This is a genomic window from Halomonas sp. McH1-25, from assembly GCF_022348165.1.
GTDB lineage: Bacteria > Pseudomonadota > Gammaproteobacteria > Pseudomonadales > Halomonadaceae > Modicisalibacter.
Genome location: NZ_JAKRFI010000004.1, coordinates 173,015 through 230,685, shown reverse-complemented (window position 1 = coordinate 230,685; position 57,671 = coordinate 173,015). Strand labels below are relative to the sequence as shown.

Below are 57,671 nucleotides of genomic sequence, written 5' to 3'. Positions count from 1 at the left end.
GTGGTCGCGTGAGCCGCTTTACGCCGGAAGGCCGGCTGGACGAGACGATCCCCATCCCGGCATCGCGGGTGACGTCCTGCACCTTTGCCGGTCGCGACCTGAATCAGCTCTATATTACCACTGCCGCCACCGAGCGAGACGGCGAGGCGCTGGCAGGGGCGCTGTTTCGGGTGAGGGTGGGAGTGAAAGGCGTGTCGTCGGCCACATTCCGATGCCCAGTATCGCCAGCGTCCGTCACCGATCTGAGCGCATGACACGCCGACTGCAAGGCAAGCGTATTTTCGTGACGGGTGCCGCTGCAGGGATCGGCGCCGCCATCGCTCGGGCCTGTGCCGAGCAGAGCGCTGCCGTGTGCCTCGCCGATATCGATTTGCCGGGCGCGCAACGGCTGGCCGAGTCACTGACCGACGCCGGTCACGAGGCCGTCGCCATCGAGTGCGACATTGCCGAGCGGACCTCGGTGGAGGCCGCCATGAACGAGGCTCGCCGCGCCTTTGGGCCGCTAACGACGCTGATCAACAATGCAGGGCGGAACGTCTTCCACGAGCCATTGGCCATGCCCGACGAGGCTTGGCGGCAGTGCATGGCGATCGATCTCGAAGGGGCCTGGCACTGCAGTCGTGCCGTGCTGCCCGACTTTCTGTCACAAGGCGCTGGGGCCATCGTCAATATCGCCTCGACGCATGCCTTCTCGATCATCAAGGGCTGCTTTCCCTATCCAGTCGCCAAGCATGGCCTGCTCGGCCTGACCCGAGCGTTAGGCATCGAATATGCTGCACAGGGCGTGCGCGTCAACGCCATCGCGCCGGGGTATATCGCGACCTCGGCCGTCGATGCCCACTGGCAGAGTTTCGATGACCCGGCCGCAGCGCTGGCGCAGGTCGAAGCGTTGTTGCCACCCGGGCGCTTGGGCCGCCCCGAAGAAATCGCCATGACCGCTGTCTTCCTGGCCTCCGACGAAGCTCCCTTCATCAATGCCAGCTGCATCACTGTCGATGGGGGGCGCAGTGCGGTCTATCACGATTGAGATGTACTGACGCAGAACGGGGCGGGTCCATGGACCCGCCCCGTTGCATGCCGCGGTCGACTGCCGGTGGTTAGTCCTGCGGCAAGGCATAGACCGCGATCTGATCGCCGACCTGCTGCTTGAGGATGGTATTGCCGCCGCCAATGAAGGCAACGTATTGGCGACCCTCGTACTCGTAGACCGCCGGATTCGAGACGGAAGGTGCCTCGACCTGGTTCGACCACAACTCGTCGCCGGTTTCCAGCGAGTAGGCGCGCACCTTGGCGTCCATCGATGCACCGATGAATATGACGCCGCCGGCCGTTACCGCCGGACCACCGATGGTGGGCGAGCCCCAGCTTTCCGGCATGAAAAAGCCGTATTGCTGCGAAGCGCCTACCGGACGCCGCCATTTCACATCGCCGGTAGTCATGTCGAGGGCGACGATCTCGCCGTAGGGCGGTTCCCAGCAGGGCATGCCCAGCCAGTTCAGCGCCACCTTGAGACGCATGCCGTAGGGCGCGCCTTCCTGGGGCGAGAAGCCGACCTCGTTGCCCGAACCGCTATCGGCCTGTTCGTAATCCTCGCGGCTATAGAGCTTGAGATACTGCACGATATGCGAGGTGTTGACGATGGCCGTCTGGCTCTCGGGATCGAAGGCCACGCCGCCCCACTGCACGCCGCCGGAGCTGTCCGGATAGGTCAGCGTACCTTCGCCGCGGGTGGTCGGTGGAGTGTACATGCCCTCGTACCAAAGATCGTCCCACAGCGCCGAACACTGGCCGCCACTGACCGCATCGGCAAGCCACCAGACCTTGGGCTTTTCGGCCTGGTCGAGTAGTGGGGCGGGCTTGGTCGGGAAGGGCTGCGTCGGCGCATAGACCTCGCCCTCGACGGTACCGTCGCCACCCGGGACCGGACGTTCCTCGATCGGCCAGACGTCCTCGCCGGTGAGGCGATTGACGACGAACAAGAAGCCCTGTTTGGTGGACTGGATCAGCGCCGGGATCTCCTCGCCACCGACGGTGATGTCCATCAGCGTCGGTGCGGCGTTGATATCGTAGTCCCAGATGTCGTGGTGGACCCATTGGCGCGACCAGACCACTTCGCCGGTGTCGATGTCGAGCGCCGTTGTAGACGTCGCCAGCGGCACTTCCTCGGTGCGGTTGCCGCCCCAGTAATTGGGCGACGGCGAGGAGACCGGCAGGTAGACGAGGCCGTTCTGCTCATCCGCGGACATGTGCGTCCACACGTTGGCCGTGCCGCTCTGCTCGCGCATTTCCTCGGGCAGGACCTCGAAGGTCCACTCGCGCTCACCGGTGCGGGCGTCGATCGAGAACACGGTGCCGGGCGGGGCCTGCTCGGAGGCCCAATCCTTGCCGGCCCAGCCGAGGATCAGATGGTCGCCGACCACGGTCGGCGGTTGCAGCAGCGACAGCGGCCAGCGATCGTTGGTGTCGTTCCACTGGTTGACGTCGAGCATACCGTTGTTGGCGAATCCCTGACATTGCTCGCCGGTATCGGCATCGACCGCGAAGAGCTGGGCATCCATCGTGCCGATATAGACGATCTTCTGGCAGGGCTCGCCGGCGACCGGCTCGTCCGCTTGCCAGTAGGCGACGCCGCGGTTCTTGAGTGCGGTCTGGGTCATCGCCTCGAGCGTGGACTGGGTGTCGAAACTCCACTTCTCTTCGCCGGTCGCAGGATCGAGGGCCAATATCCGATAGAACGGCGTGCCGATGTAGAGCGTATCGTTGGCGAAGACCGGCGTTGCGGACCACACGGTGGGCGGCAGCTCGCCCGAGCCATCCGCCACGTCCCCGGTGTGCACCTCCCAGACCTTTTCCAGGTCGCCGACGTTATCAGCGGTGATCTGGTCGAGCGGACTGTATTTCTGCGCGTTGAGCTGGCCGTGGAAGCTGTCCCAGGTCGGCTGCTCGGGAACCAGCGGGATCGACACGGCGGCCGGTTCGTCAGCAGGTGCGTCTTGCAGTGCGGCGCTTCCCTGCGTGGCCGGCTGATCTTGGCTAGCCGGTGGTTCCTGCGCCAACAGGGAGGCAGGAGCTATGCACAGTAGCAGCGCCGTGGCTGTGCCGAGACGTTGCGCGGTGATTCCTAAGGTCGGCATTGGGTAGTTCCTCATGGATGGGCGGGGCGAGTCGTGTGGGGCGTACGGCACATATCGAGGATCAGCCCAACGAAGCCGACCACCATGGCGACACCGATCCACCATTGATGAAGCAGGAGTCCGGCGACAAAGGTAGCGACAAGGCCTATCAGAACCAGCACGCGCAGCGCGATACGGGCACCGCGCCCTTTCAGGGCGGCGAGCAAGAGCGCCATGAGAGCGAGGGCCAGGCAGGCCAGGATGACCACAAGCGCACCGAGCGTACCGGTGACGCCGGTCAGCGGAGTGATATAGGCATAGAGAGCAACGGCAAGCCCAGCGAGGGCAGCCGCCAGCAGCACGATGGCACCCGCTCGGGACGAGGAAGATTGCGTCATAGCGTTTCTGTCTCCTTGTGAGACTGAGGGGAACACCGGAGGTCCGTTCCGACCTGATTTTAGTTAGCAGGGAAACAATAGGCCCATTAGGTTAGCAGAAAGTAGCATTACGTTAACCAGGACAACGCTACGCGGTGCATTCGGCCGTGCCGGCGCATTGGCTGGGCAAGACACAAAAGCCTTCCGTCGCGCTATCCTGTGCCGAACCATTCGACAGGAGACGCTGGATGACCATTACGCTGGAAAATACCTTGCTCAGATTGGAAGTTTGCCCCGAGGTGGGTGGTTCGGTGGTGCGCTTCGAGGCACTGCGCAAGGACGGGGCCGTCGATCTTTTTCGGCCCGGCAACCCAGAGGAGACCGATCCCAACCGCATGGCGCTGTATCCGCTGGTGCCATGGTCCAATCGCATCAGTGGCGGCGGTTTCGACTGGCAGGGGGAACATTATCCGCTGGCGCCCAACCGTGACGACCAACGCTTGCCTATCCATGGCGACGGTTGGCAGCAGGCCTGGACGGTACGTCAGCGCACCGCCAACCAACTGACTCTGGCGCTGGAATCCAACCATCAGCCACCGTTCGACTATCGGGCCTCGCTGATTTACCGTATCGACGGGGCGGCGCTGACGGTCGAGCTGGTCGTCACCCACCTGGGCCAAACACCGGCCCCATATGGCATGGGTCTGCATCCCTGGTTCCCGCGGACCGATGACGTACGCATCGATGCACCGTGCGATGGCGTCTGGGAGGTGGACAGCGAGCAGTTGCCGACCCAATGGCGTGCCATTGCGGAAAGGCCCGAGTGGGATTTCCGTCATGCCGGCACGTTGCCTGCAGCGCAGATCGACAATCTGTTCACCGGCTGGAACGGGCATGCCCGGTTACGCTGGCCGTCACGCGACTTGACCCTGTACATTGATACCGACCCGGCCTGTCCGCGATATCTCGTCTACTCTCCGGGGGCAGGTGCAGACTTTTTCTGTTTCGAACCGATCACTCATGACGTTGACGCCCATCATCGTCAAGCCCCGCTCGACCATGGATTGATCGAGCTTGGCAAGGGCCAGACGTTCCGGTCGCGTTATCGTTTCCAGGTCACTGCGTAATTTCCGTTCCGGTCATCGCATAGCCTGGGTTTTTGCGACGTGTCCGGTCATGGCGTCAGCGTCCGAAAGGAGGCAAGCATGACCAAGACGATTCTCGGCAGGCAGTACATTGCCGGCACCCGCGTTGCCGAGGGTGGGCACACCGAGCTGTACAGTATCGATGCCGTCACCGGGGAGGCCTACGCACAACCGTTCTACGAGGCCACGCCGCAGGATGTGACGGCAGCGGCGCGGGCCGCTGCCGATGCCTTTCATCCTTTTCGTGCCATGACCCCGGAAAAACGCGCCCAGTTTCTCGATACCGTCGCCGATGAAATCGATGCCCTGGGCGACGACTTCATCGCCGAGGTGAAACGCGAGACGGCGCTGCCCGAAGGACGCCTGACCGGTGAGCGTTCGCGCACCACCAACCAGTTGCGACTGTTTGCCACGCTGCTGCGTCGCGGCGATTTCCTCGGGGCGCGCATCGACCGGGCCGATCCTGAGCGCCAGCCGCCCAAGCCGGACCTGCGGCAGATGAAACTGGGGCTGGGGCCGGTTGCGGTGTTCGGCGCCAGTAACTTCCCGTTGGCGTTCTCGGTGGCCGGGGGCGATACCGCTTCGGCGCTTGCTGCCGGCTGTCCGGTGGTGGTCAAGGCGCATCCGGGGCACTTGGTTACCTCGGAGCTGGTTGCCAATGCCATCGTGCGTGCCGTGGAAAAGGCCGGCCTGCCGAATGGGGTGTTCAACATGATCTACGGCGACCGGGTCGGCGCTCAACTGGTTCAGGAGCCGGCGATCAAGGCCGTGGGATTCACCGGTTCTCAGCGTGGTGGCCGGGCGCTGTTCGACCTGGCCAATGCACGCCCCGAGCCGATTCCGGTGTTTGCCGAGATGTCGAGCATCAATCCGATGTTCCTGCTCGACACGGCACTCGAGCAACGCGGTGACGAGATTGCCAAGGGGTTGGCCGGCTCGGTGACGATGGGCTGTGGCCAGTTCTGTACCGGCCCGGGCCTGATCGTCGCTCAGCGCTCGCCCGAAACGACGCGTTTCATCGAGACGCTGGGCGAGCATATCCGCGATCTGCCTGGCCAGACCATGCTCAATGCCGGCATTCTCGACAACTACCAGGAGCGCATCGAGCGCTACAAGGGACTGGCCGGGATGCAGGCCGCCGCGGTCGGGCCGGCCGAGGAAAACCAGGCCGCTGCGCACCTGTTCAAGGCGGAGAAAGCGCTGCTCTGGTCCAATGAATCGCCGCTGCTCGAGGAAGTGTTCGGGCCGTCGACCATCGTCGTCGAAGTGGACGGTCCCGAAGAACTGGTCGATGCCGCCCGTCTGCTCGATGGCCAGTTGACGGCGACGATCATGGCGGAGGAGGTCGACCTGGTACGTCAGCGCGGCCTGATCGAGGTTCTCGAGGATAAGGTCGGCCGTCTGCTGTTCAACGGCTACCCTACCGGGGTCGATGTCTGCGACTCCATGGTGCATGGCGGCCCGTATCCGGCAACCACCGATTCCCGCGGCACCTCGGTGGGTACATTGGCCATCGAGCGCTTCCTGCGTCCGGTGTGCTATCAGAACATGCCGGAGTCATTCCTGCCCGAGCCGCTCAAGAGCGACAACCCGCTGGGGCTGTTGCGACTGGTCGATGGCGAATACACCCGGGACGCACTGACCTGAGCACTGCACCGTCACCGCACTGAACGGTGATGCGCGAGCAGAAGCACGGCATGTCGACGCCTGCCTTTCCGGCAGGCGTCGTTGTGTTGGATAATCCCACAACCTATGAGACAGGGCGGGAGAGAGCGTTGCCAAATGCAGTGACGTGGCTGGAATCGACATTACGCCGAATCTCCGTCGGCAAGCATATGGCGATTGCGGCGTTGACGTTGGCGTTGCCCATGACAGCACTCATCACCGTCAGTGTGACGGTACTGCAGCATCAGGAGCGTGAGCTGCATCACACCATCGATGAAGCGGTGAACCTGCTTGTGCCCCTGGCCACGCTGGAATACGACCTGCAGCGCGCCCTGACCGATGCACTGTCGGCAGAAACCGGCGAGCCCGTGCCGGACTACGGCGGTCTGACGTCGGCCATCGATCCACCGCTAGCGAGGTACGGACTGCGGAGGAATTGCTCGAAGCTGCCGACCGGGCGCTCTACCAGGGCAAGCGGGCCGGTCGAGGACAGGTCGTGCTGGGCTAGGTCATAGCCCGGCGTGGATGGCGATAAAGCGTTCTTCGGGAATGATCGGCAGCATTTCGAAACCCGGGCGGGCGAAGTAGAAGCCCTGTTGTTGGCCAATGCCTTGGCGGCATAGCCACAGCGACTCTTCGGCGGTTTCCACGCCTTCGGCCACCAACTGAATGCCAAGTTCCCTGGCCATGTTCGCGGTGGCGCGGACCATGGCTTGTCGGCGCAGATCGCGATCGATGTTCATGACCAGCTGGCGATCGATCTTGAGGGTATCGGGGGTCAGGTCGGTAAGCAGGTCGAGGTTGGCATAGCCGGCGCCGAAATCGTCGAGAGCCGTGGTAAAGCCCAGGGCGTGGTAGGTATCGATGATGTTGCGCAGGTGGCCACGATCCGTGACGTATTCGCTCTCGGTGAGCTCGAAGTTGATCTGCGGGGTTGGCCAGCCGACGCGCTGGCAGGCTTCCAGGGTCGCCTGGATGCAGGCGTTGGGCTCGTAGACGGCGTTGGGCAGAAAGTTGATCGACAGCTTGGCCTGCATGTCCAGCCGGCTGGCCAGTTCGATGGCCTTGACGCGGCAGGCCTGATCGAACAGATACAGCAGCGTGTCATCGACCTGGCCGAGAATCTGGCCGGCAGACTGGCCTTCAAGGCCGCGCACCAAGGCCTCATAGGCAACGATCCTGGCCTGCTCTACATCGACGATGGGCTGAAATGCCATGCTGAATTCGAACGGCAGTTCCCCGTCGCAACGGCCGCAATGGCCGTTGACTCTTGCACAATGACCCATCCCCGTTTCCTTGCATCTTGTCTGGACCTAGACTCACGCTTATCGGCAGAAATGCCGGGTTCTTAAGCTTTCTCGTTACGCTTGGGGGCGGGGGCGGCACCGGTCTTGATCACCAGCATCACGCCGAGGATAGCCACGCCCATGCCGGTCAGGGCCACGGGCCCCAAGGTTTCATCGAACAGGAGCCAGGCCTCGAGTGCAGTCAGTGGAGGTACCAGATAGAACAGGCTGGCGACGCGCGAGGCCGCACCGCGCCGGATCAGGGCCATCAGCAGTAAAATGGCGCTGATCGACAATCCCAGTACCAGCCACGCTAGCGTCGCCGCAAAGACCGGCGTCCATGTGACTTGACGAGTTTCGAACAACAGAGCAGCCAGGCCCAGTGCCATGCAGGCGGCCAGGCACTGCACCATGCTGCCACCCAACAGCGGCATATCGCTGCAGAAACGCTTCTGATACAGGGTGCCCGTAGAGATGGCGATCAGCGATGCGAGAACGCACACCAGGGCAGCGATGCCGAACCCGTCGAATACGCCACCGTTGCCCGGAGCCAACTTGCCGCTGAGCACGAGGGTGATGCCGAGCAGTCCCAGTACCAGGCCCAGCCATTGCCAGCGCGATAGGCGCTCACCAAGCAGGGGCAGGGCCAGCACCGAGGTCAGCAGCGGCTGCAGACCGACCAATAGCGAGGCTAGCCCGGCCGGCAGCCCGAGATCGATGGCATAGAACACGCCGCTGAGATAGACGCCATGCATCAGCAGACCGGTCACTGCGATATGCCCCCAGAGCACTCGGGAACGGGGCCAGGACGCCTTAAACAACCACATCAGCGGCAGCATCAGCATAACGGTCAGGACGAAGCGGATGAACAGAAACGTGAACGGTTCGGCGTAGGGCAGGCCGAACTTGGCACCGATGAATCCGGTACTCCACAGAAGCACGAAAAGCGCCGGCATCGCGTTGGGCCACATGGCTTGCGAGCGTGAGGCAATCGTCGAGGTGACGCTCATGGACGGGGGGCTTGGTTAGGTGTCTCACGCTCGTTGTCCGAGCGGCGAATCGGCATGTTGTCGATGATGTCGAAGACTTGACGTGGAGGCACGAAGCCCTCCAGTTGCATCTTCTTGCCGCCATCCATGCCCACCAGAATGACTGTCAGCGGACCGTCCGGCGACACGTCCATGGCCTCGAGTACGGCCTGCGTCTCGTACGGCGTCATTGGGCGTCCGGCGCGGTGACCGTTGCCGGCCTCGATGCTGTAAAGCACCATCTTGCGCTGCTCGAACGCATCCCGCTGCGCCTGAAGTTGCATGCGTATGCGATGGTAGTCGGCGTTGTCGAGACTCGGCGTCACCAGGATCAGCGGGCGAAACAAGCCCCGGTCGGTGACCAATGGGTTGGCCGGGTTGTCGGCCGCGAGCGCATGACCTGATGAGGGCAGGCCGATCGTCAGCGTTACCAGACCCAGGAGAGTGAACCAGTACCTTAATCGGAGCATGGCGAGTGTGAGGGAGTCGGTTACGGAACTTCAGCAAAACAGATTCATGGATGAAGCGCCACTGCTGCGACGAGGGATAGGCGTCTCGGCGGTCGTGCTTTGGTCTAAGGACGTTAAAAGCTTGTAAATTGGTCTGACCGGCGCGAGCCCAATCGCCATGTGGCCGGGCGGCGTTTTTCCTTGGAAAAACGTCCTGTGAGGAAGTCTTTGCGTTGACGGGGGCGGATGGAAAGCCAACGCAACTTGGCTAATGTGAGATTTGGGAAGTATTTCCATGGCGAAGCGGATTGCAGCAACCGCTGTGACGCGTTCGCAACATGGGAAAGAACAACAATCGACGTCAGCGTACCGCCATGTGCGCAGTCCGAATCCCAGGAGCATGTCATGCAATACAAGAACAATCAGCCATCTGCCATCACCGAAAACGCCAACGACGTTGTTTCGCAGGGAGACAATGCCGGCAAGCCACGGACTCGCCGTGACTTTCTCAAGGTTGCCGCCGCCGGATCCGCCGCAGCGGTCGCTGCACCCTGGATCGGCAATGCCCAGGCCCAGGAGGGCATCCGTATTCGCATGCAGTCCTCGTGGCAACCGGGGACCACCGGTTACAAGACGTTCGAAAACTGGGCGAACCGCGTCCAGGAACTGACCAGTGGCGAAGTCCACGTCGAGCCGTTTCCCGCCGGTGCGGTCGCCGGTGACTTCGAGGTCGCCGATGCCGTGCGTAACGGGGTACTCGAGGGCCAGAACTGGTTCACCGTCTACTGGCCCGGAAAGATGCCGGCTGGGGTCTTCCTCACCGCCTATCCCATGGGGTTATCGACGCCGCACCAGTGGGACATGATGTTCGGTGCCTATGGCGGCTTCGGCATCGCCAAGGATCTCTACCACAAGCAGGGCCAGGAATTCCTCGGCCATGTCCACCACGACATCAATCTCATTCACTCCAAGGTGCCGCTGCGTAGCCTCGATGATTTCAATGGCGTAAAGATCCGTATGCCCGGCGGTATCGTTGCCGAGACGTTCGCCTCCATCGGCGCGCGTACTACGCTGCTGCCGGGCTCGGAGGTCTACCCGGCCCTCGAGAAGGGCACCATCGATGCGTCCGACTATACCGGTGCGGCAGTCAACTACGAGTTGGGCTTCTGGCAGGTGACCGACTACATCATCCTGGGGCCGCCCTCGACACCCTGCCTGCATCAGGCCGTCGACCTGATGGACATCGGTATCAACCGGCGTGTCTTCGAACGCATGTCTCCGCAGGTCCAGGACCTCATGCACGAACTCGTCGCCGCCTACTCCCGCGAACATTACGCGGCAATCCAGGCCGCCAACGCCGAGGCCTGGCCCAAGTACGAGGAGAAGGGCGTCGAGATCATCCACCTCTCCGAAGACGACGCCGACCGCTTCCGCAAGGCCGCGATCCCGCTGTGGTTCAAGTGGGCCAACAAGGACCCCGATGCGACCCGGCTGTTCAAGGCTCACCTGCAAACCATGCAGGATCCCGCCGTGGCGCTGGTCACCGACGAGGACCTGGCCGGCCAACAGCTCAACGGCTGAATTCGCTTCCCATGCATCGCACCTGCGTCGTCTCCGCTGGAGGCGACGTATATGTGTGGGCGCATGTTCATGTGGGAACCGCGTTATCTGCAGGAGTGCTTCACGATGCCTAAGCGTCGCCACGGGAGAGGGACATGAATCTACAGGTCAATTTTATCCTGCCGCATTGGCTTTACTGGCTGGTCCTGCTGGCGCTGCCCCTGGTCGTGATGTGGCTGGTCGACCGCAGCTTTCGGCGCGGCGGTACCGTCAGCGGCAGTACCACCGCCGAAATTCCGGCCGGAAGTGAGGACGGTGCCGGCTATCGCCCGCCTGGCAATGCCCTGACCCGGGTCATCGACAAGGTCTCGGGATTTACGGGGCGCTATGTCGCGTACTGGTCGCTGATTGCCCCGCTGGTCTATTGCTACGAGGTGTTCGTTCGCTATGCCCTGAATTCCCCGACCAACTGGGCGCACGAATCGATGTTCCTGATGTTCGGCATGCAGTACCTGTTGGCCGGCGCCTTTGCGCTGCGCGAAGGCGGGCACGTGAAGGTGGATATTCTCTATACTCGCGCCGCCCCATTGACCAAGGCGGCGCTGGACCTGATGACCTCGGTGTTCTTTTTCATCTTCGTCCTGGCGTTGATTTCCACGGGGTGGAATTTCTTCGCGCAATCGGTCAATCAGGAGTTGTTCTTCTTTGGCGAGGGGTACGCCAACGAGACCTCGTTTACCGAGTGGGCGGTCCAATACTATCCGGTGAAATTCACCCTGGCGCTGGGTGGATTACTCCTGCTGCTGCAAGGCATCTCTCAGTTCATCAAGGATTGTCAGGCGTTTCGGCATGCCCGGCAGCATGACCGGGGCAGCCGTACGTTCGCCTGGCTGCTCGTACTGCTTGGCGTGTTGCTGGGAGCCTATGCGATCCATGAAATCGTCAACGTAGCTGTCAATGAATACGAGGCCTTCCCTCTGAGCGTGGAGAACAGCCTCTACCAGGTGGATATCGGCCTATTGACCGCGCTGATGTTCGGGACGCTGATGCTGGTATTGATGGCCGGCTTGCCGCTGGCTTTCGTCACCGGCGGGCTGGGCGTGGTGTTCCTGTACCTGGTCGGCGACCAGTTCATGCTCAACCTGATCCCGTCGCGCATCTTCCCGATGATGACCAATTATCAGCTCTCGGCAATTCCGCTGTTCATTTTCATGGCAGCGGTACTGGAGAAGGCGGGGCTGATCGAGGAATTGTTCGATACCGTCTACAAGTGGATGGGCGGGCTCAAGGCGGGCCTGGCGATTGCCACGATCGTTGCCTCGACCCTGCTGGCGGCCATGGTCGGCGTGATCGGGGCGGCGGTGGTCACCATGGGGCTGATCGCACTGCCGGCGATGCTCAAGCGCAAGTACGATCCCGAGATCGCCATCGGTTCGATCATGGCGGGGGGAACGCTGGGTATCCTGATTCCGCCCTCGATTCTGGCGATCATCTATGGTGTGGTGGCCCAGCAATCCGTGGGCGAGTTGTATCTCGGCTCGCTGATTCCCGGCCTGTTGCTGGCGGGCATGTATGCCTTCTACTGTTGGCTGCGCGGTACGCTCAATCCCAAGGCGGCGCCGCCGCTGCCCGTGGAAGACCGGGTAACTACCGCCGAGAAGCTGCGCCTGTTGCGCAAGATGCTGGCGCCCATCGTGCTGGTCATCGTGGTGCTCGGGGTGATCTTCACCGGTCTGGCTACACCCGTGGAGGCCGCCGGTATCGGCACGCTCGGCGCGATGATCGTGGCGGCCATGCATGGTCGCCTGACCTGGCCCAACCTGCATGCCGCCTGCATGACTACCCTGGTGGCTACCGCCATGGTGATGTGGATCATCTTCGGCGCGACCATCTTCGTCGGCTTCTACATCCTTCAGGGCGGTCAGGACTTCGTGCAGGAGCTGATCTCGGGCGCCGGCCTGGGGCCCTACGGCGTGCTGTTCGTGATGATGATCCTGCTGATCGCGCTGGGCATGTTCCTCGACTGGGTGGGCATCCTATTGCTGGCGGTGCCGATCTTCGTGCCGTTGATCCAGCCGTTGTCGTTCGACGGCCTACTCGGCTTGCCCGGTGTCGATGCCGGCGACGTGTCGCTGTGGTTCGGTGTCATCTACCTGGTCAACATGCAGATGTCGTTCTTGAGTCCGCCCTTCGGCTACGCCCTGTTCTACATCAAGGGGGTGTGTCCGCCGCACATCACCATGGCACAGATCTTCCGCTCGTCGCTGCCCTTCCTGGCCCTGCAGGCGCTGGGGCTGTTGTTGGTGATCCTATTCCCGGCCCTGATCACCTATCTGCCCAACCTGGTCTACGGCTGATCCCGGCCAGACCATCGTCCGGCCCGCCCCGTTAGGGCGGGCCGGATTTCGTCGAGGGACGGCTCGACAGTCGCTAAAGACTGGGCCAGAGTCATACAGGGCGTTTCGCACGTCCTGATAGGAGTGTCTGGTTAGGCAAGGAGCCGTTTCCCCATGGTTTACATCCCCCTGGACTCGAGCCGGGAAAGTTCCGTGGCGCTGCTACGCGAAGGCAACACGTTCATCTCGACCCGCTGCGAGCGTTACGACACGAATATCTTCCGGACCCGCCTGATGCTGGAGAAGACGATCTGTCTGCGTGGCGAGGCGGCGGCGCGTCTGTTCTATGATGAGGAGCGCTTCACGCGGGAAGGGGCCGCCCCCGGGCTGCTGGTCAAGACGCTGTTCGGGGTCGGCGGCGTGCAGGGGCTGGATGGCGAGGCGCACCGGGTCCGCAAGCGGATGTTTCTGGACCTGATGAGCGAGGCCGACATCGACGAGCTGACACGCTTCGCCGCCGACCATTGGCGGCAGGCCGCCGAAGCCTGGCAACGCCAGAAGCAGATAACCCTTCACAGCGCGGTGCAGATGATCCATTTTCGCGCGGCGTGCCGCTGGGCAGGCGTGCCGGTCGATGCCGACGAGGTCGAGACGCGGTGTGCCGAGCAGGCGGCGATGATCGATGGCGCCGGCGGTGTCGCCAACCGGCACTGGCAGGCCCGGCGTGCCCGCAAGCGCTCGGAAGCGTGGATGGCCGATCTGGTCGAAGCGGTGCGTGGCAATCGAATCCAGGTCGACGAGGATCGCGCCCTGTTTCGGGTCAGCTGGCATCGTGATGCACGCGGCGAACTGCTCTCCCCGCAGGTGGCGGCAGTCGAAATGCTCAACCTGCTGCGTCCGACCGTGGCGATTTCCCGTTTCGTCGCTTTCGTTGCACTGGCGCTGCATGAGCATCCGGCCTGGTACGAGAGCCTGCGCGACAGCGACACTTGGCTCGAGCCGTTCGTGCAGGAAGTGCGTCGCGTTTACGGGTTTTTCCCGTTCCTGGCGGCACGTGTGCGCGACGATTTCGAGTGGAACGGCTACCGCTTTTCGAAGGGACGGCGTGTCCTGCTGGATCTCTACGGCACCAATCGCGATCCGCGCTCATGGGAACGGCCCGACGAGTTTCGGCCCGAGCGTTACGAACGGGAGACCATCAACGCCTATAATTTCCTTCCTCAAGGTGGCGGCGACCATGCCATCAACCATCGCTGCCCCGGCGAGTGGTTTACCATTGCACTGATGAAGGAAGCCGTGCGACAGCTAACCCGGCATATGACGTACACAGTGCCGCAACAAGACTTGCACGTCGACTGGTCGAGGATGCCGGTCATCCCCGAGAGCCGTTTCGTCATCGCGTCAGTCAGGCCGGTAGCGCCGGCCTGACCAGGGCGATGACCAGGTGGAAATGCCTATAGCCAGGTGGAGAGGGTCAGCGAGCCGAACCGGTCGGATTCGGTCTGCTGATCGAATTCCTTGGTGCGCCACACGGCAGTATATGCCAGCTGCCAGTCGCCCCAGTTGACGGCGACACCGGCCTTGAGGTCGCCGACCCACTCGCGGCGATCCACCTCGTGGCTGTCTTCGAAGGTGTTGCCGTCGAGCAGCAGGTTACGCGCCATGTAGCGGCCCTCGACGCCCACGAAGCCGTACCAGCCGAAGGGCTTGCCGGGCAGGAAGCCCTGACGCAGGCTCATCGCCGGCGCCACGCTGGGAACCCCGAAACTGTTGTCGAGCCCCTGGCCGAAGCGCAGCGTGCCGCCTGCACCGGCATAGGTGTAGAGATTGCCCAGCGCCAGCGACGTATGCGGGCCATATTCCGTTTCCAGTCCCCCCAGATTGCCCTGCGCCCACCATGCCTTGTGCCAGCCCAGGTTGAGGATGGGTTCGTTTTCCAGCTGATTGTCCCAGCCTTCGGCTTCCTCGCTGCCCAGGATGTGATGCGCGCCGTTCTGCAGCTCTTCGGCGCCTGTCGCTGGACCGACCAGGCCGAATTCCAGATCGAGTACCGAGGCTTTGCGCCAGCCGTCATGCTCGACATCGTCGAACAGTGAGATTCCCCCCAGCAAGAGGCCGGCATACGGACGGTCATTTTCGATGAGCCCCTCGGCCGCGATGTTATCGGGGGTATAGATCTGGTGCGCCAGATGGTAGCCGACGGCATCCAGGCCCTGTGCCGACCAGCCGGGCAGGCGAGCGGCGAGCTGGCGGGCCCAGTGCTGCTCGTCGGGTACGCTGATGCGTGTCAGTTCGACGCCATTGGTGTAATGCTCATCGCCCCCCGCCGAGAATGTGTCGTTAGTGAGCTTTAGCGAATAGAGGGCGTCCTCGGCGGCTGCGGTCGCGGGAAGGGTGGCAAGGGCCAGACACAGTCCATAGGGAAAATAGCGCATTGATTGGCTTGGCATCGATGCTCTTCCTTGAATCATTTGGGAGGGAAACATACAAGCGCGTAGGTTTATCCTAGCTAAACCTTCGGAGGTTAACAATTTCATCAGAGAACTAATGCTTGCAAATATATTTGCAATGCTGCAAATATATTTTATATTGCGCCAATAGGCATCTACAGTGATGCCATCAGCCATGAGAGAGTCTCTATGTCCGCCACTCCCCACTCGACGACACCGGCGAATTTCGCCGAGTTGCAGGCCTTGGCGACCTCGATTCGTCGTGGCGACGCTCAGGCTCCCCATCTTTCCTCCAAGGCCCTGCAACTGCTCGATGCCTTGCTGGCCATGCCCGAAACGGTGGGGCTGTCGAATATTTCGCGCCTCGGGGAACGCCTCGAGGTCAACCCGTCGCGCCTGACCCGGCTGGCGCATGCCTTGGGATTCTCCGGCTTTCGCAGCTTTCAGGCTCTGTTCCGTGAGGATCTGGCAGGTAGCAGCTTTTACTCCACCCGGGCGGAGCGGCTGCTCGACTTCGGGCAGGCCCCGGAAGGTGCGGTCGCCAAGGGGGCGCAGGATCAGGCCTTGTGGCAGCAGGAAATGGCCAACCTCACGGCCGCGGTCGAAGGGCTCGATAGCGATGCAATGCAGCGGGCAGTTCGCCTGATCGTCGAGGCGCGGCATGTCCATGTGATTGGCCTGCGGGCGAGCTTCGGTGCCGCTCACTATCTCGCCTACTACCTGGACTTTCTGCGCGATGCCGTCAGGCACATCTCGCCCCTGGCCGGTGTCGGCGTGGAACAGGCCCAGCATCTGACACAGGGCGATCTGGTCATCGGCGTGGCGTTCCGTCCCGAGACACGTGCCAGCCTCGATTACTGTCGGTTCGCCGTGGACCAGGGGGCGACGCTGCTGGCGTTGACCAATCACTCCGGCTCGCAACTGGCCAGCCTGACCGAGCACGTGCTGGTGGCTCCGGCCGAAGGGCCGTTTTTCTTCAATCCCATGACCAGCCTGTTCCTGCTGGTCGAACTCCTGCTGTCGCGTGTCGCCCATGAGCTGGGCAGTGCCGCGATCGGCAGCATTCGTCAGCGTGAGGCGCTGATCGCCTGTCACAACGTCGAATGAACCGCCATGTCCGTCATGCCCTGGAGGCACCACGATGAAGACCGCCGATGAGTCCGCCGCTCAGTCCGATTCCCGTTCACTGCCGGCCAGCGAGCGTCTGGAAGCGGCCTATGCCAAGGATGATGCCGCCACGCGTGCATCCGATACGTTGTTGATCAACGAGCAATCGCGCCTGCTCGAGGCCGAGGGCAAGCGCGTCTACAAGTTCGGTTTCGGTCAGTCGCCGTTTCCCGTCTTTTCTTCGGCGGTGGATACGCTGGCGGCGCATGCCGCGGACAAGGATTACCTGCCGGTGCAAGGGTTGCCGGCGTTGCGTGCTCAGGTGGCCGCCTTTCATACCGACACCGATGCCACGCCCTGGGAAGCGTCGCGTGTCGTGATAGGGCCGGGCAGCAAGCTACTGCTGTTCGCCCTAATGAAGGCGCTGCCCGAGGCGGATATCCTGATCCCCGCGCCGTCCTGGGTTTCCTATGCCCCTCAGGCGCGCATGGCCGGGCAGCGGGCCGTGCGTCTGGAAGCGTCCTTCGAGACGCGCTGGCAGATCACCGCAGCGCAGCTCGAGGCGCACTGCCGGGCCGAGCCCGAGCGCCTCAAGGTATTGATCTACAACGCGCCGGGCAATCCCACCGGGCTGGCACCGGCATTGGAAGAACAGCAGCGACTGGCGGAGGTGGCACGGCACTATGGTGTGCTGGTGCTCGCCGACGAGATATACGGTCTGCTGAACCATCGCGGGACGCATCGCGCCTTTGCGCATGACTACCCGGAAGCCACCGTGACCACCGGAGGGCTGTCGAAGTGGTGCGGGGCGGGAGGATGGCGTCTCGGTGTCATGCATGTTCCGGCCACCCTGGGCAGCGAGGTGTTCGCCCGCGTATTGGGCATCGCCTCGGAAACCTGGTCCAGCGTGGCCAGTCCGGTCCAGCAGGCAGCGATAACGGCCTATACCCGGACGGATGCGCTCGATGCCTACCTGCAGCGCCAACGCAACGTACTCAGCGAGATCGGCCAGTGGTGTGCCGCGCGTCTCAACGAGGCGGGTGTACGTACCCACGCGCCCGATGGCGGTTTCTACCTGTTTCCCGATTTCGAGGCGCATCGCCAGGCTCTGGCGGCACGTGGCATCACGACCAGTGCCGAGCTGACTCGGCGCCTGCTGGAAGAGGCCGGTGTGGCGCTGTTGCCCGGCAGTGCCTTTGGCTGCGATCCCGGGCAGTTGACGGTGCGCTTGGCCTATGTCGATTTCGATGGCGCCGCCCTGTTGCACTCTGGCGGTACGGTCATGGATCATGAGGCGACCCTTCCGGTTGTCGAGGGTATCGAGGCCATCGTCGGCTGGCTCCAGCAGCAGACCTGACGATGCCAAGGGCGAAGCCGCGTCGTGTTTTGCAGACGCTTGTAACGCCCAGGAGATGTTCTGTTGCGTTTTTCTACACGAAAGCAGGAACCTCTCAGCCCGAGAGCCATCACAGGGAGACACACAGTATGATCAAGGGAGTTTTATTTATGCGTAGGATGACCGCACTGTTTTCTGCCGCCCTGCTGAGCGCAGGCATGATGTCCGTACCGGCCATGGCACAGCAGGACTCAGCGACCCAGCAGGGTGGTACGGCCCAACAGGGTCAGGCAGCCACCCAGGACTTCACGGACCAGCAGCTGCAGCAGTTCGCCGATGCTTCTCAGGAGATCGCTCAGGTTTCTCAGGATTACACCCAGCGTCTGCAGGAAGCCCAGGGCGATCAGGCCAAGCAGCAGGAAATCCGTATGGAGGCCAACGACAAGATGATCGCTATCGTTGAAGAGAGCGGTCTGGATGTCGAAACCTTCAATTCGATCGGTCAGGCGATTCAGCAGAATCCCGAACTGATGAAGCGTGTTCAAGAGATGGTGCAGAGCGGTTCGTAATTGCGCTGTGCGACACGACGGCACGCCGTCGACACGCTAAAGGGCCACCTTCGGGTGGCTCTTTTTCATGTCAGAGCGGGACGTAGCCAGCCAACGCAGGGCCAATCAAACGGGCCGTTCCAGCGAAAAGATGTCCGTGGTTCGCACATAGTCGGCACCAGCCAGGCGACCAACGGGGCGTAGAGCTTCGCGGCTGACGTGTCGTCCGTCCCAGATGGCCGGGTCGGCATGGATGACGACGACCTCCGCCAGTACCAGCCGGCCTGAACGCGGCCGGTCGCCGAAGTTCAGTACGTCACGGACCCGACAGCCGAAGGCGATCGGCGCCTCGGCGATGCGCGGGGGCTTCAGCTCTCCCAGAGGCGCCTTGCCGAGGCCGGCATGGGTGAACTCGTCCGCGTCGGGAGGCAGCGTGGCGCTGGTCGCGTTCAGGGCCTCGATCAGGTCCTCACTGCCCACATGTACCACGCACTCCCTGATTATCTCCAAGTTGCGCACCGTGTCCTTGGGCGCGGCGCGATCGTCGAGCAGCGGAGCAAAGGCCAGGACCGGCGGATCGACACTGACGACGTTGAAAAACGAGAACGGTGCCAGGTTGGCGTTGCCCTCGGCATCGACAGTGGATACCCAGGCAATCGGGCGCGGTGCAACAGCGCCGGAGAGCAGGCGATAGATCGTGCCGGCTTCCAGCTGGGCGACATCAAGGAAAGCCGGGTCGGTCGGTTTGGTAGGCATGCAGAACTCCGAGAGATGATCGAAACGTGCGAAACACTCAAATCCGTTGGCCGAGCTGGCGCTCCAGATGCGCGCTGAGACGTAGGGCGAGTTGCGTCAACGTCAGCGTGGGATTGGCGTGACCAACGCTGGGAAACACGCTGGAGCCGGCAATGTAGAAATTGGCCTGGCCGAACACTTTGCAGTCGGTATCGACGATGCCCTGGTCCGGCGTCAGGCTCATGCGGGTCCCTCCCATATGATGGCGCCCGGCAATTTCGCCATCTATAGGGAATTCGATGTGTTCGATGTCCTCGCTGGCCAGCCAGGGAGCCAACTGCAAGCGGCCCATGTTGCGATCCCGCAAGTATTCCCCCAGCAGCAAGGTCGTGTCGCGCACGGTCTTGGCGTCGAGAGGCGTCTTGCGCCAGATCAGACGGGCGCGGGGCATGCCCAGCTTGTCCGTTGCCGTATCCAGTTCGATACGGCTTTCCGGGTGTGGCTCCTGCTCCCAGGCTGCACGCAGCAGAGCGCCGCACATCAGGCGCTTGCCGAAGGCCTTGTCGTTGAGTTCGCGCCCGAGCGCTGGCGCGGCAAAGGCCAGATCGTCGATCAACTGCTCGGTATCTTCGTCGCCCATGCGATGCAGACGCAAGCCGCAGTTGAGAATCCCCCGCTCGGCGATGCTCTCCGGTGTCGGGGCTAAAAAGACCGTGTGGTCGAGGTCGAGTCCGACGCGTTCGGGGGCGAGAAACAAGGCTCGGCCGATGGTGGCATGCGGATGGTCCATCCAGTAGCGGCCCAAGGTGTCGGGATACTTGATCAACTGACCGTTGGCTTGACGGTTGCACCACAGCAACAGGCGCGAGTTCTCGATGCCGCCGCACGCCAGCACGAAGTAGTGGGCACTGACGCTTCGTTCGTTGCCGGTATAGTCGCGAAATATCGCTCGCGTCACCCGGCCCTGCGAGGTTTCCAGCCCGAACAGGTTGGCGGTGGGACAATAGAACAGCGTCCCGGCGGCGTGAACGAAGGCGCTGTATTTGGACTTCAGGCGGGTCGGCGGCGGCGCGGAAAAATGGATCCGCTTGAGCCCCGACCCGGGAATGTCACTATCCGGTGGAAGGGGGAGTACGCCAAGTATTTCTGCCGCTTCGGCGTAGTAGGGTTCCAGCGCCTCACGGCCAATCGGCCAGACCGTCGCCTTGGGGGCGGCGGGTTTGGCGGCAAAGTCGTAAGTATCCAATGGCCGGCAGATGCCGCCCCAGTGGTTGGTCGAACCACCGAAGTAGCGCAGGCGCGTACTGAAAAGCGGGATGTAAGGATCGCCGAGCGACTCGCCCTGATAGATTTCCTGCGATCGCTCGCTGTATTCGTGGTCGCCGCCTTCGCAAAGGGCCACACGATATCCCCGGCGAGCCAGGCGCTGGGCCATGGAGAGCCCGGCTGCGCCACAGCCCACGATGCACACATCAACGGAAGAATTACCGAGTTCGGAAAAATCGATCTGCATCAGATATCGCTCTCGCGCAGTAGCCAGCCGTTGACCATTCGCGGTGGGGCATCTTGAGCGGAAACGGGACTTTCCCGGCGGTCGACTTGGTTGCCAGCGAGTGAGCGGGCGGCCTGGGCACTCGGCGTAAGGGTACCGGCCAGCGTCAGGCTGCCCAAGCCCAGGCAGTGCATGAATTGTCGGCGCGTCAGGCGATGCTGCAGGGGGGGCGACAACGGAGTCAGGGACCGAAGCATGAATGGATCATCCTTGTTATGGTTTTTGTAACCCACTCTAGCCGATCCGTCATGGCTTCACATCATGAAGGCCAGCAATAGCGGCAGATACAGGAACGAGAGCAGGGTCGAGCAGAACACCAGTCCGGCCACGTATTCCGGCTCGCGGCGTGCGCGCTGGGCGAACAGGTAGTTATAGACTGCCACTGGCATGCTCATTTGCAGGATCAGTACGCTTTGCGCCAGCGGTGGCAGGCCGAGAAGTTGCGATACGCCAAAGGCCGCCAGCGCCGCGGCGGGAATGCGCAGCAGGCTGAATTCCAGGCTCGAAGCGAGGCTACGTACCTGGATGCTGGCCAGCGAGACCCCCAGCGTGATCAGCATGAGCGGCACGCTGAAACCGGAAATCAATTCGACCGTGTTGGACAGCCAGCGCGGCAGCGTATGGCCGGTAAGCAGCAGGGCGGAAGCGATCAGAATGGCGTAGACGGTCGGGGTGCGCAGCAACGTACGCAGTGGATGACCACTGCGGCTGGCCAGCATGGCACCGAAGGTGAACTGCACCAGGGCCACCGAGACCATGATGGTAATGGCATAGGCGAAGCCGGCCTTGCCGAAGGCATAGAGCACCACCGGCAACCCCATGTTGCCGGTGTTGGGGTACATCATCGGCGAGATGAGGACCTTCCAATCCTTGCGAAGCAGCTTGGCTATCGCGAAGCTGCCTGCAGCCATGAGGAGCAGTACCATAAGCGTGCCGAGCATGGTCTGGCCGAAGCTGCGCGCATCGATCTCGGCGTTGCCCAGTGCGGCAAGGATCAGGGTGGGCGTACCGATATTGAAGACCAGGCGGGTAATGAAATCGACAGGATAATCGTAGCCCAGCCGCTTCCAGAAAAAGCCGAGACTGGCTCCGAAGAAGACGGGAGCCATCACGGCAAAGAGTTCGGCGAACATGGGCGGTCCTTAGTGTCGATGCGAAATTATTCGACTATTGTCTATAATCGACACATGGTTATGCAATGTGGGGTTTGCTAATGGGTTGAAGCGTTACCTGGCGATGAGCAGGCTTGCTTCTGCGTTCCCGGCTCAATGAAGCGGCGGCGAATTGCTCGTCGTGCAGGATCTTCGACACAATGATAAAGCGCATGCGAGAGCGCTAACACGATACCAAGCAGTAACACGAGCAATGCGAGTGAATCGATAGCATCGAAGTGTCTAACTGCAGATGGAGAAACTAGGGTATTCGCGATTAGCTCGAAGGTACGCAGCACTAGCAGATGAGACATGTAGATAGAATAGGAAATCGTTCCCAACCAAATCATGGGTTGGCGCGAAAAAGCATGATTGATATAACCGTTATTGCCTGCCAAGGAAACGATGCTCAACGCCATCAGCACGGGAATGAGAGCATCCCAAACATTGAAATGCATGGAGGCAACTGTCGCCGCCAACAGCGTTAGTACTGCACCATCCGATGACCACCAGCCGGGATGCCGAAGGCTGACCAGGCGGTAAAGTACGATGCCAGCACTGAATTCAAGCAAGCAGCGCAACAGGCCGAGATCATAAGTAACATCGATATGTCCGAGACGAAAAGAAATCCAGGCCAAGCCACTAAAGCTTGCGATAAGAGCTAGCCCCATCCATAGACGTGATAAGTTAAGTAGGCATAGTGCAAGGATGGGAAATAATAGGTAGGCAATCCACTCAGCACCAATAGACCAGGCCGGCCCGTTCCAGCCTGGAGTGTCAATGAAACCTAGTGTCTGAATCAGCGCGATATTAGCTAGAAAATTATCCAGTGTGTTTCCGTTCACGAATGGTGCGTCGTTTAGATGTCCGGCATTGTGCAGGATTAACTTCACGAACTCGAGGGCTAGAAACATTGTCAGTATTGTGAGATGCAGCGGATACAGCCGGGCCAAGCGCCCTATAGCAAATGTTCTCGCACGTGACCAGTCAAAGCGGTTGCTGAATGTCTTTCCATATGCATGGGTCAATACGAACCCGCTGAGCAGGAAGAAGAAATCGACCCATAGATAGCCTTGACGAAAGAAAGCGGTGTAGCGTTCGAGCTGTAGGCTGGGCAGGAACCCGCCCGAGAAATGGAAAATGACGACCAACGTGGCGGCGATACCTCGGAGAGCAGTCAGGCTATGAAACTCCCGTTTCTGTCCTATCGCGGTTATGTGAGAAGCTCCTGCCATCAATCCATTACCTATCGGCTTCGTTACGTTTGTGGGCTTGCGAGTACCAGATTTGCGACCATGATTCAGTTTTCAAGTTCCGTGCCATGAAGGCCGGCCGACCTTGGCTAGGCGCCGTTATGTTGGTCGTACGAAATTATACTTGAAGGCATGCTAGCCAATAACTAGCTTGAGATAGTGAGTTAAGAGCAGAGATAGGGAGGTCACATGCTCAAGTTTCTGGCAAGTACGGCAGGTATAATTTTTCTTATCGGCTTGGTTGTAGTAATCGGTCTGTTGATGCTTATCTTCTAACGGCTGTCGCTCCGGTCCCAGTTGGACAGGGCTGAAGAGGATAGTCCAATCATAGGAGTTGTGGCCAGCCGCCTTCGCGGATAGCGGGACAGCCCGACACGCTGTGGTTATAGAGATACAGCCAGGCCGGGCCGAAGGTAGTGTGATGGATCAGGCGGTCGTAGTCGCCCCGCTTCGGTGTACGTACCCGGTATCCCTCCAGTCGATCGAGCGCGCTCAGTACCGGCGTGTCGACACGGAACACTTCCACCTCGATGCCCTGTGAGAGTTCGGTCTTGGCGCCGGGATAGGGGCCAAGGTCGTAGAGCGTCACGCTGTTGAGGCGATCCGAGCCCAGGAACTGCGCATCGGCTAGCCAATGATGATTGCGCAATCCGCGTTTCAGCGTGCCATAGACGGCCACCAGCGGCGTACGCTGGATGGCGAGCGCGGGAGTTAGCATGGCTCGGGCTCCTGCAGTAAGAAACGATCTCGACTGACGAAGGCGCTACGCTTTGTCTGAAAAATGCCTGCGCTCACCCACACGGCGTTAAAAATCGGCTCAAAATGCTCATTTACACCGCGTAAACTCCGCTTTTTCGCCAATTTTTGCCTTGTCTGGCCATCGCTCACCGATTTTTCAGACAGAGCTTAGTCTAGCATCGTTGCGCCTGTGGTCGACGATGCCTTGGGGCGTTGGGGCGTCCGGTCCGGCCGCATTCGGCGACACGGACCGGCATGAGCTGGATCAGTTCATCGCCTGCGGCAAATAGAGCGCGATCTCGGGGAACAGGCGCATCAGGGCAATGGCCAGAAGCATCAGCAGAAAGAACGGCACGGTAGCGCGGGTGATGGTGATGATGTCCTTGCCGGTCATGCCCTGAATGACGAACAGGTTGAAGCCTACCGGTGGGGTGATCTGCGACATCTCGACGACGATCACCAGGTAGATGCCGAACCAGATCAGATCGAAACCGGCGGTCTCGATGAGCGGCATGATGATCGAGGTCACCAGCAGGATCAGTGAAATCCCGTCCAGGAAGCAGCCCAGGAGCAGCAGGAACAGCGTCAGGATGATCAGTAGCGCCGTGGGCGACAGGCCCATCTCGGCGATGGCGTTGGCCAGTTGCATGGGCAGTTGCGTAAAGCCCATCGCCGAAGAGAGAAACGATGCCCCGGCGATGATGAAAGCGATCATGCATGAGGTTCGCAGGGCGGCGAATAGCGAGTCGAGAAAGATCGCCTTGTCGAAGTGGCCGTTGGCGCGGGCAATCAGCATCGACAGCACCACGCCGGCCGAGGCCGCTTCGGTGGGCGAGGCGAATCCGCCATAGATACTGCCGAGGATACCGCCGATCAGCACCAGCAAAGGTATGAGCTGGACGCTGCTGGCCAATTTATCGCGCAGCGAGGTCGAAGGCTCGCGCTTGCCGGCGCGCCCCTGGCGCTCGCCGACCAGCAGCGACCAGCCGATCAAATAGGCCATGAATAGGCCGAGCAGCAACAGGCCGGGACCGATCCCGGCGATGAACAGACGCGAGATCGACTGCTCGGTGACCACGCCGTAGACGATCATCATGATCGAGGGCGGAATCAGCAGGCCGAGTGTCGATGCGCTGGCCAGCGTGCCGATGGCCAGATTGGCGTCGTAACCGCGCCGTTCCAGCTCCGGCAGGGTCATCTTGCCGACGGTGGCGCAGGTCGCCGCCGATGAGCCGCACACGGCAGCGAACAGGCCGCTGCCGATGATGTTGGAATGCAGGAGGCGCCCAGGCAGGCGATTGAGCCATGGCGACAGGGCGCGGAACATGTTATCGGCCAGGCCCGAACGGAACAGCACTTCACCCATCCACACGAACATGGGCAGGGCGGTCAGTTCCCAGCCGTAGCTGGCGCCCCAGAAGTCCGAGGCCAGGATAGGGCCGGGTTCGAAACTCGAAAACGTCGACAGGGCGATCCAGCCGGTGCCGAGCAGGGCGAAAGCGATCCACACACCACCGCCCAACAGCAGGGCCAGGGCGGCGATCGTGACGAGGCTGAGAGTCAGCACGGGAGCGATCTCCAGGAGTATGTTGGGCGAGGGGCTTGGCTCATTCTCCACCGGCCTCTTCATGCCGTTCGGGGGCGACGTAGCGGCTCGGTGCCGTGACGGCGATGCGCAGCGTGGCGACCAGAGCCTCGATGAGTGCCAGGCACAGCAGGCCGACGCCGATCGTCAGCACCGTCTGCGGTATCCACAGCGGAATGGCGAGCAGGCCGGAAGAGACATCGCCGTAGTCGAGACTCTCGCGAATCAGACCGATCAGTTCCCAGCCCAGCACGAGGCACAATGCCAGGGCGACGATCAGGCAGGCGCTCTCGACCCATACGCGAACTGCGGACGGCAGACGCGAGATCACCAGCGTTACCCGGATATGTGCATGATGCACGAAGGTATAGGCCAGACTCAGGAAGGTGGCGCCGACCAGCAGATAGGCGGCGATCTCCGAGACGCCGGAGACTTCAAGGCCCAGCCGGCTGGCGCCGAACAGAACCAGCAGGCCGTCCAGACAGCGGAACAATACCTGCAGCGTAACCAGGGCACAGATGACCAGCATGCAGGCGGCGGCACCCCAGGCACCCAGGTCATAGAGTTTGCGGAGTCGGAAGGTCATGGCGAAACGTCCACATGACGGGTGGGGCGAAGGCGCGACTATGTCGTTGGAAGACAGCATCGCGCCCCACAGTCGGGTCGGGCCGCCGGGGCGGCCCGGTTGGCGTTACTGGGCCGCCTGACGCTTGCGGTAGTCGGACACCAGTCGTTCGGCCTGTTCGCCGGCCCGCTCCTGCCAGTTCTCGAACAGTTCGTTGCCGGCTGCCTGCAGCTGTGACTGCAGATCGCCCTGGGGCTCGGTGATGGTGATGCCGTGCTCCTCCAGCGCGTCGACGCTGGCCGCGCGGTCGTCACGGCTCATCTGCCAGCCGCGGCGCTCGGCCTGGGCCGCGGCGTCCAGTACCGCCTGCTGGGCGGACTCGTCCAGACGATCGAAGGCACGCTTGTTGACGAACACGATGTTCTTCGGAAACCACAGGTTGGCATCGCTGAAGTTGGAGACGTAATCCCAGGCCGACATGGCCTTGCCGGTCGAGACCGAGGTGATCATGGCGTCGACGCGCCCGGTGCTGAATGCCGTGGGAATGTCGGCTTCCTCGGTCTCGGTGGGATTGCCGCCGAGGTTCTCGACGAAACGCTGGGTGTTGATGTTGGGCGCACGCACGCGCAGACCCTGGAACTGCGAGGCGTCGGTCAGTTCGAAATCGGTGTAGATGCCCTGCGAGGGCCACGGCACGGAGTACAGCGGCATCATTCCTTCCTTGGCGAACAGCTGAGTGATGATCGGCTTGGAAGCCTGCCACAGCGCATAGGCATCCTCGTAGCTGTTGGCCAGCCCCGGCAGCGTGTCGACCTCGTAGATCGGCGACTCGTTGGACAGGGTGGAGAGGAATATCTCGCCGGCCTGGACCGTGCCACGGCGCACCGATGGCTTGATCTCGGCATGGCCGATCAGCGAACCGCCGCTATGCACGGTGATGTCGACCTCGCCGTCGGTGGCCTGGCGCACGTCCTCGGCGAACTGCTTGGTGTTCTGGGTGTGGAAGCTGGCATCGCCATAAGGTGTGGCCAGATTCCATTGTTCGGCGGCGAATGCCGGCACCGAGACGGCCATAGCGCCGGCAGTCACCATTGCGGCCAGGGAAAAAAGGCGGGTAGGCATGGAGTTACCTCGTGTTGTTATTGAACGGGTCGGGTCGGTTCATTCTTCAAGCCACGCTATTGCAAGGTCAAATCGTTAATTCTTATTCTCAGTATCGGCCCAGGCTTTCACCTTGGGTAGCGTGGCATCGTCGGCATGCTCCTGGGCATAGCGGGTCGCGCATTCCTGGGCGAGCTGCGACACGCTGCGGCTGAAGCTGGGGTAGCTCGCCGTGCGCCAGATGGCGTCGTAGTACATGGCCGGCAGCGGTGTGGGCAAGGCCAATTGCACCAGTTCGCCGTTCTTTACGCTATCTGCGACGGTGGAGACCGGCAGGGCGCCGATGCCCAGGCCCTCGATACTCATGCGCGCAATGGCCATCAACGTACTGGCGCAGTGGATCTTGGGATCGTCGAAGCCCTGCTCGGCCAGGTAGGCGACCAGTTCGCCATAGGGTCGGGCCTGGCGGGAGAACGAGATGAACGGCAGGGCACGTGGCCCTTTTCGGCGCAGAGTCTCGACGTGATGCGGGGCGACGAACATGCCCATCTCGAAGGTCGCCAGGGGGACCTGCTCCACACACAGCCCCGGAGCGACACCGTCCATCGCGAACAACATGTCGAAATCGTTGTCGGCCAGGCGTTGATGCAATAGCGGCGAGATATCCACGGTCAGTTCGATGGTCAACTGCGGATAGCGCTCGGCCAGGCGGCGCATGAAATCGGGAAACCAACTATGCGCAATGGTCTCGATGATGCCCAGGCGCAGCGTGCCCGAGAACTCTTCCTCGTTCTGGAACAGGCGCAGCGCTTCTTCGCGACCCGCCAGCAGGCGTTCGGCATGCTCGAAGAATTCCCGCCCACGCAGGGTGGGCTGCACCGGGCGGGCGGTACGCTCGAGCAGCGATTCGCCGACCGCCGCCTCCAGCCGATTGATGCGATCCGAGATCGACGGCTGGGTCAGGTGCAAGCGGGCGGCGACCTTGCGGAACGACCCCAGGCGGACGACCCAGACGAAGGCGTCGAGTTCCTTGAAATCGAACATGGCAGCGCCTCGTTATGCAGCGGCGTCAGTCTTGGTGGTCGAAATCACGCCTTCTTGAACAGTTGGGTCTCGCGGTCCTTGAAGGCCTTGAATTCCAGCGCATTGCCTGAGGGATCGTAGAAGAACATGGTGGCTTGTTCGCCAGGCTCGCCCTTGAAGCGCACGTAGGGCTCGATCTCGAACTCGACCCCGTGGGCGCGCAGCTTGTCGGCCAGGGCTTCCCAGGCATCCATTTCCAGCACGATGCCGAAGTGCGGAACGGGCACGCCATGGCCGTCGACCGGGTTCTTGTGGCTGGAAACCGGATTGTCTTTCAACGCCGGGTTGAGGTGACAGACGAACTGGTGGCCGTAAAGGTTGAAGTCGACCCAGCTCTCCGAGGAACGCCCTTCGGGGCAGCCCATGAAGTCACCATAGAAGCGCCGCGCCTCGTCGATATCGCGGACCTGGATAGCCAGATGGAAGGGATCGCTGACAGCCATGAGAAGGCCTCCTTTTATAAAAATTGTCGGGTGATTGCCTGCAGAATTCTTCGCCCGTGTCCGTGGCAACGTCAACTGTTTTCGTAAAAAACACTCAATGAAAAGTTGCATCTATACCGAGCATCACGAAAAACGATTGGACCGTTTTCAGAGCGATTCTTAAAGTAAATATCTTAGGTGCCGTCTGAAAAGTCGACGAGCGCAGTACTTTTCGGACAGTGCCTAGTCAGTATCGCAAACCAACGATAATAACGAGAGGAAATCGCATGCCCGTCCCGCTACTCAATTGCGACATGGGCGAGAGCTTCGGCAACTGGACCATGGGCCTCGACAACGAGGTCATGCCCTACGTCGACTGCGCCAACATCGCCTGTGGTTTCCATGCTTCCGATCCGGCCATCATGCGCCGCACCGTCGCGCTGGCCGTCACCCATGGAGTGCGTATCGGCGCTCATCCCGCCTATCCCGACCTGCAGGGCTTCGGCCGCCGTTCGCTGGCCTGTTCGCCGGCCGAGGTCGAAGCCATGCTGCTTTATCAGATCGGGGCGCTGGACGGTATCTGCCGTGCCGAAGGTGGTCGGGTCGCCTACGTCAAGCCGCACGGCGCGCTGTACAACGACATGACCCGCGACTTCGACCTGTTGCGCGGCGTGATGCGTGCCGTTCAGGCCTATGACTCGCAATTGCCGCTGCTGGTCATGGCCACGGCGGACCCCGAACCGATGAAGGCGTTGGCCGCCGAGATGGGCATTACGCTGTGGTTCGAGTCTTTCGCCGACCGCGCCTACGATACGCGCGGCCAACTGGTCTCGCGGCGCGAGCCGGGCGCGGTGCATCACGACCAGGCAGTCATCGTCGAGCAGGCGGTCAAGCTGGCCCGTGGCGAGCCGTTGACGGCCAATGACGGCACCTCGTTGACACTGGTTTCCGACACGCTCTGCGTGCATGGCGACAATGCCGAATCGGTGGCCGCGGTACGTGCCATTCGCGAAGCGTTCCAGACGCTGGAGCAGGCATGACGCCGCGACTCGAAACGGTGGGGATGGACAGTATCATCGTCCGTCTGTTCGACACCATCGACGAAAGCCACATGCCGTGGCTAACAGCGGCGGATGCTGCACTGCGCGAGGCATTCGGCGAGGCACTGGTCGATCTGGTGCCGTCCTATACCACCTTGCTGATCCACTATGACGTGATGCGGCTAACGCATATCGAGTCCTGGGACCTGGCACGCCAGGCGTTGCATGGGCTGCAGCCGACACAAGAGGTGCAGGGCGAGCTCCACGTGATTCCGGTGTGGTACGACGAGAGTGTCGGTCCCGAGCTGCCGCGCATTGCCCAGCGCCTGGGGATCGATACCCAGGAACTGATCTCACGTCACTGTGGGCGGGATTATTGCGTCTTCGCGCTGGGTTTCGCGCCGGGCTACGGCTTCATGGGACTGGTCGAGGAGGCACTGGCCACGCCGCGACTGAAGACGCCCCGCCAGAAGGTGGCCGCCGGCAGCGTGGGCATCGCCGATCGCCAGACCGCCATCTATCCCATGCGTTCGCCGGGAGGGTGGAACATCCTCGGACGTACCCCGGTGGCGCTGTTCGACCGAGGCCGCGAAGGCTACAGCCTGTTTCGGCCCGGCGATCGCGTACGCTTCGAGGCAATAGACCGCGAGACGTTCATCGATCAGGGCGGCGACCCCACACCGCTGGAGGAACGCGGATGAGCGGTCTGATCGTCGAACGCACCGGGCCGCTGGCCTTGATAGAAGATGGCGGTCGCTTTGGGGTGCGTCACCTGGGCGTAACCCAGGGCGGCGCGCTGGATTGGGTGTCGTTGGGCTGGGCCAACTGGCAGCTAGGCAATTCTCCCATGGCCGCAGCGCTGGAGATCGCCGTGGGAGGACTCGTGCTGCGTGCCGAGTCGCGGGCCACGCTGGCGTTGGCCGGGGCCGACCTGGGAGCGACACTGGATGGAAAGCCTCTGCCCGCCGGTGGCAGCTTCACGATCGAGCCGGGACAGCGCTTGGCATTCACTCAGCCCGCCAAGGGGTTGCGTGCCTATCTCGCGATGCCGGGAGGCGTCCAGGCCGAGCCTGTGCTGGGTAGCCTGTCCAGCGTAGTGCGTGAAGGACTGGGCGGGCTGGACGGGCAAGGCAGGGCTTTGGCGACAGGCGATCGGATCGCTTGGTCAGACGAGGCCTCCGTGCCCAGGCAACTGCCCGATGACTTGAGGTTGCCGCCCGAGGGCTCAAGCGAGCTGGCGCTGGTAGTCGGTGCACAGATCGCTCACTTCACCGGGGCGAGTCTGTACGCGGCCTTCAATAGCGAGTGGCAGGTCGACACCCGTGCCGATCGCATGGGGGTCCGGTTGCGCGGCCCCGAGCTGCACTGCCAGCTTGGCAGCATGGTGTCTGAGGGCATTCCGCTAGGGGCCGTCCAGGTGCCCGCCGATGGCCAGCCAATCATTCTGCTCAACGACCGCCAGACCGTCGGTGGCTACCCGCGCCTTGGCGCCCTGACGCCGCTGGCCTGCGCCCGACTCGCCCAGTGCGCGCCGGGCGAGTCGCTGCATCTGGTGGCGGTGACGCCCGGCCAGGCCAGGCAGGCGTACCTGGAACAGTGGCAGCGTTGGCAGTAAAAGACTCACTCGCTGTTACAGCGGTAGGCAGCAGCGCGCTGTAATGCAAACGAGTCGTTGACGCAGGCCGCGTTTTCGCCAAAGGTGTGCGCCTGCAATCACGACTCGGGAAACGTTATGGAACTGCTGCGCGTCGTCTTTCGCGACTATCGCTGGCCTTTCATCGGGGTCATGGCGCTGAGCATGATCAGTGCCGGACTGGGGATCGGCGTCATTGCCTTCATCAATCAGCGATTGATCGTCGCCGAAGGCAATGCATTGAGCGAGCTGCCGCAGTTCATCGCGTTGCTGGTACTGCTGCTAGCCGTGTCGCTGGCCTCGCAACTGGCCCTGACGACACTGGGCCATCGGTTCGTCTACCACCTGCGTGGCCGACTGATCAAGCGTATCCTGGATACCGATATCGAGCGGCTCGAGCAGTTGGGAAGCGCTCACTTATTGGCCAGTCTGTCGAGCGACGTGCGTAACGTGACCATCGCCTTCGTACGTCTTCCCGAATTGGTACAGGGCGTCATTCTGACTTTGGCCTCGGTGGCCTATCTCTTCTCGCTCTCGCCGCCCATGCTCGCCGTTACGGCGGTATGGATTGCCGTGACCATGGCGGTGGGCTGGTGGCTCGTGTCGCAGGTTTACCGGCATTTTTATCGGGTGCGCGATGCCGAGGACCGGCTTTATCGTGACTACGAATCGGTGATCGACGGGCGCAAGGAATTGGCACTCAACCGCCATCGCGCCAGGCGCCTCTACGAAAACAGCTACGAGGCCAATGCCCGAGATTACCTTCACCACATCATTCGCGCCGATACCTACCACCTGAGCGCCAACAATTGGTCCAACATCATGATGCTCGGCGCCATCGGGGTCGTATTCTTCATGGCCAACGGCCTGGGGTGGGCCGACACCACCGTGGCGGCGACCTACGCCCTGGCGATCCTTTTCCTGCGTACGCCATTGATCCAGGCGGTTGGCGCATTGCCGACGCTACTCAGTGCCCAGGTGGCCTTCGATAAGCTCGCCGCGCTGGATCTGGCCGACTACCGGGCGGAGTTCGGCGCAGCGGCGCCTGCCCCCGACTGGCAGACCCTGGAATTGCGTAACGTCACCTACCGTTATCCCGCCCAGGAGGCGCGCGCCGGTTTTGCCGTGGGGCCAATCGATCTCACCATCGCGCGAGGCGAGCTGATCTTCCTGATCGGCGGCAATGGCAGCGGCAAATCGACATTGGCGCGGTTGCTGACTGGCCTGTACCGGCCCGAAAGCGGTGAGATCCTCATCGACGGTCAGCCGATCGAGGCGGGTGGCTGGGAGCGCTATCGTCAACGCTTTGCCAGTGTGTTCACCGACTTCCATCTGTTCGATCAATTGCTGGGGCCGCATGGCGACAAGGTCGATCCGGCGCTGATCGATACTTGGCTGGATCGACTGGCGATGCGCCATAAGCTGGACTTCGTCGACCAGCAGGTCGCTTCCACGCAACTCTCGCAAGGCCAGCGCAAGCGCTTGGCATTGTTGATGGCCATCTGCGAGCAGCGCGACTTTCTGCTGCTCGACGAGTGGGCAGCCGACCAGGATCCGGTGTTCCGTCGCGTCTTCTATCACGAACTGTTGCCGCGGTTACGCGAAGGAGGCGTCACCGTATTCGCCATCAGTCATGACGACAGCTATTTCGAGCGGGCCGACCGGCTACTCGAAATGCGCGACGGTCAATTGAGCGAGCTGACCGGCGAGCAGCGCGAACTGGCAAGTCGGGATGCCGTGTCACGAATTGAATAAAGCAGCGGCGTGAATGTATTGCTCAACAGGAAAATAGTTCCATTGTGGATGCAAATAAAAATCCATATTCTATGCGTTAGGTTTACCCGCTGTTACGGCCTCGTCCAAATCCCTCGTCTGGGGTCGATACGGCGTTAGCGCATCCCGCCAACCCCAATGCCCGAGGCTTTCCATGCCAAATCCCACTTTCGCTCCACGACCCGACCAGCGCCTAGCCCAAGCCATTCGCCGTTGCCTGGGCCTGTCTCTTTCCGGCGCCCTGATAACGATGCCGCTGGCTGCGTTGGCGCAGGAAGATGCGGTGTCAGCCAGTGAGGCGGACACCATGGTGGTGTTGGGAACGGCGCTGAAGGTCGATACACCCGCTCTGGAGACGCCGCGCGCCACCTCGTTGGTGACGAATGAGCAGATGCAGAAGCGTGACGTGTCCAAGCTGGACGAAGCCTTCCAGTACCGTTCGGGTGTCGTGTCGCAGCCCTACGGGTCGGACAACAATGCCGATTGGCTCTTCCTGCGTGGCTTCAGCGCCGAAGCCTCGACCTATCAAGATGGACTGCGGCTGTTCAGAACGGGGGGATACTTCTGGTGGATGATGGAGCCGTTCGGTCTGGAGCGAGTGGAACTGCTCAAGGGGCCTGCATCGATCCTTTACGGAGAGGCGCCTCCCGGCGGGGTAATCAATGCCATCAGCAAACGGCCGACCGAAGAAGAGCAAGGGCTATTCGAAGTCGAGGTCGGCAGTGACGAGCATCGTCAGGTTGGGCTCGATGTCTCGGGGCCGGTGACCGACAAGGAGGATATGCGATACCGGGTCGTCGGCATGTACCGTGAGCAGGACGGTGAACTCGACGGTACCTACAAGGATCGCTATTACTTCGCTCCGAGTCTCTCGGTAGACTTTTCCGACGATACCACCGTGACCTTCCTGGCCAGTATTCAGAAGGACGATGGTGTGCCCACCACGGCTTTCTTCCCCGCCTATGGAACGATCGAGGGCACGCCTTTCGGTAAGGTCGATCCGTCCACGAACCTGGGAGAACCGGACTACGACAGGATCGACCAGGAACAGTTCTCCCTGGGTTATGCACTAGAACATCAGATCAATGATACTTGGGAGTTTCATCAAAACTTCCGCTACAGTCATCTGGACATGGATTTACGTAGTGCATATGCATTCCCCTCCAATGACTCCCGAGTCGTAGCGCGTGGAATCGTTTATCGTGACGGTGAGTACGATGCCTATACCGTCGACAACCAGTTCGTCGCTCGCACCTACGGTGATAGTTACGAAAATACCTTTCTGGTGGGCCTCGATTATCAGGACTTGAATCTGGATTACGACGACGGTGATAGTTTCAGCTTCGGTACGATCGATATCTTCGACCCAGTCTACGGCAATTACACTCCGGTTAGTGAAAGCGCCCTTACCGAGCATGATGTCGACAAGGAGCAGTTGGGCTTCTATGCACAGAATCAGCTGCGTTTGAACGGAAACTGGATATTCCTGGTGGGTGCCCGCCACGATTCGGTAGAAAGCAGCGACGAGACATCGTCGTCCAGCACGGGATACGATGATGAGCAATTATCCCTGACAGCTGGGGTCATGTATCTGGCCGACAATGGCCTGTCGCCTTACGTCAGTTACAGTGAATCCTTTACTCCCTTGGCCAGCTCAGATGCCAGCGGCAACGCTTATGAGCCTCTCGAGGGTGAGCAGATCGAAGTTGGCGTCAAGTATGCGCCGAGCTGGTTCGATGGTTATGTCACGGCAGCAGCCTTCAAACTGAAAGAAACCAATTCACTGATCACCACCGATGCTGGACCGCAACGTCAAATCGGCGAACGTGAATCGACAGGGTTCGAAATAGAGGGTGTCGGCTACCTGACTGACAACCTTCAGTTGACAGCCTCGTACACTTATACGGATACACGTATCGACGTAAGCGAAAGCCAGCAGGATGAGCGAGCGCCATTCATTCCCTACCATATGGCATCGGCTTGGCTGGATTATGGCTTCGATGAGGGGGCCTTGAGTGGAGTAACCTTGGGCGGTGGCGTGCGCTATGTAGGCGAGACCGCTAATAGCCCTGGAACGGGTGTCGATCGTACGGTTCCGTCTTATACCCTGTACGATGCGATGGTGAGTTATGAATTCGGAACGAACTGGATGGCACAAATCAACGCTAACAACTTGACTGACGAAGAATACATTAGTGGCTGTGACTACTACTGTTACTATGGTGAGTCTCGTAGCGTCGTTGGCAGTCTTCGCTACCGTTGGTAAATACTCCAGTCCAGTCAGGAACCCCGGCGCATGCCGGGGTTTTTCTTTGCAATAACGCTTTTACTGTTGATCGTTCCGGATCGCCTGGTCGGCTTCGTCGCCGGCGTCGTCCAGTGCATTGCTGGCATCATCCAGCAGGTCGGAGGTAAATGCCTTGGTATTTTCCCAAGCGCTGTTAGCGGTTTCCTTGGTGTTTTCCCAAGCTTGGCGTGTGGTCTGCTTGGTCTGATTCCACCAATCATTGGTGTACTCGGGCTGCTGGCTGATCTGTTCTTCGGTCATATCGACGAGTACACGATACTGTATGCTCTCGAGATTATCGCCGTTGCTGGTCTCGACGGAGAAATTGCCGGTATCGATCACATACTGCTTCTCACCGAAGTCGAACACGCCGCCGGTCTCTATGACCAGGCTATGCAGTTGCATGGATTCATCGAGCAGAACGTCCTCGACTTCACCGATGCTTTCGTTGGCGTTTTCGTTGGAATAGACCTCGGCATCCATCAATTCATCGGCGGAATACAATCCCTGTGGCTGGGCCATTGCGGTGCCACCAAGGGTAAGGCCACCGGCGATCAGCGCGGTCGTGACTGCGAGATTGAGCGGCTTGCGTAGGGTCATGTTGTCGCTCCTTTTCCAAGGTCCTTTTGAATTCGTGCCGGACTGTGCCCTTTAAAGGCGCTCGGTCCTGTCCATTCGGCAGTCAATTGCCAGTCGCTTCATGAGCATTGACTACTCTCAACATAAGACAAATGGCTTGTATTGCAAGTTCCCAAGGCCCAGTGATTATCGCTAAGTCGTTGTCAGAGTGGCAGTAATGGGGACATCGACTCACGAATACCCCCGACAATGGAGGCGAGTCCAATGTCGGGGGAACCCGGTGAGTGATGAGTGAGGTTCGCTTATTACAGCACGAGGTCGTCGACCTGCGGGGCGGTACCTACGACAACGATTTGCATATCGGCCACGCCGTCGCCGTTGACGTCGGCGCGCAACGCTCCCTCTGCGAAGCGGATCTCGCCTCCCTGACCGGAAAAGCCATTCTCTCCCAGCCAGCTAAAGGCTTGATTGCCTTCTGTCAGAAGATCGGCATCGATTCCCGACAGGTCGATCAGATCGCCCTCCTGAGGTGCGAAGTCGATAATCGTGTCTGCAGCCAGCGGGTTGGACTCGAACGTGGATAGATAAGCGAACGTGTCCGCCCCCGCACCGCCCGACAGTGTGTCGCCGTCCAATCCGCCGTAAAGCGTGTCGCTGCTGGTGGTGCCGCTCAAGTTGTCCGCCGTATCAGTGCCTTCGATGACCGCGTTGTGGGAGTCCATGTCGACATCGCCGTGTACGGTCACGGCCTGCGGCAGCACTTGCTCCCGGTCGTAAACCTTGTAGGAAAAGCGCCAGACATCGCCGGGTTCGAGCACTGCGCCGCTATTGTCGTCGGTAATGGAATAGCCGTCTTCGGTGTTCTGGTACTCGCCGTTCCATAGCGTGTCGATGGTGCCTGGCAGCGCAAATTCGATGGTTGGGTTGCTGACCGCGACGTCCGAGGTGTTCTCGACGAAGACTTCGGTAACATAGCCCGTCGACCAGGAACTGGTGATGTTGCTGGTGACCGTGAGCATGTCGGCGACATCCGGTGCCTGGGCAAAGTCCTCGAGCAAGCCTAGGTCAGCGTCCTCTCCGGCCATCATGGCTGCCGTGTCCAGCGCGATCTCGCTACCATTCAGGTGCAGGGAGGCCGGCAACACCGTTTCGGAAGCCGAGGCCTTGAAACCCAGACGCATGGTCTGGCCGGGCTCCAACGACACGGGGTTATTGTCGACGATCGTGTAGGTATCGCCATCACGGGAGACCAACTCGGCACCGTACCACTTTTCGATCTCGACGCCCGGCAGCTCGAGGCTGATGACCTGTTCGTCGAGGACGCGATCCGAGGTATTGGTGATTTCCAGAGCCAGTGAGTAGCCGGTTTCGGAGCGACCCAGGACGTCGAAGGCGACGTCTGCGGTGTATTCGGCGACGGGCGCTTTATCGGCCTCGGGCTCGACGACCGGTTCTTCGCTCTGCGCCGCCGTATCCAGCGGAATGTCGCTGCCGTTCACGCTCAACGACGCCGGCAGAACCGGTTCCGCTGCCGAAGCCTTGAAGCCCAGGCGCATGGTCTGGCCGGGCTCCAGCGTCACCGGATCGTTATCGACGATGGTGTAGGTATCGCCATCACGGGCGACCAGCTCGGCACCGTACCACTTTTCGACCTCGATGCCCGGCAGTGCGAGGCTGATGACCTGCTCGGTGAGGGCATGCGCCGAGGTGTTGGTGATTTCCAGCGCCAATGAATAGCTGGTGTCGGAACTGCCCAGCAATTCGAATGCCACGCTGGCGCTCAGCGCTTGCTCAGGTGCCGGCTGTGCCGCTCCAGGGGCGGCCTCGACCGGGGTATCGGCGAGAACGGGAGCGTCCGAGACATCATCGGAAGCAACCGGCTCGCCAGGCTGGCTCTCGACAGGTGCAGTCTGCGGGTCGTTGGAAAGGATGTCGTCGGCTGTCGGAATCGTCGGCTTGTCGCCCTGGCTGACTTCACCGGTAACGAGATCCAGTACCTTGCCGTCGGCGAAGATCGCCTGTTCGATATCGATCAGCGTATCGTCGCTACTGCCGTCGACGAGCACGCTGCCATCGTCATTGAAGCGAATCTTGTAGGCGTCGAGGTTCTGTTCGAACAGGGCGGTATCGAAGCCGGCTCCTCCGTCGAGGAGGTTCTTGCCCCAGCTCCCGCCGCCATTCAGGATATCGTCTCCAGCACCGCCATACAGCGTGTCGTGACCCAGCCCGCCGTCCAGATAGACGCCGTTGTCGGTCCCCTGAATCACATCGTCACGCTTGGAGCCGATGACGTAATCGAAGGTCACCAGGTTGGCGCCGGCCTCGGTGATGGCCCCGAAGCTTTCCCCGCCGTTGTTGTACCAAAGCGTCGGTGACATGCCGTCAGCGTCGGCATCGCGAATCGACTGCTCGACATGGACGGTGTTGCCATGGTCTTGACCACCATGGAAGTTGATGTCGCGATCGGTAGAAAGCACATGAATGTCATTGTCGACCGAGGAACGCCAGGAAGCGAAGATGACGCCGTGACGCATGCCGGAGTCTTCGAGGTTGACGAAGGTGCCGTCATAGCTTTCGCGCAGTTCGTAGGCGTAGCCGTTGCCGCCGGAGCCCTTGTTGAAGGAACCGTGGGCCTGGGCTCCGTCTACCGTCAAGCCGAGACTCAAGGCGAACTCGAAGGCGGTGGAAGGCCCATTGAGGACCTGAACATCCACGACGCTGCTGTCCACCGTGCCGTCGAATTTCACGGCCTGGTAGTCGGTCAGATCGGACAGCGTGTTCTTGAACGCGGCATTGTTGGGCGTACCCAGCTCATACTGGACGGTGAAGCCCTGCAGGGTCACGTTCTCCAGGGCGTCCATGTGCTCGACCTTGGTTTCCCCGCCGTCGAAATCGAAATGCACGCCTCGGTCGAGAGTCACCGTATCGCCATCCACGGCAACGACCTGGGCCATGCTGGTGCGTAGCGGCGCATTGTCCTTCTGCCAGGAGGTGTCGCCGATCTCCTCGAAGTATTCCTGCGTATTGTCCTGCCAGAGGCGAATCGTGTCTCCGACCTCGAGACCATGATTGCTGCTCAGAGCCAGTATATTGCCGCCCTCGGCGACATCGTTGCGCAGCGTGCCGGCGAACTGGGTATCGGTGCCTTCGACGTAGATGGCATGCGAGTCGTCGTTCTCGAGCGCCTCGTCGGTGAAGGTGATGCGGGTCTGGTCGGAACCGGCCCCGACTACGCTGATGTCGGAACGGGTGATGTGAATCGAGTCGTCGAAGCGGTAATCGCCGGCGGCGAGCTGAATGGTGGCGCCGGCCGGTGCCATGGCGATCAACGCTTCGAGCTCGGGCGCGGTAATGTCCGGCCCCACCTGGACGGTGATGGCCTCGCCGATGGTGGGCAATACCTCTTCTATCACCGTTTCTACTGTGTCGATGATCGTGTCTACGGTATCGGTGATCGTTTCCACGATATCGTCGAGGATACCCGTTAGCGTGTCCTGCAGCGTCGGCTCGATATCGTTCACGGCGGCAGGCGCATCGTTCACGGTGAAGCCGGACGGCAGCTCGCCGCTGTCGCTCAGCACCTTGAACTTGAAGCGCACGGTCTCGCCGGGGGCGATGTCGTTCTTGCCGTCATCGTCTGAAATGGCGTAACGGGTCGCCGTATGGTCGGCGATGACGCCATCCCAGATGTCGGTGATGGTGCCTGGCAGATCGAAGCCGACCTGGTAATCCTGGATAGCCTGAGTCCCTTCGTTGGTGATGAAGACTTCCATCACATAGCCGCCATTCCATTGGCTGGTCAGGTTGTATTGAATCGAGGGACGCATCGTGCACCTGTGTTTAAGCTCAGGAGAGCGGCCAGCGAAAAGGCGGACCGCGAAACGATGTCGGCTGCAGGAGAGACACACGCAAAATGCAACGGGGATGGGGCGCGCGTGGTGGGCAATCATTCGCCCGGATGTCGTCCCTGACTTGCTCTGGCAAGCAGGACATGGCGCGCATTATCGCGATGAGAACAGGCAAAGCTGGCTAAGATAACCGCTACTTTTTGCCGCTACTTCGCCAGTTTGAAAAGATGCGGCGCTTTTTATAGCCGTCGCAGGCCCCACATGAAGTAGGCGCCGCCCAGCAGCGAGGCGACCAGCCCGGCGGGAATCTCGTCGGGGAACAGCAGCTGACGCCCGAGCCAGTCAGCGACTACCATCAGCAGGGCGCCGAGCAGGGCGGAGCCCAGCAGGTGATTGCGGGCGCGGGAGAAACCCAGCAGGCGAGCCATGTGCGGCGCCAGCAGGCCGACGAACGACAGCGGGCCGACCACCAGCGTGGCGCAGGCGGTGAACAGCGCCACCAGGCCGAGCAGGACCAGGCGTGAGCGCAGGATATCCACGCCCAGCGACCTGGCCGTCGGTGCGCCCAGGGGCAGCAGATCCAGCCAGCGCGAGAAGGGCGCCGTGGCCAGGCCAAGCAGGGCAGCCAGGGCGACGACGATAACTGCCGTGGTCAGGTCGACGTAGTAGGTCGAGCCGGACATCCAGGCGATGACCTGCTGACCGCGGGGATCGCCGCCCGCCAGGATGAAGCTGCGTACGGCATCGAACAAGGCGGTGATGGCCACCCCGGTGAGCAGCAGTCGCTCGGGGAGGAAGCCGCTGCGGTAGTTGAGCCCGATCAGCACGCCCAAGGTCGTTAATGCGCCCAGCGTGCCGATGCCGATCAAGGTCCACTGGCTGGCGGCGGGAATCAGGAAGATGGCCAGGATCAGCGCGATGGCCGTACCGCCGCTGATGCCGAGCACTTCGGGGCTGGCCATGGGGTTGCCGGTAACACGCTGGACCAGCGTGCCGGCCAGGGCCAGCAGCACGCCGGCACCGGCGGCGGCCAGCATGCGCGGCAGTCTCCACTCGAGCATCGAGGTGTCGCCGAACCGGGGCAGCCATTGCCAACCCTCGGCGCTCTGGCCGGAGAGTAAAGCAAGTGCCGTGGCGATCAGCAGCGCTACGCCAAGCAAAACAGGCAGCCAGGACATGGCGGGGCGAGCAGCCATTGGCAGGGAGACGCCGGTGCGGGGGCGATCGCTGCCGAGCTTGAGGCGGGGAATCAGCCACAGCAGCAGCGGAGCGCCGAGCGCGGCAGTGGTCGCGCCGGTCGGGATCAGCGTCGGCAGGGCCCCGGAAAAGCGTTGCAACAGCAGGTCGGTGGCGGCCAATAGCAGGGCGCCGAGCAGACCCGACCACAGCAGGCGCGGGCCCAGGCGGCGTGCCCCCAGCAGGCGCACGATGGCCGGCGCCGCCAGGCCGATGAAGCCGATCACGCCGACCACGCTGACCACACAGGCGGTCAAAAACACCGCCAGGCCCAGGCTGGCCAGGCGCAGATACTTGAGCGACACGCCCAGGCTGCGTGCATTGGCATCGTCGAGCTCCAGCACGCTCAGCGGCTTGAGCATGGCGAAGGCCAGCAGCACGCCAACGAGCAGGCGTGGCCACAGGAATGCCACGCCGTCCCAACTATTTTGCGATAACGAACCGGCACCCCAGATCAGCAGGCCCTTGAGCGCTTCCTGATTGAATAGCAGCAGTACCATCCCCAGGGCGCCGAAATAGAGATTGACCACCAGCCCCGCCAGCACCACCACTACGGGCGACAGTCCACGCCGCCAGGCGAGCAGGAACACCAGGCCCATGGCCAGCCCGCCACCGATCAGAGCGACCCACTCTCGGCCCAGTTCGAGCAGGCCGGGTGCCAGTAGCGTGGCGACCAGCAGCCCCAGGTTGGCGCCGCTGGCCACGCCCAGCGTGGTCGGCGCCGCCAACGGATTGCGCAATACCTGTTGCATCAGCACGCCGGCCAGGGCCAGGCCGCCACCGGCCAGCAGCGCGATCGTCAGGCGCGGCCACCAGCTATAGTGCGCAACGATCTGGGCGATGTCGTCACGCGCCGGTGAGAACAGCGCCTGCAGCGCGGTCGGCAATGACAGCTGAGTCTGATCCGCCAGGGCCAGCCAGCCCAGCCCGACCGTGAGCAGCGCCAGCAGCAGGCAGGTTCGGGCCGGTGTCATCAGGCACGAGGTGTCAAACATCCGTCTTGTCCCCGTCACTTGGCGCAGGCATTTCCTGCAAGGCCGTGGCCAGAAGATCGGCGAAGCGCTTGGCCGAGGGCAAAGCGCCGAAACTCCACACCGGCGGCAGGTAAATGACCGGGCGATCACGCACGGCGCGCAGGTTGCGCCACAGTCCGCTGGAGGCCAGCTCGTCGTCGACCCCGACAGGCAGTGGCTCGATGACGATGAGTTGGGCATCGAGTTCGGCGAGCTCTTCCAGGCCCACCAGCGAGAAGCCCCAATAATTGGTCGGGCCGGGCCAGGCATTGTCGAGGCCCAGGTGGTCGAGTACCGCCTGGTAGAGGCCGCTCTCGCCAAACACCCGTACATGACGGGCGTCCATGAACTGCACCAGCAGCAGCGGCGGCACGTTCTCGGGCAGGCGTTCGCGCGTCTCGTCCAGATAGGCTGCGGTGGACTCGATCAGGCGTTCGGCGGCTTGTGGACGATCCACTACATCCGCCACTTGGCGGGTTGCCTCGAGCATGCTCTGCCAGGGATCGCTGTCCGGCCCGTAGATGCCGATGGTGGTGACCGGCGCGATACGCGACAGGCGCGGTTCGAGATTGGCGAACATCGGCGAGATCAATATGCGGTCGAGCCCAAGACTGGCCAGCAGCTCCAGGTTGGGCTGGGTGCGCAGGCCGAGATCGGGGACAGCGTCGGGAATGTCCGGCTCGCGTACCCAGTCTCGATAGGCATCGATTTGTGCGACGCCCTCCGGCACGACCCCCAGGGCCAGCAGGGTTTCGGCCAGGGTCCAGTCGAGCGTGGCGACGTCGGGTGCTTCGTCCGCCCGGCTAGGCAGCGTCACGCTGACCAGGAGCAGCACTAGCAGCGGCGTGATGACGAGAGCGGCCAGGACCGACCGTGAATGAACGGGCTGAGAAATCTCGACGGTCACGCGATCTCCGAGAGCATGGCAGGTCAGCGAAGCGAACGAATCAATGCAGGATAGCGATGGGATGCTCGCCACCCGGGTGCGGCATCACGCGCATGGGAATGCCATAGATCGCTTCCAGCGTGGAGTCGCACATCATCTCGCCCGGCGATCCCTGGGCCAGCAGGCGACCGCTGTGCAGGGCGATCAACTGGTCGCAGTAGCGGGCCGCCATGTTGACGTCATGCAGCACGATGATCACGCTCAGGCCCAACTCGCGGCACAGCTTGCGCACCAGCGCCAGCACCTCGACCTGATGGGCGATGTCCAGCGCTGCCAGCGGTTCGTCGAGCAGCAGGTAGCGGCTGCCCTGGGCGAGTAGCATGGCCAGCCATACACGCTGGCGCTCGCCGCCCGACAGGGTGTCGACCAGGCGGTCGGCGAAGGCCTCGGTGTGCGTCAGGGCGATGGCCCGTTCGATCTGGGTGCGATCCTCGCGGGTCATGCGACCCAGCAGACCATGCCAGGGGTAGCGGCCGAACGCCACCAGCTCGCGACCGGTCAGGTTGTCGGCGCTGGGCAGATGCTGCGGCAGGTAGGCGACCTGGCGGGCGAACTCACGGTTGCCCCAGGCCGACAGGGCGCGCCCATCGAGCCGAATCTCGCCACTGCTCGCCGGCTGCTGCTGGGCAAGCAACTTGAGCAGCGTCGACTTGCCCGAGCCGTTGTGACCGATCAGGCCATAGACCTGACCTTCGGCGAAGGTCAGGCTGGTAGGCTGCAGCAGGCACTTGCCGCCCACTTCGAAGCTGGCAGCGTCGACGTCGAACATGCGGTGAACCCCACAAGGGAAAGACTCTTACGTCGCAATCGTAATTCAAATAAGAACAGTTATCAAAATTACACGCTGCGCCACAAGCGCTCACCGGCTTGCCTCGCGAGCGCAGGCTTCGATGGCCTGGGTGATGTAGCGTCCCGCCATACGTTCGGACACACCGAGCCGCTGGGCGATTTCGCGCTGGGGCAGGCCCTCGAGGCGATGCCACAGCAGGGCTTGGCGTACGTGGGTGGGGAGTCTGGCCAGGCGAGCACGCACCTGGGCCAGATGCTGCGCCTGGCTGACTGCCGTCTCGGGGCAGGTGGCCGTGCTCTCCAGCGCCAGGGTCGGGTCGTCGAGCGGCATGGTTTCCGGTTGCGCCCCGCGCTGGCGCTGGTGATCGATGAGCAGGTTGCGTGCGATCCGGAACAGGTAGGCGCGAGGGTTGCGCAATGGGTCGGGAAGCGCCGAGCGACGCAGGCGCAAGTAGACTTCCTGGCACAGGTCGGCGGCGAGATCGGGGGCGTCCAGCTTGCGCACCAGGTAACCGGCGAGTTCCCTGGAATGTTCCTGAAACAACTGATCGAGCGTTGAGGTCATGGCGGATCACGTCTGAACAGTGAAGGCCAGGGGCACGTTCCGTGCCTTGGCCGAAACGACTACCCGCCCGCAGGCGGGTAGCCAATCCCTTGGTGAGTTTCAGGCCGTCGTGACATGGGCCGTGGCCGAGCCCGACGGCATGGCGGCAGGCCGAAACGCGGCGATGGGATTGCTCAACGTGCCGGCGAACTTGAGGTTCTTCGACGGATCGGCCAGGTCGATCATCTGCCGGTTGTTGCCGAGCTGCAGGCGGTTGAGGCAGGAGCGGGCGAATGCCGGGGCGAACAGGTCGTAGCGGGCGAACTTGTCGCGATACTGCGGATACCGGCGCTGGTAGTCGATGATGCATTCGGCGACGCACTGCCAGAAGTCGCGTTCCTCGAACGAGCCGTCACTGCCGCCATGCTCGACCAGGATGTGCGCCAGGTAGCGGAAGATACAGTCGAAAGTGTCGGTGAAGATCGACAGCACCTTGAGGTGGTCGGGCACCTCGACGGCCAGTCGCCGCACCGTGTCCGGCAGTTCGGCGTCGAGATTCATGATGGCGCTCTCTTCGGCGATGTCCTTCATGATCGCCCGGACCGGCACGTGCCCATCGAGTTGCAGGATCAGGTTCTCGCCGTGAGGCATGAAGACCAGGTCATGGGCGAAAAAACAGTGCAGCAGCGGTGTGAGATACGCCTCCAGATAGCGCTTCAGCCAGGTGCGGGTGTCGAGCCCCGAAGCCTCGATCAGTGCCGGTAGCAGGGCGTGGCCGTCCCGGTCACGGTGCAGCAGGGCGGCCATGGTCATCAGCCGTTGACCGGGCTCGAGCAGGCCGATCGGGCTTTCCCGCCACAGACAGGCAAGCATTTTCTTGTAGGGGCTGTCGCGCTCGATGGCCGACTCGAAGTAGGCATTGCGATAACCGATGGCCGCAACCTCGCGCAGCAGGGTGAAGCCATTGGCCGCCAGGAACGGGTCATCGTCGACCAGGCGCTTGAGCCAGTCGTTGATCGCCGGTGTGCCCTGCATGTAGTAGGGCGACAGGCCGCGCATGAAGCCCATGTTGAGGATCGAGAGTGCCGTCTTGACGTAGCGGCGCTCGGGGTGGTGGGCGTTGAACAGGGTACGGATCGACTGCTGGGCGCGATAGCCATCCTCGCCGCTGCCCAGGCAGACGATGCGCTGGTTGGCTATCTCGCCGGCGAAGGTGATGGCCAGCTTGTTGTGCCACTGCCAGGGATGGATCGGCATGAACAGGTAGTTCCGCGGGTCCAGGCCAAGGTCGACGAGTCGACGCTCGAAATCGCTCACCGTGGCATTGCCGAGCTCCTCGTCGAGCAGCGTCGTGTAGGAAAGCGATGCCGAACAGGTGAAACGGGCGTGCTCGCGATGCACGGCCAGCCACACCAGATGGATCTCGGCACCGGCCTCGGGAGCATAGGCGTGATAGTCGACGCCATCGAAGCCAATGCGGCCATTGTTGGCCACAAAGGCCGGGTGCCCTTCGGTCATGGCGGTTTCGATGGTCTGGAAATCGGCAAGCGCCAGAGCGCTGGCATCGAGCCGCTGGCTGGCCAGCTTGTAGGCGCTGCCGAACAGGGTGCTGCTGACCTCTTCCAGATAGACCGGCAGGGTCTCGTCGTCGATGCCCAGCACATCGCGGAATTCGATGATGAAGTGCTGGGCATCCAGCTCGGTGGAGCGGTCGCCGACGAACTTTTCGATCGAGCCAGCCTCGACCCACCAGTGGTCGAGTTGCATCACCCGGGCGCGAAACCGGTAGCGGGTGTCCTGGCCGGGTACGCGCAGCTCGTAGTGACCCCAGTCGCCGTCGCGCACCAGGCAGGTGGGCTCCAGCAGCAGCTCATGAGCGAACTCGGCGATGGCCTTGCGGATCAGCAGCCGATTGGCCTGGGCCCACAGGGCCGGCTGAAGGTGATCGGTGGTTGCCTGGGCGGTGGTCGGACGGGTTGGCATGTCGGTCGTCTCTTGCTGAGTGAGTTCGTCAAGCTCGCGCCGCTCGGCGGCCTGGAACTGGGCGCGGGTACAGAAGGCCAGATGGGCGGTCTTTTCCGGCAGCGCGACCTGGCGGTCGTAAGCGAAACCCGCCCGGCGGTTGAGCGGATGGATCCTGGCGTTGTTCACGTCGGGCTCGACCACCACGCGCCGGGTATCGGCTGCGCTGAACATTAGATGCATGACCGTGCTCAGCACGCCCCAGCTGAAGCGGTGAATACGTGTCTCGACGGGAGCGACGAGGAAATGCATGCCGCGATCGCCCGGCTGGACCGGGTAATGCGCGCCGATGGGGTCATGCTCGGGCTGATAGCACTCGACCAGAAATGCCGGCCGATCCTCGAAGGCGCCGAGGAAAGCCTGGCTATGGGGACTGTCATGCATGGCCTGATAGAACGCCTGCACCTGGGCGGCGCTGTCGCCGTTCATGCCCCAGAAGTGGGCGTACTCGCGGCTGACCCAGTCATGGATCAGGGCGATGTCGTCGGGCAGGCGAACGGCACGCAGGTGGAAGCGTCCGAGCCCCGGCACATCGTGGGTGAAGCTGAGCTGCGGGTCGTACAGGGAACTGAGAAATGGCGTCGTCGTCATTGCGAAAGACCTCTCGCACGGTAGGGAGCAGCCGAGCCGGATATATCCGCCTGGCGCGGTTTCAGCACGGGCTGCAGCAACAGGGGAAAGAGCAGGGCCGTCGCTACGAAACCCAGCGCGGCCATGAGGAAGGGGCTGGCCAGCCCGAAGGTGCTGACCGTCGAACCGGTGGCGAACGAGGCGCCGAGCACCCCCAGGTTCTGGAAAATGTGTGCCTTGCTGTAGTCGCTTGCGTAGCTGTCCGGCGTTCCGGTCTCGAAGATCAGCACCTCGAGGCGTACGGTGACCTGGAACAGCGCCCAGCCGAACAGGACGCGCCCGACGAGGAGCACCGGGGCCAGCGGACTGGCCTGGAGCAACAGGCCGGCGGTCCCCATGATCAGCAGGGTCGCCAGGCGCTCCCCGGGGCGCCCGCCTTGACGTCGGGCGTGGGCGTTCCACACCAGCGCCAGCAGAGCGACCGCGCCGGGAATGGCAAAGACCAGTGCCGACATGCTGGCATTGACCAGCCCAGATACCGCTTCCCAGTGCAGCACGAAGAACGGCCGGATCAGGAAGGCGCTGAAGTAGAACACCAGCATCACCAGGCCCAGGCGAATGATGCCGTGACCGCTGGCGCGTGTCGTGGAAGTTGGCGGCTCGACTGCGGTGTCGGCTGTCGGGCGGTGGACGCCCCGCATGACCAGGAACAGGCACACCACGACCTGGATCACGTCGCTGACGGCCATGACCAGGAAGATGTCGCGTGCCTCGCCGTGATCGAGGGCCACCCCGCCCAGCAAGGCACCGAGGATGCCGCCGAAGTGCACCACGACCGACAGCACGCCGATGGTGCCGGCGTGGCTGTCGCGGTGTTCCAGACGCATGACATAGGGGTAGATGAGCAGGTAGCTGGCCTTGAACACCAGCATGGCCATCGACACCGCCCAGAACGTCAGCACATCCCTCAGCGTGTAGCAGGTCACGCACAGCACGCCGGCAGCCACCTGGGTATAGATGAGCAGTACCAGCGGATCGATACGCTTGGCCAGGCGCGCCCAGGCGGGCAGTGCGAGCATTACCGTCAGACAGGCCGTCGCCAGGTAGAGCCCGACATGCACGGGACTGTCGATGCCGAAGCGCCCGGCGAAGAACTGCGGGTAGAACGGCAACAACATCGAGTCGCTGACCACGGCTACGGCGGTCATGGCGATCAACAGCCTCTTGAGCATCAGGCGGTCATCCGTTGCGGTCGGAACACGGCCTCGTCGGGGGCACCGAAGGCCTGGAACGCGATGCGCCGTTCGATGGGGTAATGCTCGATACCGCTGAGCTCACGGATGATGCAGGCGTTGCGGTAGCAGGCCATGCCCAGATCCGGCGCCGCCAGTCCGTGGGTATGCAGCTCGGCATTCTGAACGAAGATCCGGGAGTGCGAGCGGTCGATGCTGTAGTGACGGTCGACCGCGAAGCGGCCATGCGTGTCGCGGCGGATCTGTGAGGCGATCGGTGCCAGGAAGGCCGGCTCCTCGTAGCGGTAACCGGTGGCCAGCACCAGCGCCTGGGTGCGATGCCGGTAGTACTGCGCCTGCTCGGTATGCAGCAAGGTCAGTTCGAACTCATCGCTGGCGGTATCGAAGCGACAACCTTCGAGCTGGGCATTGGTGAGCAGATGGGTGTCGAGTTCACCGCCGAGCCGCTTGGTGTACAGCAGATCGTAGATGGCGTTGATCAGGTCCAGGTTGATGCCCTTGTACAAGCCCTTCTGCGAGCGCATCAGTGCGTCGCGGGTGGCCTCGGGCAAGGCATGGAAGTAGTCGATGTATTCCGGGGAGGTCATCTCCAGCGTCAGCTTGCCGTACTCCAGCGGGAAGAAGCGCGACGAGCGGGTGATCCAGTTGAGGGTATAGCCATAGCGGTCGATGTCTTGAAGCAGGTCCTTGTAGATCTCCGCCGCACTCTGGCCGCTGCCGATCAGCGTGATGGTCTCCTTGGCCTGTAGCTCCGCCTTGTTGTCCAGATACTGGCCGCTGTGCACGACCCGCTCGGCATGGGGACGGCAGCTCTCGGGCAGCCAGGGGCTGGTGCCGGTACCCAGGACCAGCTTGCGGGCTCGATAATCGACCGGTTCACCACGTCGGGTGTCCACGCAGCGCACCACGTAATGGTCCTGCTGCGCGTCGTAGTCGATGCGCTGCACGTCCTGCTGAAAGCGGAGCGACGACAACTGGCCGACCGCCCACTGGCAGTACTGGTTGTATTCGTTGCGCAGCAGGAAGAAGTCCTCGCGGATATAGAACGAGTAGATCTTGCCCTGCGTCTTGAGATAATTGAGGAAGCTGAAGCGGCTGGTGGGGTCGGCCAGCGTGACCAGGTCGGCCAGGAACGGGGTCTGCAGGGTGGCATCCTCCAGGAGCATGCCGGGGTGCCAGTCGAAACCGGCGCTGCGCTCGAGGAAGAGCCCGTCGAGGTCATCCAGGGGCTCGGTCAGGCATGCCAGGCCCAGATTGAAAGGGCCCAGGCCGATGGCGATGAAGTCGTAGGTCTTGTCGTGCATGGCGTATCTTCCTTGAAGAACCGTCAGGACAGGGCGCGCGTGGTGCGAGCGTGTGCCGGGGATGTCAGGGCGTGCCGGGTCAGGTAGTCGGCGCCGTGATGCTTGATGCGCTCGGCGATGACCTGCAGGTCGGCCACGCTGGTTTCCGGATTGAGCAGGGTGAACTTGAGGAACTGGCGGCCGTCGAGGCGGGTCGCTGCAATCACGGCCTCGCCGGAACGCGACAGCGCCTGGCGGATATAGGCGTTGGCGGCGTCGAGCACATCGTCGGACACGGGCGTTTCGGGACGGTAGCGGAACACTAGCGTGCTGAGCTGCGGGGCGACGGCAATCTCCAGCTCGCTGTCGTCCTGCAGGGCGCGGTAGGCGTCATGGGCCAGGGCGATGACATGATCGAACAACTCACCGAGCTGGTCGGCGCCCACCAGGCGCAGCGTCATCCACAGTTTCAGGGCATCGAAGCGCCGCGTGGTCTGCAGGCTCTTGTTGACTAGGTCGGGCGTGCCTTCGCTGGCCTGGCTGGCGGGGTTGAGGTAGTCGGCGTGATAGGTGACATGACCCAGCATGCGGCGATCCCGGACCAGGAAGGCGCTGCAACTCACCGGCTGGAAGAAGCTCTTGTGGTAGTCGACGCTCACCGAGTCGGCGCATTCGATGCCGGCAAGCCAATGGCGACGGCGTGTCGATACCAGCAGTCCTCCGCCGTAGGCCGCATCGACATGCATCCACAGCTCATGGCGGCGGCATAGCGCTGCAATATCATTCAGCGGGTCGATGCTGCCGAAGTCCGTGGTGCCGGCGGTGGCTACCACGGCGACAGGAATCAGGCCGTCGCGTCGGCAGCGCTCGATTTCCCGTTCGAGCGCCCGAGTGTCCATGCGGTAATCCGCATCGCAGGCCACGGCAACCACGGCATTATGGCCCAGGCCAAGCAGGGCGGCAGCCTTCTGCAGGCTGAAGTGGCTGGCCCGCGAGGCCAGGATGCGCAGGCGTCCGGCCTCTGCCGGCAGGCCATGCGTCTGGTTGCCGAGATGGCCCTCGATGCCGGCGCAATAGCGGTCGCGGGCGATCAGCAGTGCCATAAGGTTGGACTGCGTACCGCCACTGGTAAAGACGCCGTCGGCACGTGGCCCCAGCCCGATACGCTGGGCCGTCCAATCGATCAGGTGCTGCTCGATGAAGGTGCCACCGGCGCTCTGGTCCCAGGTTTCCACCGCGGTGTTGATCGGGGCGGTAATCGCTTCGGCAAGGATCGCTGGCAGGGTGACCGGGCAATTCAGATGGGCGACATAACGCGGATGGTGAAAGTACACGGCGTCGTCGAGGTACAGGTGTTCCACCTCGCCTAGTACCGCATCGAGATCGCCCAGATGCCGGTCCAGGTCCACCGAGGCGAAGCGCGCCTTCATCTCCTCGGGCAGGATACCCGTGAAAGGCCGATCGATCGAAGCCACCTTGCGTTTGACGAGATCGACACAGCGCAGCATGCCCTGGAGATAGGCATCGGCGTTGTGGGCATTGAACAACTGGTCGTCCTTGAGGCCCGACTGGGTCAGGTCGGTGAAGCGGATGGGTATGGCCGTCTGGGGTGCAGCAACATGGCTCATGACATCACCTTTCCTAGTTCGATTCGTGTCGCGTGCCTTGTGGCGATGGAGCGTGGCCGGCATCGCGTATTTCCCTTTGTTGCGAATGGTTATTGTTTTCCTTGTATCGCTGAAGAAGACGAACCCGACCCGAATTCCTGAACCCGAAAAAGGAATTTTTTTGTAAGCGAAGTGTTGGCTAAGCAGTAACTGAGAATGAGAGAGGCTTGATCGCGACGTGAAGCGCGGCGAACGAAACGGAGGGGGCAGAAACAACAACGGCCAGGTACCGTCAGGTCCTGGCCGTAGCAACAGGCAGCGGATCAGAAGTTGTAGCTGACTGTTGCCATCACGTTGCGCTCTTCGCCGACGTAGCAGTAATTGATGTCGTAGCAGGACGCGACGTATTCCTTGTCCAGCAGGTTATGCACATTGACCCGGGCGCTGACGCCTTCCAGGCCTACGTGGCTGAGGTCGTAGCCAAGCATGGCATCGATCAGCGTGTAGTCCGGCAGTTCCTCGGTGTTGGCCTCGTCGACCCAGATATCGGCGTAGTGACGCACACCCAGAGCGGTTTCCAGGCCGGCCAGGCTGCCACGGTCGAAGCCATAGTTGACCCAAGCGCTGGCCTGGTGGCGCGGCACCTGGTTGGCGGTATTGCCCTCGGTGTCGTCTTCGGTCTCGGCATAGGTGACGTCGGTGTAGGTGTAGCTGGCCTGCAGGCTCAGGTTGTCGGTCAACTGGGTGTGGGACTCCAGCTCGACGCCCTGGGACTCGATTTCGCCCACCGCGCTGTAATAGCTTTCGTTGGGATCCTTGGTCGAGACGTTTTCCTGAGTGATATGAAACAGCGCAATGCTGTAGCGGTCCTGGGTGCCGACCGGCTGGTACTTGAGACCGGCCTCGATCTGCTTGCCTTTGGTCGGCTCCAGCAGATCCCCATCCTCGTCAGTCGTGGCGTTGGGCGAAAATGACGTCGAGTAGCTGAGATACGGCGCGACCCCATTGCCGAAGTGATAAAGCAACCCGGCACGGCCGCTGACCTGGGTGTCGTCGAATTCGCTGCGTGTGCCGAGCGTATGGTTGGTGTTCTCGATATCGACCCAGTCGTTGCGAAGACCCAGGACGAGATGCCAGTTATCCAGGGTCATCTGATCCTGCAGGTAGACCCCGGTCTGGCTGAGCTCCCGTGTCTGGACGTCGGTATAGGTGACCAGCACGTCGCTGCCATATTGCGGGTTCGTCACGTCCAGATTGTCGGCCGAACCTGAATCCCAGGTAACATCGTTGTCGCGCTGCTGATAGTCGGCGCCGAACAGCAGTGTATGTTCGACCGCGCCGGTTGCCAGGCGAGCCTCGAGCTGGTTGTCCAGCGTCCAGGCCTGCAGGTCTTCATTGCCGCCCGAGTAGTAGCGGACCAGCTCGGTGTCCGAAGCCCAGCCATAGGCATAAACCTGCTGCATCTCCACGTCGGAATTCAGATAGCGTGCCCGCTGACGGAAAGCCAGGTCGTCATTGAAGCGATGCTCGAATTCATAGCCGAACTGGCGCTGGGTGCGCTCGAACTTCTCGTAATCCTCTTCGCCTTCGAAGAATTCATTGTCGATCTCGATGCCGTTGTGGCTTTCCACCGTACCTTCGTAGGGCAGGCCGGAGTGGTAGCCGCCCTCGGGATCCTTCTGCAGGTAAGCCTGCAGGGTCAGGCTGGTATCGTTGGAAATGTCCCAGGTCAGGGAAGGTGCGATGGCGTAGCGTTCTTCCTCGACCGGACCGAACTGCGTATCGGCGGCTTGCCCCAGCCCGATCAGGCGATAGGCGACACGGCTCTCGTCATCCAGGGGACCGGTGAGGTCGAAGGCGGCGCTGCGCTGATCGTTGGTACCGACACCCAAGCGAATTTCCCGCCCGGTCTCGAACTCGGGTCGCTTGCTCTGCATGGCGACCAGGCCACCGGGAGAGGCGCGCCCGTAGAGCACCGAAGCCGGTCCCTTGACGACTTCGATGCTCTCGAGGAAGTAGGGGTCGATGACCATCGAGCTGTATGAGCCACTGTCGCCCATCAGCTTGAGGCCATCCAGGAAAGTGTTATTGATACTGCCGTCGGCGAATCCTCGCAGGACCAGGTAATCGTATCGGTTCGACGCGCCGATCTGATTGGTGAACACGCCTGGGGTGTAGTTGGCCGCTCGCTGTACCGTCTGGGCGCCTTTCTCCTCGATATCCTCGCGGCTGATTAGCGACACCGCCTGAGGCGTCTCGATGAATGGCGTGTCGGTCTTGGTGGCGGCCTGGCCGGTCACCGTGACCGTATCCAGCGTGGCGGCAGCCTCGTCGGTCTGCTGGGCCGTGGCGGTCAATGGCAAAAGGGTAAGTCCCAGCAACCATACCGGGACGGGGCGGTTTGACGACGTGTCCTGCATGAAGGCTCCTTGCGCTCGATGAATAGTTATGACTGAGAATTATTCACGTTTGCGTCGAGTGTTGCGTATGCTGGATGCCGAAAAAGCTATGCCGCGTGACGAACCGCAGCCCGGCAAGGCGTTTGCTTTTGGTTTGGGTGGGATGCCTGGCCTAGACCTGAACGACTCAAAGTTGTCGCTGACATATTTAAAGATCGCTGGGCGCTATTCACACGTCGCTGGGCGCTACGCCATACCGCTGACGAAACGCCGTGGCGAAGTTCGTGGCATGGCGATAACCGGTCTGGGTGGCGACCTGCTGCACGCTTTCGCCTTCCCGCAACAATTGATACGCCAGTGCAAGGCGCCGCTCCCGCAGATAATCGAAGATCGGCTGGCCATACCTCTGACGGAATTTCTCGCGCAGGCTGCTGGGGCTCATACAGCTCATCTCGGCCAGGGTACGCAGGCTGTGCGCATCGCCGGGGTGGCTGTCGAGGTGATTACGTACGCGCTCCAGCAAGCGATGGTCGCGGGACGAGGCAAGCGGTGTCTCGGCCGGATGAGAAGATCGCGAAGTTAGCGTGCCGTCATAGGCGGATATCGCCTGGGATAGTAGCTGCAGAGCAAGACCTTCCGCTTGCAGCAGAGCGGCTGTCCCTTGCGTCTGTGCAGACAGCCATTCGGTCAACGATTGGCGAAGCCCGCTGGGGACGGCAAGCGACCACAACCCACCTCGTTCCTGCAATAGCGGCGCCAGGCTGGCCAGGCGAGGGTCATGTTCCAGCGCCTGCTCGAGTACCGTCAGGTTGACCGCGCGCACACGCTGCCCGGCGATATGACGGGCACTGAGCACCTGAGGGCAGCCATAGGCCAACAGCAAACCGCGCCCTGGTGTCAGGGTGCAGTTCTTGTCGCTTAGCGTCAGCTCGGCACAGCCTTCCAGCATGACGATGATCGAGACGTGCGCCGGCGCGTCTTCGCGCGCGTGAGTCTCGTAGGTCTGGTAGACGTTCAGGTCCGAGCCGACCAACTGCAGGTGCCGCCAAGGCTGGCACTCGCCGACATAGCCCTCGGCGACCATGCATCCGCCCTGTAGACAATGTCGCTTGGGCAAGGAAGGGAAGCGATGAGTCAGGTGGTAGCGATGTTCGTAGGTGGTGAAGTCCGCCACCGTGAGCCGACGGGCAGCTCTGGGCGCTGCCTCCGGTGAAGGCGAATGAGACGTCGGGTTCATGAGCGCATCACATGTCGGTGTCGGGATGAGTTACCAGCTCTCGTATTGTCGTCGGCTGGCGTCAAATGAATAATAATCCTTATCGTTCGCTTTACGCCAGTATGCCGGTGAGATGTCGCTGGGTGCCTGCGCTCACGATAAAAACGCCCACGCTGAGGTGGGCGTAATGCATGCGAGCATGGCGATACGAATCAGTACTGGTGCGACCAGCTCAGGGTGTAGGTGCGGCCACGACCTTGGTAGTCGTAGAGGTACTCCGGACCATAGGTGGGTGAATAGAGCGCGGAAGCGCGTTGACCCCACAGGGTGGAATAGCTCTTGTCGAGCAGGTTCTGTACGCCGAGACTGACCTTGCCGAACCCGGTCTGCTGGCCGAGTACCAGATCAAACGTCGTGTAACCGTCAATGCGCTGGCCATCAGCATCTTCGAGATCGAAGATATGGTTGGCCTGTAAACGCGCAGAGCGTGTGTAGTCCGTCCAGCCGAGGTAAGCGGTTGCTGTGGAGGTAGACGATGTCGTGACGGAGCGTTTTTCCCAGTCACTATCTTCATCCTGCTGTTCGGAACGAACCAGGTGCAGGGTGCCACCGACCTCGAGGCCATTGTCGAAGTAACGAGTGAGCGCACCTTCCAAGCCATAGTCGCGCTTCTTGTCATCGACGACATCGACGCTCAGGTCGCTTGAGTTGTATTCAAGCGCCTCGTCGGACCAGGCGTAGTAGATAGCGACCTGACTCGACCAACTGCCTCCGCCATAACGCCAGCCCAGTTCGACCTGATCGGTCTCGATAGCAGTCAATGGGTTGGCGGAAACGCTCACACCCGGACGGCCATAATATTTCGCCGGGTCGGGTAGCTCGAAGCCTTCGCTGTACTGTACCCAGCTCTGGTGGCCATTGCCGAAATCATATAGGGCCTGGATATTGTACAGCGTAGCGTCGTAATCGTTTTCGCCACCAGGGATGCCCATAAAACCATCCACTTCGACGTCCATTGTCTGATGCCGGATACCACCTGAAAGTTGGATGGCGTCGGTGGCTTGCCACTCGCCTTGGACGAAGCCGGCAATACCATCGACCTGATAGCCGGGATAGCGTGGCGTGACGCTGGCTTCTTCCTGCACCAGGCCACCCGTGGCGTCCGAAACAGCCTTGTCGAAGGTCATCTGGCTGGCGTCGAACTTTTCGCGATCAAGATCCACCCCGTACGTCAGTCCGACTGTGTCGGTCACTTCGGCATCGAACAGGGCCTTGATACCGCTCAGGTCAGTGTTCTGCTTGGAAGCCCTAAAGGTATAGCCATCTGCGCCGGGATAAGGGAACGGATGAAAACTGGCTTCCTCTTCGCGGTGGTACGCCTGTAGATAAAAATCCTGTCCGAGCAGGTCGGCGTGGTGATACTGCAAATTGACCAGCTTGCGGTCGGTTTCCGGTTCGCGGTCTGCCTCGAAGCCGTCGCGTATCTCGGCACCTTCAAGATTGGCGGGATCGGCATCCAAGTTGGGGAAATAAACCCCGCGCTCGCCCTCATAACGGGAGCGATAGATCTGTGCCGTGAAAGCAAGCGTCTGGGTTTCGGTCAACTGGAAATCCAGATTGCCCAGCACATCGATACTGCGATTGTCCTGCAGGTCGGTCTGGGAGATGTCCGGGAAAATTTCATCGCCATCGGCATCGTAGAACCGGCCATTGTCCTGATAGGCAACCCCCAGATAGCCTTTTACCCGCTCGTTACCGCCACTGATCGACTGCGCAACGCGGTAGTCGAGATCGTCGCTGTCCTGAAAACCGCTGGTGACTCCCACTTCTGAGCCCCAACTGGGTCCTCCAGTCTCACCTTTCTTGGTGACGATATTGATGATCCCCCCAGTAGCGCCACCGCCATACAAGCTGCTGGCGCCGGAAAGTACCTCGATACGCTCAATATTGAAGGGATCGATCGAGTCGAATTGACGTGACAGGCCACGGGTGCTGTTCATCGATATGCCATCGATCAGCACCTGAACGCTGCGGCCACGCATGTTCTGGCCGTAATTGGTACGGCCTTGCGGTGCGAAGTCCAGCCCAGGTACCAGACGGCCAAGTGCGGACTTGAGGTCGGCGCCGGTGCTGATCTGCTGATGCAGCGCTTCCTTGTCCACCACCCAGACCGCCCCGGGAATCTGGCTGATCTGGGTGGGAGTGCGTGAGCCGACCACGACCATGGTGTCCTGATCCTGCTGCGCATGCGCCGATAGGGCTGCCGAACCGGCAGCCATCAGGAGGCCATACGTGAACGTCTTTTTCATTGTCTGTTCCCTTGCTGCTGGCAAGTTTTTGCCCGAACTCAGACGTGCAAGGGTAAGAATGTGCAAATAAAAGTCAAACAATAATTGTTTTCATTAGCATTGTAATAAAAGGCTTCAGCCAGGAATCGTGACCAAACTGAGCACATAGCGGCCCAGCTGAGCATACTGCCCGCTTAGCAGGCTGCCGGCCGGCCAACGTTCGCCCAGGGCTCTGTTCAGGCGCAGGGTGGCTCGCTGGGCATCGGGATTCCAGTCGGCGAGCTGAGCGTCCTGAAAGTAGAAACGCACCCCGACCAACGGAAACAGCGCCTTGAACAGACTCTCCTTGAGCGAGAACACTACGGTGACGAAATGAGCTTGTTGCGATGCAGGCAGGGTAGCCATCCGGCGAAGCTCGTCCGGAGTGAGTATTTGAGGCGCTAGCCGTTCGGCCCGCACAGGCTCGAGCTGGCGCTCTGCATCCAGCCCGATGCCCTGGTAGCACGTTGCCGGTGCGACCAGAGCGGCTGCCAGATCGCCGCTATGCGTGATCGACCCCACCGTACCGCTGGGCCAAAGTGGAGCCCTGCTCTCGGCCATGTCCGGGACAAGGGGCGTCCCGATCAACGCTTGCAACGCCTCGCGAGCACACAGCCGGCCCGCCAGGTATTCGGCCTGCCGTTTGGGGGCGGCATGGCGCACCTTGTCGGGCAGCGGTATGCCGCTGTGCATGAAATCCTCCACAACCAGGCGCTGGCGG

The 57,671-nt window shown here is 61.8% G+C and carries 47 protein-coding genes (2 of these 47 running past the window's edge); 16 read left to right on the top strand and 31 right to left on the bottom strand.

Annotated elements, in window-relative coordinates:
• A protein-coding gene (locus MHM84_RS12540) for an SMP-30/gluconolactonase/LRE family protein (RefSeq protein WP_239266651.1) crosses the window boundary here: on the top strand, nucleotides 1-254 show its 3' portion. The gene continues 664 nt to the left of window position 1, outside the view; 254 of the gene's 918 nt are visible here — the last part of the coding sequence; the start codon falls outside the window, past its left edge; the stop codon is at nucleotides 252-254.
• Nucleotides 251-1,027, top strand: a complete 777-nt coding sequence (locus MHM84_RS12535; protein WP_239266649.1) for an SDR family oxidoreductase — start codon at nucleotides 251-253, stop codon at nucleotides 1,025-1,027. Before MHM84_RS12540 ends, MHM84_RS12535 begins: the two co-directional genes overlap by 4 nt.
• A 70-nt stretch (nucleotides 1,028-1,097) precedes the next feature.
• Here MHM84_RS12535 and MHM84_RS12530 read toward each other — a convergent pair whose 3' ends face one another.
• Together MHM84_RS12530 and MHM84_RS12525 are read right to left on the bottom strand one after the other, a co-directional pair.
• The gene (locus MHM84_RS12530; protein ID WP_239266647.1) at nucleotides 1,098-3,134 is read right to left on the bottom strand and encodes a pyrroloquinoline quinone-dependent dehydrogenase; all 2,037 of its coding nucleotides are present in this window, start codon (nucleotides 3,132-3,134) and stop codon (nucleotides 1,098-1,100) included.
• 11 nt (nucleotides 3,135-3,145) lie between these two features.
• The gene (locus MHM84_RS12525; RefSeq protein WP_239266645.1) at nucleotides 3,146-3,511 is read right to left on the bottom strand and encodes a hypothetical protein; all 366 of its coding nucleotides are present in this window, start codon (nucleotides 3,509-3,511) and stop codon (nucleotides 3,146-3,148) included.
• A 227-nt stretch (nucleotides 3,512-3,738) separates the two neighbouring features.
• Here MHM84_RS12525 and MHM84_RS12520 point away from each other — a divergent pair, with 227 nt between their 5' ends.
• The 3 genes from MHM84_RS12520 to MHM84_RS12510 all read left to right on the top strand — a co-directional run bounded on the left by MHM84_RS12520 (nucleotide 3,739) and on the right by MHM84_RS12510 (nucleotide 6,815).
• Complete coding sequence (locus MHM84_RS12520) at nucleotides 3,739-4,617, top strand: aldose 1-epimerase (RefSeq protein ID WP_239266643.1); 879 nt, start codon at nucleotides 3,739-3,741, stop codon at nucleotides 4,615-4,617.
• 78 nt (nucleotides 4,618-4,695) lie between these two features.
• Nucleotides 4,696-6,282: an aldehyde dehydrogenase (NADP(+)) gene (locus MHM84_RS12515; RefSeq protein WP_239266641.1), complete on the top strand. Its 1,587-nt coding sequence runs from the start codon at nucleotides 4,696-4,698 to the stop codon at nucleotides 6,280-6,282.
• A gap of 128 nt (nucleotides 6,283-6,410) precedes the next feature.
• Complete coding sequence (locus MHM84_RS12510; protein WP_239266639.1) at nucleotides 6,411-6,815, top strand: hypothetical protein; 405 nt, start codon at nucleotides 6,411-6,413, stop codon at nucleotides 6,813-6,815.
• Here MHM84_RS12510 and MHM84_RS12505 read toward each other — a convergent pair.
• The 3 genes from MHM84_RS12505 to MHM84_RS12495 form a co-directional block, all read right to left on the bottom strand.
• Nucleotides 6,810-7,586: an EAL domain-containing protein gene (locus MHM84_RS12505; RefSeq protein WP_239266637.1), complete on the bottom strand. Its 777-nt coding sequence runs from the start codon at nucleotides 7,584-7,586 to the stop codon at nucleotides 6,810-6,812. The two genes, MHM84_RS12510 and MHM84_RS12505, sit on opposite strands and share 6 nt — an antisense overlap.
• Before the next feature lie 62 nt (nucleotides 7,587-7,648).
• A complete protein-coding gene (locus MHM84_RS12500) occupies nucleotides 7,649-8,596 on the bottom strand; it encodes a DMT family transporter (protein ID WP_239266635.1) in 948 nt (315 codons plus the stop codon).
• Nucleotides 8,593-9,084 carry a DUF4174 domain-containing protein gene (locus tag MHM84_RS12495; protein ID WP_239266633.1) on the bottom strand — a complete coding sequence of 164 codons (492 nt, stop codon included), beginning with the start codon at nucleotides 9,082-9,084 and terminating at the stop codon, nucleotides 8,593-8,595. The genes MHM84_RS12500 and MHM84_RS12495 overlap by 4 nt, the downstream gene beginning before the upstream one ends.
• 384 nt (nucleotides 9,085-9,468) lie before the next feature.
• Between MHM84_RS12495 and dctP the strand changes: the two genes are divergently transcribed.
• From dctP to MHM84_RS12480, 3 genes are all read left to right on the top strand, one after another.
• Entirely contained in the window at nucleotides 9,469-10,644 is a 1,176-nt protein-coding gene (dctP, locus tag MHM84_RS12490) for a TRAP transporter substrate-binding protein DctP (RefSeq protein WP_239266631.1), read from the top strand.
• Between the two features lie 134 nt (nucleotides 10,645-10,778).
• The gene (locus MHM84_RS12485; protein WP_239266629.1) at nucleotides 10,779-12,980 is read left to right on the top strand and encodes a TRAP transporter large permease subunit; all 2,202 of its coding nucleotides are present in this window, start codon (nucleotides 10,779-10,781) and stop codon (nucleotides 12,978-12,980) included.
• Between the two features lie 153 nt (nucleotides 12,981-13,133).
• The gene (locus MHM84_RS12480) at nucleotides 13,134-14,387 is read left to right on the top strand and encodes a cytochrome P450 (RefSeq protein WP_239266627.1); all 1,254 of its coding nucleotides are present in this window, start codon (nucleotides 13,134-13,136) and stop codon (nucleotides 14,385-14,387) included.
• A gap of 26 nt (nucleotides 14,388-14,413) precedes the next feature.
• On the opposite strand, the gene MHM84_RS12475 is transcribed toward MHM84_RS12480, so the two are convergent.
• Complete coding sequence (locus tag MHM84_RS12475; protein WP_239266625.1) at nucleotides 14,414-15,409, bottom strand: lipid A deacylase LpxR family protein; 996 nt, start codon at nucleotides 15,407-15,409, stop codon at nucleotides 14,414-14,416.
• Between the two features lie 189 nt (nucleotides 15,410-15,598).
• Here MHM84_RS12475 and MHM84_RS12470 point away from each other — a divergent pair, with 189 nt between their 5' ends.
• The 3 genes from MHM84_RS12470 to MHM84_RS12460 all read left to right on the top strand — a co-directional run bounded on the left by MHM84_RS12470 (nucleotide 15,599) and on the right by MHM84_RS12460 (nucleotide 18,421).
• A complete protein-coding gene (locus MHM84_RS12470; protein WP_239266623.1) occupies nucleotides 15,599-16,516 on the top strand; it encodes a MurR/RpiR family transcriptional regulator in 918 nt (305 codons plus the stop codon).
• 34 nt (nucleotides 16,517-16,550) lie between these two features.
• Nucleotides 16,551-17,873, top strand: a complete 1,323-nt coding sequence (locus MHM84_RS12465) for an aminotransferase class I/II-fold pyridoxal phosphate-dependent enzyme (protein WP_239266621.1) — start codon at nucleotides 16,551-16,553, stop codon at nucleotides 17,871-17,873.
• A 149-nt stretch (nucleotides 17,874-18,022) separates the two neighbouring features.
• On the top strand, nucleotides 18,023-18,421 hold the full coding sequence (locus MHM84_RS12460; protein ID WP_239266619.1) for a DUF4168 domain-containing protein: 399 nt from the start codon (nucleotides 18,023-18,025) through the stop codon (nucleotides 18,419-18,421).
• Nucleotides 18,422-18,526: 105 nt separating this feature from the next.
• Here MHM84_RS12460 and MHM84_RS12455 read toward each other — a convergent pair whose 3' ends face one another.
• The 11 genes from MHM84_RS12455 to MHM84_RS12405 form a co-directional block, all read right to left on the bottom strand.
• Nucleotides 18,527-19,156, bottom strand: coding sequence for a flavin reductase family protein (locus tag MHM84_RS12455; protein WP_239266617.1), 630 nt, complete (start codon nucleotides 19,154-19,156; stop codon nucleotides 18,527-18,529).
• Between the two features lie 37 nt (nucleotides 19,157-19,193).
• Nucleotides 19,194-20,648 carry a GMC family oxidoreductase gene (locus MHM84_RS12450; RefSeq protein WP_239266615.1) on the bottom strand — a complete coding sequence of 485 codons (1,455 nt, stop codon included), beginning with the start codon at nucleotides 20,646-20,648 and terminating at the stop codon, nucleotides 19,194-19,196.
• On the bottom strand, nucleotides 20,648-20,884 hold the full coding sequence (locus MHM84_RS12445; protein ID WP_239266613.1) for a hypothetical protein: 237 nt from the start codon (nucleotides 20,882-20,884) through the stop codon (nucleotides 20,648-20,650). Before MHM84_RS12445 ends, MHM84_RS12450 begins: the two co-directional genes overlap by 1 nt.
• Nucleotides 20,885-20,941: 57 nt before the next feature.
• Nucleotides 20,942-21,820, bottom strand: coding sequence for an AEC family transporter (locus MHM84_RS12440; RefSeq protein ID WP_239266611.1), 879 nt, complete (start codon nucleotides 21,818-21,820; stop codon nucleotides 20,942-20,944).
• A gap of 77 nt (nucleotides 21,821-21,897) precedes the next feature.
• Nucleotides 21,898-23,073: an acyltransferase gene (locus MHM84_RS12435; RefSeq protein ID WP_239266609.1), complete on the bottom strand. Its 1,176-nt coding sequence runs from the start codon at nucleotides 23,071-23,073 to the stop codon at nucleotides 21,898-21,900.
• 343 nt (nucleotides 23,074-23,416) lie between these two features.
• On the bottom strand, nucleotides 23,417-23,809 hold the full coding sequence (locus MHM84_RS12430; RefSeq protein ID WP_239266607.1) for a gamma-glutamylcyclotransferase family protein: 393 nt from the start codon (nucleotides 23,807-23,809) through the stop codon (nucleotides 23,417-23,419).
• Nucleotides 23,810-24,094: 285 nt separating this feature from the next.
• Nucleotides 24,095-25,396, bottom strand: coding sequence for a TRAP transporter large permease subunit (locus tag MHM84_RS12425; RefSeq protein WP_239266605.1), 1,302 nt, complete (start codon nucleotides 25,394-25,396; stop codon nucleotides 24,095-24,097).
• 40 nt (nucleotides 25,397-25,436) lie between these two features.
• Nucleotides 25,437-26,000, bottom strand: coding sequence for a TRAP transporter small permease (locus MHM84_RS12420; RefSeq protein ID WP_239266603.1), 564 nt, complete (start codon nucleotides 25,998-26,000; stop codon nucleotides 25,437-25,439).
• Nucleotides 26,001-26,105: 105 nt separating this feature from the next.
• Nucleotides 26,106-27,101: a TRAP transporter substrate-binding protein gene (locus MHM84_RS12415; protein ID WP_239266601.1), complete on the bottom strand. Its 996-nt coding sequence runs from the start codon at nucleotides 27,099-27,101 to the stop codon at nucleotides 26,106-26,108.
• A gap of 75 nt (nucleotides 27,102-27,176) precedes the next feature.
• A complete protein-coding gene (locus MHM84_RS12410) occupies nucleotides 27,177-28,124 on the bottom strand; it encodes a LysR family transcriptional regulator (protein WP_239266599.1) in 948 nt (315 codons plus the stop codon).
• Nucleotides 28,125-28,168: 44 nt separating this feature from the next.
• Complete coding sequence (locus tag MHM84_RS12405; protein WP_239266597.1) at nucleotides 28,169-28,606, bottom strand: VOC family protein; 438 nt, start codon at nucleotides 28,604-28,606, stop codon at nucleotides 28,169-28,171.
• 266 nt (nucleotides 28,607-28,872) lie between these two features.
• On the opposite strand from MHM84_RS12405, the gene MHM84_RS12400 reads away from it, so the two are divergent.
• From MHM84_RS12400 to MHM84_RS12380, 5 genes are all read left to right on the top strand, one after another.
• Nucleotides 28,873-29,625, top strand: a complete 753-nt coding sequence (locus MHM84_RS12400; protein WP_239266595.1) for a 5-oxoprolinase subunit PxpA — start codon at nucleotides 28,873-28,875, stop codon at nucleotides 29,623-29,625.
• Complete coding sequence (locus MHM84_RS12395) at nucleotides 29,622-30,326, top strand: allophanate hydrolase subunit 1 (protein WP_239266593.1); 705 nt, start codon at nucleotides 29,622-29,624, stop codon at nucleotides 30,324-30,326. Before MHM84_RS12400 ends, MHM84_RS12395 begins: the two co-directional genes overlap by 4 nt.
• Nucleotides 30,323-31,240, top strand: coding sequence for a biotin-dependent carboxyltransferase family protein (locus MHM84_RS12390; RefSeq protein WP_239266591.1), 918 nt, complete (start codon nucleotides 30,323-30,325; stop codon nucleotides 31,238-31,240). Before MHM84_RS12395 ends, MHM84_RS12390 begins: the two co-directional genes overlap by 4 nt.
• A gap of 117 nt (nucleotides 31,241-31,357) precedes the next feature.
• Nucleotides 31,358-33,013, top strand: a complete 1,656-nt coding sequence (locus MHM84_RS12385; RefSeq protein ID WP_239266589.1) for a multidrug ABC transporter permease/ATP-binding protein — start codon at nucleotides 31,358-31,360, stop codon at nucleotides 33,011-33,013.
• A 172-nt stretch (nucleotides 33,014-33,185) separates the two neighbouring features.
• A complete protein-coding gene (locus MHM84_RS12380; protein ID WP_239266587.1) occupies nucleotides 33,186-35,297 on the top strand; it encodes a TonB-dependent siderophore receptor in 2,112 nt (703 codons plus the stop codon).
• 60 nt (nucleotides 35,298-35,357) lie between these two features.
• Here MHM84_RS12380 and MHM84_RS12375 read toward each other — a convergent pair whose 3' ends face one another.
• The 14 genes from MHM84_RS12375 to MHM84_RS12305 form a co-directional block, all read right to left on the bottom strand.
• Nucleotides 35,358-35,918, bottom strand: coding sequence for a PRC-barrel domain-containing protein (locus MHM84_RS12375; protein WP_239266585.1), 561 nt, complete (start codon nucleotides 35,916-35,918; stop codon nucleotides 35,358-35,360).
• Nucleotides 35,919-36,202: 284 nt separating this feature from the next.
• Entirely contained in the window at nucleotides 36,203-39,724 is a 3,522-nt protein-coding gene (locus tag MHM84_RS12370; RefSeq protein WP_239266583.1) for a cellulose binding domain-containing protein, read from the bottom strand.
• Between the two features lie 260 nt (nucleotides 39,725-39,984).
• Nucleotides 39,985-41,976: a Fe(3+)-hydroxamate ABC transporter permease FhuB gene (gene fhuB, locus MHM84_RS12365; RefSeq protein WP_239266581.1), complete on the bottom strand. Its 1,992-nt coding sequence runs from the start codon at nucleotides 41,974-41,976 to the stop codon at nucleotides 39,985-39,987.
• Nucleotides 41,969-42,901, bottom strand: coding sequence for an ABC transporter substrate-binding protein (locus MHM84_RS12360; RefSeq protein ID WP_239266579.1), 933 nt, complete (start codon nucleotides 42,899-42,901; stop codon nucleotides 41,969-41,971). The genes fhuB and MHM84_RS12360 overlap by 8 nt, the downstream gene beginning before the upstream one ends.
• 40 nt (nucleotides 42,902-42,941) lie before the next feature.
• Nucleotides 42,942-43,709, bottom strand: a complete 768-nt coding sequence (locus tag MHM84_RS12355; RefSeq protein ID WP_239266577.1) for an ATP-binding cassette domain-containing protein — start codon at nucleotides 43,707-43,709, stop codon at nucleotides 42,942-42,944.
• A gap of 90 nt (nucleotides 43,710-43,799) precedes the next feature.
• Entirely contained in the window at nucleotides 43,800-44,294 is a 495-nt protein-coding gene (locus tag MHM84_RS12350; protein WP_239266575.1) for an RNA polymerase sigma factor, read from the bottom strand.
• 99 nt (nucleotides 44,295-44,393) lie between these two features.
• Nucleotides 44,394-46,886, bottom strand: a complete 2,493-nt coding sequence (locus tag MHM84_RS12345; RefSeq protein WP_275445759.1) for a GNAT family N-acetyltransferase — start codon at nucleotides 46,884-46,886, stop codon at nucleotides 44,394-44,396.
• Nucleotides 46,883-48,097 (bottom strand): MFS transporter, encoded by a 1,215-nt coding sequence (locus MHM84_RS12335; RefSeq protein WP_239266573.1) that lies wholly within the window; start codon nucleotides 48,095-48,097, stop codon nucleotides 46,883-46,885. Before MHM84_RS12335 ends, MHM84_RS12345 begins: the two co-directional genes overlap by 4 nt.
• A complete protein-coding gene (locus MHM84_RS12330) occupies nucleotides 48,097-49,422 on the bottom strand; it encodes a lysine N(6)-hydroxylase/L-ornithine N(5)-oxygenase family protein (protein WP_239266571.1) in 1,326 nt (441 codons plus the stop codon). Before MHM84_RS12330 ends, MHM84_RS12335 begins: the two co-directional genes overlap by 1 nt.
• A 23-nt stretch (nucleotides 49,423-49,445) precedes the next feature.
• Nucleotides 49,446-51,029 carry an aspartate aminotransferase family protein gene (locus MHM84_RS12325; RefSeq protein WP_239266569.1) on the bottom strand — a complete coding sequence of 528 codons (1,584 nt, stop codon included), beginning with the start codon at nucleotides 51,027-51,029 and terminating at the stop codon, nucleotides 49,446-49,448.
• A gap of 302 nt (nucleotides 51,030-51,331) precedes the next feature.
• Nucleotides 51,332-53,428: a TonB-dependent siderophore receptor gene (locus MHM84_RS12320; protein WP_239266567.1), complete on the bottom strand. Its 2,097-nt coding sequence runs from the start codon at nucleotides 53,426-53,428 to the stop codon at nucleotides 51,332-51,334.
• Nucleotides 53,429-53,636: 208 nt separating this feature from the next.
• Entirely contained in the window at nucleotides 53,637-54,644 is a 1,008-nt protein-coding gene (locus MHM84_RS12315) for a helix-turn-helix domain-containing protein (protein ID WP_239266565.1), read from the bottom strand.
• 191 nt (nucleotides 54,645-54,835) lie between these two features.
• Nucleotides 54,836-56,932 carry a TonB-dependent receptor gene (locus tag MHM84_RS12310; protein ID WP_239266563.1) on the bottom strand — a complete coding sequence of 699 codons (2,097 nt, stop codon included), beginning with the start codon at nucleotides 56,930-56,932 and terminating at the stop codon, nucleotides 54,836-54,838.
• 114 nt (nucleotides 56,933-57,046) lie between these two features.
• Nucleotides 57,047-57,671: the 3' portion of a 4'-phosphopantetheinyl transferase superfamily protein gene (locus MHM84_RS12305; RefSeq protein ID WP_239266561.1), read on the bottom strand. The gene runs 98 nt beyond the window's last position; 625 of the gene's 723 nt are visible here — the last part of the coding sequence; the start codon falls outside the window, past its right edge — the gene reads right to left on this strand; its stop codon occupies nucleotides 57,047-57,049.

Bases quoted from the DNA above. Each gene is read 5' to 3' on its own strand.
- MHM84_RS12455 (WP_239266617.1), bottom strand. From the start codon at position 19,156: ATGCCTACCAAACCGACCGACCCGGCTTTCCTTGATGTCGCCCAGCTG.
- MHM84_RS12525 (WP_239266645.1), bottom strand. From the start codon at position 3,511: ATGACGCAATCTTCCTCGTCCCGAGCGGGTGCCATCGTGCTGCTGGCG.
- MHM84_RS12465 (WP_239266621.1), top strand. From the start codon at position 16,551: ATGAAGACCGCCGATGAGTCCGCCGCTCAGTCCGATTCCCGTTCACTG.
- MHM84_RS12435 (WP_239266609.1), bottom strand. From the start codon at position 23,073: ATGGCAGGAGCTTCTCACATAACCGCGATAGGACAGAAACGGGAGTTT.
- MHM84_RS12345 (WP_275445759.1), bottom strand. From the start codon at position 46,886: ATGACGACGACGCCATTTCTCAGTTCCCTGTACGACCCGCAGCTCAGC.
- MHM84_RS12405 (WP_239266597.1), bottom strand. From the start codon at position 28,606: ATGGCTGTCAGCGATCCCTTCCATCTGGCTATCCAGGTCCGCGATATC.
- MHM84_RS12520 (WP_239266643.1), top strand. From the start codon at position 3,739: ATGACCATTACGCTGGAAAATACCTTGCTCAGATTGGAAGTTTGCCCC.
- MHM84_RS12410 (WP_239266599.1), bottom strand. From the start codon at position 28,124: ATGTTCGATTTCAAGGAACTCGACGCCTTCGTCTGGGTCGTCCGCCTG.
- MHM84_RS12415 (WP_239266601.1), bottom strand. From the start codon at position 27,101: ATGCCTACCCGCCTTTTTTCCCTGGCCGCAATGGTGACTGCCGGCGCT.
- MHM84_RS12530 (WP_239266647.1), bottom strand. From the start codon at position 3,134: ATGCCGACCTTAGGAATCACCGCGCAACGTCTCGGCACAGCCACGGCG.
- MHM84_RS12515 (WP_239266641.1), top strand. From the start codon at position 4,696: ATGACCAAGACGATTCTCGGCAGGCAGTACATTGCCGGCACCCGCGTT.
- MHM84_RS12320 (WP_239266567.1), bottom strand. From the start codon at position 53,428: ATGCAGGACACGTCGTCAAACCGCCCCGTCCCGGTATGGTTGCTGGGA.
- MHM84_RS12330 (WP_239266571.1), bottom strand. From the start codon at position 49,422: ATGCACGACAAGACCTACGACTTCATCGCCATCGGCCTGGGCCCTTTC.
- MHM84_RS12485 (WP_239266629.1), top strand. From the start codon at position 10,779: ATGAATCTACAGGTCAATTTTATCCTGCCGCATTGGCTTTACTGGCTG.
- MHM84_RS12475 (WP_239266625.1), bottom strand. From the start codon at position 15,409: ATGCCAAGCCAATCAATGCGCTATTTTCCCTATGGACTGTGTCTGGCC.
- MHM84_RS12355 (WP_239266577.1), bottom strand. From the start codon at position 43,709: ATGTTCGACGTCGACGCTGCCAGCTTCGAAGTGGGCGGCAAGTGCCTG.
- MHM84_RS12460 (WP_239266619.1), top strand. From the start codon at position 18,023: ATGCGTAGGATGACCGCACTGTTTTCTGCCGCCCTGCTGAGCGCAGGC.
- fhuB (WP_239266581.1), bottom strand. From the start codon at position 41,976: ATGTTTGACACCTCGTGCCTGATGACACCGGCCCGAACCTGCCTGCTG.
- MHM84_RS12500 (WP_239266635.1), bottom strand. From the start codon at position 8,596: ATGAGCGTCACCTCGACGATTGCCTCACGCTCGCAAGCCATGTGGCCC.
- MHM84_RS12495 (WP_239266633.1), bottom strand. From the start codon at position 9,084: ATGCTCCGATTAAGGTACTGGTTCACTCTCCTGGGTCTGGTAACGCTG.
- MHM84_RS12380 (WP_239266587.1), top strand. From the start codon at position 33,186: ATGCCAAATCCCACTTTCGCTCCACGACCCGACCAGCGCCTAGCCCAA.
- MHM84_RS12470 (WP_239266623.1), top strand. From the start codon at position 15,599: ATGTCCGCCACTCCCCACTCGACGACACCGGCGAATTTCGCCGAGTTG.
- MHM84_RS12440 (WP_239266611.1), bottom strand. From the start codon at position 21,820: ATGTTCGCCGAACTCTTTGCCGTGATGGCTCCCGTCTTCTTCGGAGCC.
- MHM84_RS12420 (WP_239266603.1), bottom strand. From the start codon at position 26,000: ATGACCTTCCGACTCCGCAAACTCTATGACCTGGGTGCCTGGGGTGCC.
- MHM84_RS12315 (WP_239266565.1), bottom strand. From the start codon at position 54,644: ATGAACCCGACGTCTCATTCGCCTTCACCGGAGGCAGCGCCCAGAGCT.
- MHM84_RS12390 (WP_239266591.1), top strand. From the start codon at position 30,323: ATGAGCGGTCTGATCGTCGAACGCACCGGGCCGCTGGCCTTGATAGAA.
- MHM84_RS12385 (WP_239266589.1), top strand. From the start codon at position 31,358: ATGGAACTGCTGCGCGTCGTCTTTCGCGACTATCGCTGGCCTTTCATC.
- MHM84_RS12350 (WP_239266575.1), bottom strand. From the start codon at position 44,294: ATGACCTCAACGCTCGATCAGTTGTTTCAGGAACATTCCAGGGAACTC.
- dctP (WP_239266631.1), top strand. From the start codon at position 9,469: ATGCAATACAAGAACAATCAGCCATCTGCCATCACCGAAAACGCCAAC.
- MHM84_RS12445 (WP_239266613.1), bottom strand. From the start codon at position 20,884: ATGCTTCGGTCCCTGACTCCGTTGTCGCCCCCCCTGCAGCATCGCCTG.
- MHM84_RS12375 (WP_239266585.1), bottom strand. From the start codon at position 35,918: ATGACCCTACGCAAGCCGCTCAATCTCGCAGTCACGACCGCGCTGATC.
- MHM84_RS12310 (WP_239266563.1), bottom strand. From the start codon at position 56,932: ATGAAAAAGACGTTCACGTATGGCCTCCTGATGGCTGCCGGTTCGGCA.
- MHM84_RS12395 (WP_239266593.1), top strand. From the start codon at position 29,622: ATGACGCCGCGACTCGAAACGGTGGGGATGGACAGTATCATCGTCCGT.
- MHM84_RS12480 (WP_239266627.1), top strand. From the start codon at position 13,134: ATGGTTTACATCCCCCTGGACTCGAGCCGGGAAAGTTCCGTGGCGCTG.
- MHM84_RS12335 (WP_239266573.1), bottom strand. From the start codon at position 48,097: ATGCTCAAGAGGCTGTTGATCGCCATGACCGCCGTAGCCGTGGTCAGC.
- MHM84_RS12505 (WP_239266637.1), bottom strand. From the start codon at position 7,586: ATGGGTCATTGTGCAAGAGTCAACGGCCATTGCGGCCGTTGCGACGGG.
- MHM84_RS12450 (WP_239266615.1), bottom strand. From the start codon at position 20,648: ATGCAGATCGATTTTTCCGAACTCGGTAATTCTTCCGTTGATGTGTGC.
- MHM84_RS12370 (WP_239266583.1), bottom strand. From the start codon at position 39,724: ATGCGTCCCTCGATTCAATACAACCTGACCAGCCAATGGAATGGCGGC.
- MHM84_RS12325 (WP_239266569.1), bottom strand. From the start codon at position 51,029: ATGAGCCATGTTGCTGCACCCCAGACGGCCATACCCATCCGCTTCACC.
- MHM84_RS12400 (WP_239266595.1), top strand. From the start codon at position 28,873: ATGCCCGTCCCGCTACTCAATTGCGACATGGGCGAGAGCTTCGGCAAC.
- MHM84_RS12535 (WP_239266649.1), top strand. From the start codon at position 251: ATGACACGCCGACTGCAAGGCAAGCGTATTTTCGTGACGGGTGCCGCT.
- MHM84_RS12430 (WP_239266607.1), bottom strand. From the start codon at position 23,809: ATGCTAACTCCCGCGCTCGCCATCCAGCGTACGCCGCTGGTGGCCGTC.